At 51.9% G+C, this 52724-nt stretch carries 52 protein-coding genes, 2 rRNA genes and 2 other annotated features; of the genes, 20 read left to right on the top strand and 34 right to left on the bottom strand.

From position 1 onward, the window contains the following. The first annotated feature begins 291 nt into the window (after positions 1-291). From QZQ08_RS03580 to QZQ08_RS03565, 4 genes are read left to right on the top strand one after another with little or no spacing between them, the layout of a single operon-like run. Positions 292-1446, top strand: a complete 1155-nt coding sequence (locus QZQ08_RS03580; RefSeq protein ID WP_296327976.1) for a cysteine desulfurase family protein — start codon at positions 292-294, stop codon at positions 1444-1446. Beyond that, on the top strand, positions 1433-1960 hold the full coding sequence (locus tag QZQ08_RS03575) for a YbaK/EbsC family protein (RefSeq protein WP_296327974.1): 528 nt from the start codon (positions 1433-1435) through the stop codon (positions 1958-1960). Before QZQ08_RS03580 ends, QZQ08_RS03575 begins: the two co-directional genes overlap by 14 nt. Then, positions 1957-3030 carry a tRNA 2-thiouridine(34) synthase MnmA gene (mnmA, locus tag QZQ08_RS03570; protein WP_296327972.1) on the top strand — a complete coding sequence of 358 codons (1074 nt, stop codon included), beginning with the start codon at positions 1957-1959 and terminating at the stop codon, positions 3028-3030. Before QZQ08_RS03575 ends, mnmA begins: the two co-directional genes overlap by 4 nt. Further along, positions 3027-4211 carry a DNA polymerase IV gene (locus tag QZQ08_RS03565; RefSeq protein ID WP_296327969.1) on the top strand — a complete coding sequence of 395 codons (1185 nt, stop codon included), beginning with the start codon at positions 3027-3029 and terminating at the stop codon, positions 4209-4211. The genes mnmA and QZQ08_RS03565 overlap by 4 nt, the downstream gene beginning before the upstream one ends. 56 nt (positions 4212-4267) lie before the next feature. On the opposite strand, the gene QZQ08_RS03560 is transcribed toward QZQ08_RS03565, so the two are convergent. From QZQ08_RS03560 to QZQ08_RS03535, 6 genes are all read right to left on the bottom strand, one after another. Continuing rightward, the gene (locus tag QZQ08_RS03560; RefSeq protein ID WP_296327967.1) at positions 4268-4822 is read right to left on the bottom strand and encodes a manganese efflux pump MntP family protein; all 555 of its coding nucleotides are present in this window, start codon (positions 4820-4822) and stop codon (positions 4268-4270) included. Then, the gene (locus QZQ08_RS03555; protein WP_009015733.1) at positions 4822-5139 is read right to left on the bottom strand and encodes a hypothetical protein; all 318 of its coding nucleotides are present in this window, start codon (positions 5137-5139) and stop codon (positions 4822-4824) included. Before QZQ08_RS03555 ends, QZQ08_RS03560 begins: the two co-directional genes overlap by 1 nt. 65 nt (positions 5140-5204) lie before the next feature. Beyond that, the gene (locus QZQ08_RS03550; RefSeq protein WP_296327963.1) at positions 5205-6440 is read right to left on the bottom strand and encodes a Xaa-Pro peptidase family protein; all 1236 of its coding nucleotides are present in this window, start codon (positions 6438-6440) and stop codon (positions 5205-5207) included. Between the two features lie 73 nt (positions 6441-6513). After that, on the bottom strand, positions 6514-7854 hold the full coding sequence (gene bioA, locus QZQ08_RS03545; protein ID WP_296327961.1) for an adenosylmethionine--8-amino-7-oxononanoate transaminase: 1341 nt from the start codon (positions 7852-7854) through the stop codon (positions 6514-6516). Between the two features lie 15 nt (positions 7855-7869). Further along, on the bottom strand, positions 7870-8556 hold the full coding sequence (gene bioD / locus QZQ08_RS03540; protein ID WP_296327959.1) for a dethiobiotin synthase: 687 nt from the start codon (positions 8554-8556) through the stop codon (positions 7870-7872). A gap of 25 nt (positions 8557-8581) precedes the next feature. Further along, a complete protein-coding gene (locus QZQ08_RS03535) occupies positions 8582-9133 on the bottom strand; it encodes a biotin transporter BioY (RefSeq protein WP_296327957.1) in 552 nt (183 codons plus the stop codon). Positions 9134-9328: 195 nt separating this feature from the next. Between QZQ08_RS03535 and larE the strand changes: the two genes are divergently transcribed. From larE to larC, 3 genes are read left to right on the top strand one after another with little or no spacing between them, the layout of a single operon-like run. Continuing rightward, on the top strand, positions 9329-10072 hold the full coding sequence (gene larE, locus QZQ08_RS03530; protein ID WP_296327955.1) for an ATP-dependent sacrificial sulfur transferase LarE: 744 nt from the start codon (positions 9329-9331) through the stop codon (positions 10070-10072). After that, a complete protein-coding gene (larB, locus tag QZQ08_RS03525) occupies positions 10072-10827 on the top strand; it encodes a nickel pincer cofactor biosynthesis protein LarB (RefSeq protein ID WP_296327953.1) in 756 nt (251 codons plus the stop codon). The genes larE and larB overlap by 1 nt, the downstream gene beginning before the upstream one ends. Then, on the top strand, positions 10824-12155 hold the full coding sequence (gene larC / locus QZQ08_RS03520; protein ID WP_296327948.1) for a nickel pincer cofactor biosynthesis protein LarC: 1332 nt from the start codon (positions 10824-10826) through the stop codon (positions 12153-12155). Before larB ends, larC begins: the two co-directional genes overlap by 4 nt. A 213-nt stretch (positions 12156-12368) precedes the next feature. On the opposite strand, the gene pepV is transcribed toward larC, so the two are convergent. Further along, positions 12369-13745: a dipeptidase PepV gene (gene pepV / locus QZQ08_RS03515; RefSeq protein WP_296327946.1), complete on the bottom strand. Its 1377-nt coding sequence runs from the start codon at positions 13743-13745 to the stop codon at positions 12369-12371. Positions 13746-14315: 570 nt separating this feature from the next. Between pepV and QZQ08_RS03510 the strand changes: the two genes are divergently transcribed. Next, on the top strand, positions 14316-15506 hold the full coding sequence (locus QZQ08_RS03510) for an amidohydrolase (RefSeq protein WP_296327943.1): 1191 nt from the start codon (positions 14316-14318) through the stop codon (positions 15504-15506). Positions 15507-15509: 3 nt separating this feature from the next. After that, positions 15510-16922 (top strand): YfcC family protein, encoded by a 1413-nt coding sequence (locus QZQ08_RS03505; protein WP_296327940.1) that lies wholly within the window; start codon positions 15510-15512, stop codon positions 16920-16922. 401 nt (positions 16923-17323) lie between these two features. Here the strand turns inward: QZQ08_RS03505 and QZQ08_RS03500 are convergent, their stop codons facing one another. The 11 genes from QZQ08_RS03500 to QZQ08_RS03450 all read right to left on the bottom strand — a co-directional run bounded on the left by QZQ08_RS03500 (position 17324) and on the right by QZQ08_RS03450 (position 24784). Continuing rightward, positions 17324-17527 (bottom strand): DUF951 domain-containing protein, encoded by a 204-nt coding sequence (locus QZQ08_RS03500; RefSeq protein WP_296327938.1) that lies wholly within the window; start codon positions 17525-17527, stop codon positions 17324-17326. Further along, positions 17517-18185 (bottom strand): CBS and ACT domain-containing protein, encoded by a 669-nt coding sequence (locus tag QZQ08_RS03495; protein ID WP_296327934.1) that lies wholly within the window; start codon positions 18183-18185, stop codon positions 17517-17519. Before QZQ08_RS03495 ends, QZQ08_RS03500 begins: the two co-directional genes overlap by 11 nt. Positions 18186-18197: 12 nt before the next feature. Then, positions 18198-18902 carry an ABC transporter ATP-binding protein gene (locus QZQ08_RS03490; protein WP_296327931.1) on the bottom strand — a complete coding sequence of 235 codons (705 nt, stop codon included), beginning with the start codon at positions 18900-18902 and terminating at the stop codon, positions 18198-18200. Next, the gene (locus tag QZQ08_RS03485) at positions 18902-19687 is read right to left on the bottom strand and encodes an ABC transporter ATP-binding protein (RefSeq protein ID WP_296327928.1); all 786 of its coding nucleotides are present in this window, start codon (positions 19685-19687) and stop codon (positions 18902-18904) included. Before QZQ08_RS03485 ends, QZQ08_RS03490 begins: the two co-directional genes overlap by 1 nt. Continuing rightward, entirely contained in the window at positions 19684-20631 is a 948-nt protein-coding gene (locus QZQ08_RS03480) for a branched-chain amino acid ABC transporter permease (RefSeq protein WP_296327924.1), read from the bottom strand. The genes QZQ08_RS03485 and QZQ08_RS03480 overlap by 4 nt, the downstream gene beginning before the upstream one ends. Before the next feature lie 12 nt (positions 20632-20643). Continuing rightward, positions 20644-21537: a branched-chain amino acid ABC transporter permease gene (locus QZQ08_RS03475; RefSeq protein ID WP_296327920.1), complete on the bottom strand. Its 894-nt coding sequence runs from the start codon at positions 21535-21537 to the stop codon at positions 20644-20646. Positions 21538-21609: 72 nt separating this feature from the next. Next, positions 21610-21828 carry a hypothetical protein gene (locus tag QZQ08_RS03470; protein ID WP_296327916.1) on the bottom strand — a complete coding sequence of 73 codons (219 nt, stop codon included), beginning with the start codon at positions 21826-21828 and terminating at the stop codon, positions 21610-21612. A gap of 162 nt (positions 21829-21990) precedes the next feature. Further along, positions 21991-23166, bottom strand: a complete 1176-nt coding sequence (locus QZQ08_RS03465; RefSeq protein WP_296327914.1) for an ABC transporter substrate-binding protein — start codon at positions 23164-23166, stop codon at positions 21991-21993. A 254-nt stretch (positions 23167-23420) separates the two neighbouring features. Then, positions 23421-23840: a hypothetical protein gene (locus QZQ08_RS03460; protein WP_296327910.1), complete on the bottom strand. Its 420-nt coding sequence runs from the start codon at positions 23838-23840 to the stop codon at positions 23421-23423. 12 nt (positions 23841-23852) lie between these two features. Further along, positions 23853-24476: a lysine exporter LysO family protein gene (locus QZQ08_RS03455; protein ID WP_296327907.1), complete on the bottom strand. Its 624-nt coding sequence runs from the start codon at positions 24474-24476 to the stop codon at positions 23853-23855. After that, positions 24473-24784, bottom strand: a complete 312-nt coding sequence (locus QZQ08_RS03450; protein ID WP_296327904.1) for a LysO family transporter — start codon at positions 24782-24784, stop codon at positions 24473-24475. Before QZQ08_RS03450 ends, QZQ08_RS03455 begins: the two co-directional genes overlap by 4 nt. A gap of 225 nt (positions 24785-25009) precedes the next feature. Here QZQ08_RS03450 and QZQ08_RS03445 point away from each other — a divergent pair, with 225 nt between their 5' ends. Next, positions 25010-25405, top strand: coding sequence for a hypothetical protein (locus QZQ08_RS03445; RefSeq protein WP_296327902.1), 396 nt, complete (start codon positions 25010-25012; stop codon positions 25403-25405). A 236-nt stretch (positions 25406-25641) separates the two neighbouring features. Here the strand turns inward: QZQ08_RS03445 and QZQ08_RS03440 are convergent, their stop codons facing one another. Beyond that, positions 25642-26964 (bottom strand): CitMHS family transporter, encoded by a 1323-nt coding sequence (locus tag QZQ08_RS03440; RefSeq protein ID WP_296327899.1) that lies wholly within the window; start codon positions 26962-26964, stop codon positions 25642-25644. A 227-nt stretch (positions 26965-27191) separates the two neighbouring features. Here QZQ08_RS03440 and QZQ08_RS03435 point away from each other — a divergent pair, with 227 nt between their 5' ends. Then, positions 27192-28061 carry a LysR family transcriptional regulator gene (locus QZQ08_RS03435; protein WP_296327896.1) on the top strand — a complete coding sequence of 290 codons (870 nt, stop codon included), beginning with the start codon at positions 27192-27194 and terminating at the stop codon, positions 28059-28061. A 108-nt stretch (positions 28062-28169) separates the two neighbouring features. On the opposite strand, the gene QZQ08_RS03430 is transcribed toward QZQ08_RS03435, so the two are convergent. Genes QZQ08_RS03430 through QZQ08_RS03415 form a run of 4 tightly spaced genes read right to left on the bottom strand, consistent with a single transcriptional unit; the run spans position 28170 to position 30672 of the window. Beyond that, on the bottom strand, positions 28170-28754 hold the full coding sequence (locus QZQ08_RS03430; protein ID WP_296327893.1) for a nitroreductase family protein: 585 nt from the start codon (positions 28752-28754) through the stop codon (positions 28170-28172). Then, entirely contained in the window at positions 28744-29196 is a 453-nt protein-coding gene (locus tag QZQ08_RS03425) for a Fur family transcriptional regulator (RefSeq protein ID WP_296327890.1), read from the bottom strand. The genes QZQ08_RS03430 and QZQ08_RS03425 overlap by 11 nt, the downstream gene beginning before the upstream one ends. After that, on the bottom strand, positions 29193-30008 hold the full coding sequence (locus QZQ08_RS03420) for a metal ABC transporter permease (RefSeq protein ID WP_296327887.1): 816 nt from the start codon (positions 30006-30008) through the stop codon (positions 29193-29195). The genes QZQ08_RS03425 and QZQ08_RS03420 overlap by 4 nt, the downstream gene beginning before the upstream one ends. Beyond that, positions 30001-30672, bottom strand: a complete 672-nt coding sequence (locus tag QZQ08_RS03415; RefSeq protein WP_296327883.1) for a metal ABC transporter ATP-binding protein — start codon at positions 30670-30672, stop codon at positions 30001-30003. Before QZQ08_RS03415 ends, QZQ08_RS03420 begins: the two co-directional genes overlap by 8 nt. A gap of 186 nt (positions 30673-30858) precedes the next feature. Here QZQ08_RS03415 and QZQ08_RS03410 point away from each other — a divergent pair, with 186 nt between their 5' ends. Beyond that, the gene (locus tag QZQ08_RS03410; protein ID WP_296327880.1) at positions 30859-31794 is read left to right on the top strand and encodes a metal ABC transporter substrate-binding protein; all 936 of its coding nucleotides are present in this window, start codon (positions 30859-30861) and stop codon (positions 31792-31794) included. Positions 31795-32010: 216 nt separating this feature from the next. On the opposite strand, the gene QZQ08_RS03405 is transcribed toward QZQ08_RS03410, so the two are convergent. Both QZQ08_RS03405 and QZQ08_RS03400 read right to left on the bottom strand, forming a co-directional pair. Continuing rightward, entirely contained in the window at positions 32011-32157 is a 147-nt protein-coding gene (locus tag QZQ08_RS03405) for a hypothetical protein (RefSeq protein WP_296327877.1), read from the bottom strand. A 499-nt stretch (positions 32158-32656) separates the two neighbouring features. Further along, positions 32657-33220, bottom strand: coding sequence for a hypothetical protein (locus tag QZQ08_RS03400; RefSeq protein ID WP_296327874.1), 564 nt, complete (start codon positions 33218-33220; stop codon positions 32657-32659). Between the two features lie 175 nt (positions 33221-33395). On the opposite strand from QZQ08_RS03400, the gene QZQ08_RS03395 reads away from it, so the two are divergent. Then, on the top strand, positions 33396-34748 hold the full coding sequence (locus tag QZQ08_RS03395; RefSeq protein WP_296327871.1) for a PLP-dependent aminotransferase family protein: 1353 nt from the start codon (positions 33396-33398) through the stop codon (positions 34746-34748). A 38-nt stretch (positions 34749-34786) separates the two neighbouring features. Here the strand turns inward: QZQ08_RS03395 and QZQ08_RS03390 are convergent, their stop codons facing one another. Next, positions 34787-35887: a M20/M25/M40 family metallo-hydrolase gene (locus QZQ08_RS03390; protein ID WP_296327868.1), complete on the bottom strand. Its 1101-nt coding sequence runs from the start codon at positions 35885-35887 to the stop codon at positions 34787-34789. Between the two features lie 23 nt (positions 35888-35910). After that, positions 35911-37098: a hypothetical protein gene (locus tag QZQ08_RS03385; protein WP_296327865.1), complete on the bottom strand. Its 1188-nt coding sequence runs from the start codon at positions 37096-37098 to the stop codon at positions 35911-35913. Positions 37099-37388: 290 nt separating this feature from the next. Further along, positions 37389-37618 (top strand) — a binding site (T-box leader). A gap of 68 nt (positions 37619-37686) precedes the next feature. Between QZQ08_RS03385 and ilvD the strand changes: the two genes are divergently transcribed. From ilvD to ilvN, 6 genes are all read left to right on the top strand, one after another. Next, positions 37687-39339 (top strand): dihydroxy-acid dehydratase, encoded by a 1653-nt coding sequence (gene ilvD, locus QZQ08_RS03380; protein WP_296327862.1) that lies wholly within the window; start codon positions 37687-37689, stop codon positions 39337-39339. Positions 39340-39358: 19 nt separating this feature from the next. Beyond that, positions 39359-40363 carry a bile acid:sodium symporter family protein gene (locus QZQ08_RS03375; protein ID WP_296327859.1) on the top strand — a complete coding sequence of 335 codons (1005 nt, stop codon included), beginning with the start codon at positions 39359-39361 and terminating at the stop codon, positions 40361-40363. A 56-nt stretch (positions 40364-40419) separates the two neighbouring features. After that, entirely contained in the window at positions 40420-41667 is a 1248-nt protein-coding gene (locus tag QZQ08_RS03370; protein WP_296327856.1) for an ATP-binding protein, read from the top strand. 124 nt (positions 41668-41791) lie between these two features. Then, positions 41792-42037 (top strand) — a binding site (T-box leader). Positions 42038-42127: 90 nt separating this feature from the next. Continuing rightward, entirely contained in the window at positions 42128-43141 is a 1014-nt protein-coding gene (gene ilvC / locus QZQ08_RS03365; protein ID WP_296327853.1) for a ketol-acid reductoisomerase, read from the top strand. Positions 43142-43174: 33 nt separating this feature from the next. Next, positions 43175-44893: a biosynthetic-type acetolactate synthase large subunit gene (gene ilvB / locus QZQ08_RS03360; protein ID WP_296327849.1), complete on the top strand. Its 1719-nt coding sequence runs from the start codon at positions 43175-43177 to the stop codon at positions 44891-44893. Further along, positions 44890-45390 carry an acetolactate synthase small subunit gene (gene ilvN / locus QZQ08_RS03355; protein ID WP_296327846.1) on the top strand — a complete coding sequence of 167 codons (501 nt, stop codon included), beginning with the start codon at positions 44890-44892 and terminating at the stop codon, positions 45388-45390. The genes ilvB and ilvN overlap by 4 nt, the downstream gene beginning before the upstream one ends. A 52-nt stretch (positions 45391-45442) precedes the next feature. Here the strand turns inward: ilvN and QZQ08_RS03350 are convergent, their stop codons facing one another. From QZQ08_RS03350 to QZQ08_RS03330, 5 genes are read right to left on the bottom strand one after another with little or no spacing between them, the layout of a single operon-like run. Further along, the gene (locus QZQ08_RS03350; protein WP_296327844.1) at positions 45443-46639 is read right to left on the bottom strand and encodes a carboxynorspermidine decarboxylase; all 1197 of its coding nucleotides are present in this window, start codon (positions 46637-46639) and stop codon (positions 45443-45445) included. Next, entirely contained in the window at positions 46639-47898 is a 1260-nt protein-coding gene (locus QZQ08_RS03345; RefSeq protein ID WP_296327841.1) for a saccharopine dehydrogenase family protein, read from the bottom strand. Before QZQ08_RS03345 ends, QZQ08_RS03350 begins: the two co-directional genes overlap by 1 nt. Positions 47899-47912: 14 nt before the next feature. Continuing rightward, entirely contained in the window at positions 47913-48770 is an 858-nt protein-coding gene (gene speB, locus QZQ08_RS03340) for an agmatinase (RefSeq protein ID WP_366140921.1), read from the bottom strand. Continuing rightward, positions 48770-49621: a polyamine aminopropyltransferase gene (gene speE / locus QZQ08_RS03335; protein WP_296327835.1), complete on the bottom strand. Its 852-nt coding sequence runs from the start codon at positions 49619-49621 to the stop codon at positions 48770-48772. The genes speB and speE overlap by 1 nt, the downstream gene beginning before the upstream one ends. Before the next feature lie 13 nt (positions 49622-49634). Next, positions 49635-51080, bottom strand: coding sequence for an aminotransferase class I/II-fold pyridoxal phosphate-dependent enzyme (locus tag QZQ08_RS03330; protein ID WP_296327832.1), 1446 nt, complete (start codon positions 51078-51080; stop codon positions 49635-49637). A 708-nt stretch (positions 51081-51788) separates the two neighbouring features. Here QZQ08_RS03330 and QZQ08_RS03325 point away from each other — a divergent pair. Beyond that, complete coding sequence (locus QZQ08_RS03325; protein ID WP_296327829.1) at positions 51789-52025, top strand: hypothetical protein; 237 nt, start codon at positions 51789-51791, stop codon at positions 52023-52025. A gap of 173 nt (positions 52026-52198) precedes the next feature. On the opposite strand, the gene rrf is transcribed toward QZQ08_RS03325, so the two are convergent. Both rrf and QZQ08_RS03315 read right to left on the bottom strand, forming a co-directional pair. After that, positions 52199-52315 (bottom strand): 5S ribosomal RNA (gene rrf / locus QZQ08_RS03320). A gap of 82 nt (positions 52316-52397) precedes the next feature. Continuing rightward, positions 52398-52724, bottom strand: a 23S ribosomal RNA gene (locus QZQ08_RS03315); the annotation flags it as partial.

The raw sequence follows: 52724 nt of genomic DNA, 5'->3' as shown, positions 1-52724 counted from the left end.
GCTGGGCCAACACCCTGCCAAGAAAAATACTCGGCTATAAGACACCCGAGGAGTGTTTTAGGGAAGAAATGCTTGCAGCACTTACTGCATGAAGGTTCGCCGGGTGTTCAACTTATTATTGCAATTCGGGATAGCATTTTTCCTAGGAAAATGGCGGTTTCCTGCCGCTTGGTCCATCCTTTGACAAAGGGACGGTACCTAGAACAGCCACTTTGGTGTATAATAAGGAAACCAAAAACCGGGATCCTTCCCTTTCAAGGAAGTTTTTCCCCTGAAAAAAGGAGTTCCATCATGCTCTATTATTTGGATCAAGCGGCAACCACCGCCCTTTATCCCGAAGCCCTTAAGGCGATGATGCCGTATCTTACAGAAGCCTACGGCAATCCTTCAAGTCAGCATCCCAAGGGGCAGGAAGCGGCCCGTGCCCTGATTATGGCCCGCGAACAGGCAGCCCGCGCCCTATCCGTCCACCCATCGGAAATTACCTTTACGGGCGGCGGCAGCGAGAGCGACAACCAGGCCCTGATCACAGGGGCCCATATCGGTGCCCAAAAAGGAAAGCGTCATCTCATTTCCACCGTCATGGAGCATCACGCCGTGCTCCACAGTCTGCGGCGCCTCAAGGAAGAAGGGTTTGAAATCACACTGCTTCCCATTTCAAAGGATGGATTCGTCAGCCCAGAAAGTGTCAGAAAGGCTCTGCGCCCAGATACGGCCCTGGTCAGCGTTATGGCAGCCAACAACGAGATCGGTACCATCCAACCCATCGAGGCCATAGGAACCCTGTGCCATGAAAATGGCGTGCTCTTTCATACGGATGCCGTGCAAGGCGCGGCCCATATGGACCTTGATTTCACAAAAGGAGTCATCGACATGGCATCTTTTTCGGCCCATAAGTTCCATGGACCCAAAGGCGCCGGAATCTTATATGCAAGACGGGGCATCGAGCTTGAAAGCCTCATCGAAGGCGGAGCCCAGGAACGGGGTAAACGGGCGGGAACGGAAAATATCCCCGCCATTGTCGGTATGGCCGCAGCCCTTGAAAAAGCCATGCAGGAAAAAACTGTGGAAAGCGCCCGCATCCGGGCCCTCAAAGAACGTCTGCGGGAAAAACTGCTGGTCCTTAAAGGCGTGCGGCAAAACGGCGCCCTTTCTCCCAGCCTTCCGGGAACGCTCAACATGACCTTTGACGGCGCCCCATCAGAAGCCCTCCTGCCCCTATTGGGCATGGACGGCATCTGTGTTTCGGCAGGCTCCGCCTGTGCGTCCGGTTCACCGGAACCTTCCCATGTACTTCTTGCCTTGGGGCTTTCAGCCAAACAGGCCCGCTCGTCCATCCGCTTCAGTCTTGGCGCGGACCTTGACGAAAAAGACATCGATACCATTGCGGCAATCGTCATCGGTCACGTTACAGCCCTACGAAAACTGCACCATGCTGACCAATGAGGAAATACAGATCTATGGGGCCCTCAAAAAACTAAAGATTCCCTATGAGGTTTTCCCCCATCCGCCCATCATGACCCTTGACGAAGGCCTTGTCCTTACGAAAACCATGAAAGCCGCGGCAGTAAAGAACCTTTTTTTGACAGCTCCCAAGAAGAAACAATTCTTCCTGCTCCTCCTTGCTGAAGGAGAATCCTTTGTAGGAAAAGCCCTTCAGGAAACACTTGGGTCGGGCCATCTTACCTTTGGGGATAAAGAAGACCTTTCCCATCTCCTTTGCTGTAAAAAAGGGGCTGTATCGGCCTTAGGCCTGCTTTTTGACACAGGACAAGCCGTGACGCTTCTCATTTCCCGTACCCTCTTATCGAAAGAGGACCTGATCTTCCATCCCTGCCGCAATGATAAGTCCCTCAAGATATCCGCAAAGGACCTTATCAACCGTTTCTGGCCCGCCACGGGTCACATTCCCCGCATCATCGATGCGTCAATTATAGATGCCAAGGAGGAATCCCTATGAAAGCACTCATTGCCATGAGCGGCGGCGTTGATTCATCCGTAGCCGCAAAACTCATGCTTGACCAAGGATATGAATGTGTAGGCTGCACCATGAAGCTCTACAACAACCCCGATGCCGGCTGCAGCAGCAAGACCTGCTGCAGCGTCCGGGATGTAGAAGACGCCCGCAGCGTCGCTGCCCGTCTGGGCATGCCTTATTTTGTCTTTAACTACATGGACGAATTCCGCCGGGATGTCATGGAAACCTTCGCCCGTTCCTACACCCTCGGGAAAACACCGAATCCCTGCATCGACTGCAACAAGTTCCTGAAATTTGGAGCCTTGTACGAACGAGCAAAGGAACTGGGCTGTGACACCATCGTCACCGGTCATTACGCCCGCATCCGGAAGCGCAATGGCCGCTATGAACTGCTTCGTGCCAAAGATCCCAAAAAGGACCAGAGCTATGTCCTTTATAACCTCACGCAGGAACAGCTCGCCCACACACAGTTTCCTTTGGGTGACTATGAAAAGACCTATACCCGGGAGATTGCTGAGAAAAGCGGGTTCATCAATTCCCACAAGCCTGACAGCCAGGATATTTGCTTTGTGCCTAACGGGACGTATACAGAAGCCGTAAGGCGCATCCTTTCCTATGAGCCTCAACCGGGCCCCTTCCTCACCTTGGACGGGAAGGAAATCGGCACCCATAAAGGCATCATCTACTATACCATTGGCCAGCACAAGAAACTGGGACTTCCCCAACCTGATGGGCCGCTTTATGTCGTAGCCATTGATTCCCGGAAAAACGCGGTCATCGTGGGTCCTTCACAAGCCCTTTTCCGCCGCGATGCAGCCGTAAAGGAAGCCAATTGGATTTCCGGCAAAATCCCGGAAGCGCCTTTTGCCTGCCTCGTCAAGGTCCGCTATCGTCAGGAAGCACAGCCGGCCATCGTCACCCCGACCGGATCCAATACCTTCTCCATCCTTTTTGACGAGCCCCAGCGCGCCATTACACCGGGTCAGTCCGCGGTCCTCTATGGCCTTGGTGAGGACACAGACGTCGTCATAGGCGGCGGAGTTCTCCAATGAAACCCACGTCTTCCCAAAGACCTCGCTGGATCATGCACGTTGATATGGATGCCTTCTTTGCCTCCGTTGAGCAGCTGGACCATCCGGAATACCGCAGCAAACCCGTCATCGTCGGCGGGCTTTCCGGAAGGGGGGTCGTCTCCACAGCCTCTTATGAAGCCCGGCGCTTCGGTGTCCATTCGGCCATGCCCATGAAGGAAGCGCTGGAACGGTGCCCTAAGGGTATTTTTGTAGAAGGACGCTATGGAAGATACCTGGAACTATCCCAAAAGATCCGCCAGATTTTCCATGAATTTTCTCCCCTTGTGGAACCGCTTTCCATTGACGAGGCCTTTTTGGACCTTACAGGCATGGAGCGCTTGGTCGGGGAGATTCCCGCCCTTGGCCCCCGCATCAAGGAACGCATCAAAAAAGAGACAGGCCTTACAGCATCTGTTGGCCTTGCCCCCAATAAGTTCCTTGCAAAACTCGCCAGTGACCTCCAAAAACCTGATGGCCTTGTCATCATCCGGCAGAGCGAGGCAGCCTCGCGCATCGCTCCCCTTCCGATTTCCCGCATCTTTGGTATTGGCGCAAGGTCCGCCTCCCTTTTGGCGCGCCTTGGTATCAGGACCATCGGGGACCTTGCTGCCTGTGATGCGTCCCTTCTTTCCCCTCTTTTCGGGAAAAATACAGAAACCATCCTGCGCTTTGCCCACGGTCTTGACGACCGGCCCGTCATTCCTGATGAAAAGCGTCAATCCCTCGGCCGGGAACTGACCTTTGAAAAAGACCTTCAAGACCATACAGTCATCTTGGAAATTCTTTGGGACCTCTCCCAAGAAGTGGGCTTTCGCCTCCGAAGTGCGGGACTTTCCGGATACACGGTCACGCTAAAGATGAAGACACCGGATTTCAAGGTCCATACGAGAAGCCTTTCCTCCGACCTGCCCTTGCAGCTGGATGAAGAAATCATGGAACGCATCAAGCTCCTGACCCGTAGGAACCCCCTGCGCGATCCTGTAAGGCTCCTTGGCGTGACCGTAAGCCACTTGGTCCCGCAGGAAAGTTCTGAACAAAACCTGTTTTCCGGAAAAGACCGCAATACCCAGAGAAGCCTCGCTGTAGATGCCCTGAAGAAACGATTTGGAGAAGCCATCATTAAAAAAGGGGCGCCTTTCGGCCCCTCCCATCCCCTATAAAAAAGCCACGATCCTCGAACGCGCTCATGCGTCCAGATCGTGGCTTTTTCAATCCCTCAAAAAAAGTAATGGGCAAGGAGGCTCTTTATCCCCAGACCGACAAGGACAAGGCCGCCCACCAATTCCGCTTTGGTTTTTCCCTTCATGCCAATATAGGATCCAAAAACACAGCCCATAAAGGATAAACAGAAGGTGATTGTACCAATTTCAAGGACTGTAGGTCCAATGTCGAGTCCTTCAAAGGCAAAGCCCACACCGACGCCCAAGGCATCGATACTGGTAGCAACCGCAAGGCCCAGCATCGTCAAAGGTCCTGTAATGACCTTACAGGCGGCTTCTTCATGTGCCTCTCGGATCATACCTATGCCAATCCAAGAAAGAATCAAGAAAATGATCCAGTGGGCATAGGCATCCACCCAAGCGGCAAAATACAGGCCCAACTGATAGCCTAAAAAAGGCATCAAGGCCTGAAAAATGCCAAACCAAGCCCCGTACTGAAGCCCGCCCCTAAATTTCCGCTCCTCGGCAAGGCGCATGCCACCGCAGACAGAAACTGCAAAAGCGTCCATCGACAGGGATACGGCAATGAGAAAAATTGTCAGCGCTGTCATCAGCGGCGTTTCCCGTAAAGGGCCTCATATACGACCATGGTCAGCGCCCGAAGGACCTTCAATTCTTTTTCATTGTGGCGCTTGTCTTCACTCATCTTGCCAAAGATAGGCAGGCTCACCTTCATCATCTGTTTGGTGATCCCGTGCTGCCGGACACCGCCGGCCATGACGGATTGACCGATTCCGTCCAGGACGGTAAGGGCCATGCGTTTTTCCCTGCCTTCCAGCTTGGTGTTGCCCAAAATCTGTTTCTTGATGACTTCCTGTTGTTCCTGGAAATCCTCTTTCGTCAGGATATAGGTTTCTTCATCTGCCATAAGGCTCCCCCCTCAGGTTGGACTCATGCTCTATATTGTATCACGGAGCGTCCTTTTTGGCGAGTTCATTTGATGACAGCAAGGGGAACGGGGCCGCCCGTAAGGCAAATGGGCCCATCCTTCCCTATGAAATAGGTATTTTCTGTGCCCACCATGCCAATACCGGGAAGGCCAATCTTCGGTTCCACAGCAAGGACCATATTCTCCTTGACCGTATCCTTCACGCCGTGGGTGATGACGGGAGTCTCGTCCATAACAAGACCAATGCTGTGGCCCAGGAAACGGCCGCCATTCATGAAATACGGTTCATAGGCTGGATCAAAATGTGTCATGACCGTATCATAGACATCACCAAAGACGGCTCCGGGCTTCAAAAGGGAAACTGTTTCCTTTTCAAGGGCCAGACAGTAGGCATAGGCCTTCAGAATCTTTTCCCGGTCAGGATCCAGATCCAGGTCTCCATAGTAATAGACCACGGTCTTATCCGTATTGTATCCATCGACCCCGCAGGAAATATCAAGATAGACAAGGCGACCCTGTTTAAGGAGACGGAAGGCCGACCCAATGCTCTGGACAGCCACGCAGGTTCCGCCAGTTCCTCCGGGGCCGTCAAAGGCCGTACGGACAAGGGCACTTTTCCCAAAAGAAGCCAGCCCAATGACATCTTCCCCGGTCGGTCGATTGGTCCGGGCCACGCCATGGCTCCCCAGAAGGAGCATCTTGAGATAAAGACGGACAGCCAGTTCCGCCTCACTGATCCCTTCATGAAGGAGCGGTGCCACATCATGGATAAGGACCTGTTCATGGATACGTCCTGCCCGCGTCAATAGTTCCAGTTCATAATCACTCTTGATGCTGCGCAGCTGCGCAAGGACAGGGGTCAGGTTCCGCTGCTGCTTCATGGGAAAATATTTCTGGAAAAATTCCAGCCATTCAAGGCTGGTATGCTTGTTGTCCAGATAGATGACAGGCGGTGCAGCTTTTCCGTAAAACTCTGCTGGCTGGCGAAAACTGTGCATGCGGCGCAGCATGGATTCAGGCAGGAGCGATTCATTTTTAGCCCGAGCAAGGCTCCGTCGGACCCAGAGAATCGCATCTTCCGGCCGGATGATAAAGGCCCCATCCTGCATGGTTCCCGTAAAATAATACATATCGATTTTATCCGTGATGACCGCCATTTTCCATGCCGGGTCGCGTGCCGTCATGACACGGCGGAAAGAATCCAGACGGCTTGTCAGTTCCTTTAGGGGAACCCGGCGCAGTTCGTCACTCATAAAGGCATCATGTTCAAGGATGGCCATTTTCCATCAGCTCCTTTTTGTACAAGGGTACGGCCCTTATTATAGGAGCTTGGGCCGAAGAGTGCAACGCCTCTTAAGAAAGGCTTTGGAGCACGTCTTCAAGAACATCCAAGGCAAAGGTCAGCTCGTTTTGGGAAATCGTAAGGGGCGGATTGAAATAGAGTACATCGCCTAAAGGCCGCAGCAAAAGTCCCTTGGAAAGCGCTTTCTCATAAAGTTCATAGCCTGTGCGGCGGGAAGGATCATAGGGCATCTTCGTCTTTTTGTCCGCCACCAGTTCCAGGGCATGGATCAGTCCGATATGTCGGATTTCCCCAACATGGGGATGGTCCCCCACGCGCTGGTTAAGCTGCTCCGTAAGCCAGGGGGCTAAGGTTTGGGCCTTTTTGAGGACGCCATGATCCAAAAGTTCATCCAAGACACCATGAGCTGCCGCGCAGCCCAAAGGATTGCCTGCATATGTGTGGCTGTGGACAAAAGCCTTGTGCTCACTGTAATCAGCATAAAAAGCATTGTAGACAGCATCCGTCGTGAGCGTGATGGACATGGGCAGATAACCGCCGGTAAGTCCTTTGGAAACGGTCATGATATCCGGCGTGATCCCTGCATGATTGCAGGCAAAAAGTTTCCCCGTCCGGCCAAACCCTGTGGCAATTTCATCACAGATGAGAAGCACATCATAGGCATCGCACAGCGCCCGCAGTTTCTTCAGATATACGGCCGGATAGACACGCATGCCGGCGCAGCCCTGCAGGAGCGGTTCCACGATGAGGGCACAGGTTTCCCGGGCCGATTGGGCAAAGGTTTCCTCCGCATACTGGATGCAGTCCCCTTGGCAGGTATCCCGCGTCTTATGAAAGGGGCAGCGGTAGCAGTCCGGAGCCTTTACATGGATATTATCCATCATCATGGGCTGATAGAGCCTTGCAAATTGATCCATGCTCCCTACGGAAAGGGCCCCAATGGTCTCGCCGTGATACCCATCGGAAAGGCACATGAAGCGGGTCCGTTCACCGTGTCCCGTCTGGAGTTGATACTGAAAAGCAATCTTGAGTGCGGCCTCAACCGAGGAAGATCCATTATCATTGAAATGGAATTTTGTCAGGCCCTTAGGCAAAAGGGGCAGGAGCCGTTCGGCAAGGGTAATGGCCGCTTCATGGGTGCAGCCGGCAAAAATCACATGTTCGAGCTTTTCCAGCTGGGCCTTGATGCGTTCATTGATGACGGGGTTGCCATGCCCCAGGAGATTGGCCCACCAGGAACTGATGATATCAAGATAGGCCTTTCCTTTTTCATCATAGAGCCAGGACCCTTTTGCATGATCCACAAAAAGGGGCGGCAGGCTTTCATAATCTTTCATTTGGGAGCAGGGATGCCAGATATGGGCAAGATCCCGCTGCTGATACTCATTCATGGGAGGGCTCCTTTCTTATTCGTATAGGGCGGCAAGGCGGTCTGCGTCTAAGGGGAGATCCCTGGCGCCGTCCTTGATGCCGGCAAGGATGGGAAGTCCCGTGAGTGCTTCCGTCATGGTCCAATTATCTTGCTGCATGGGATCGTTCTCATCCCAATGGTTAAAGAAGAACCCTTTTGCGCGGATACCCCGTTCCTTCAGATAACGCGCCGTAAGGACAGACGCATTGATGGTTCCAAGGCCCGCATCCGCCACAATGATGCAGGGGAGCTTCAAGGCAATGATTACATCTTCCAGCAGCAGCTTCTTTTCCGGTTCCCAAGAAAGAGGGCAAATAATACCGCCGCTGCCTTCCATGGTCAAATAGTCATGACAGACCAAATGGCGGGCATACGCTTCCTGGATCCGAACAAGATCAATGGGATCCTTGTTCCAGCGGGAGGCCAGATGGGGTGATACGGCCTCCTTATAGATATAGGTCACAAGGTCCCTTGGAGCTTCGGAAAGCCCAGCCGTCATTTTCACAAACTGGGCATCGCCGGGGATCAGCCCGCCGTCCGTTCCTCTTTCAGCCCCGCTCAGGGCCGCTTTATAATAGCTTCCATCATACCCGTGGTCCCTCAATTTCTTGACCATGAGGGCCGTCACGAAAGTTTTTCCCACATCCGTTCCCGTACCTGTAACAAACAATGCTCTTCCCATGTTCTTCCTTCTTTCTTTTCCTTTCTTACTTGATCCAAAGACCGATCCGGTAGGCCCGATCCCCTATGAGGGCGGCCACTGCGCAAATGACAAGGTCAGGGACAATCTGCAGCACCGCGCAGTACCAGAGCATGACCCCAAAAGTCATGGTGCTTTGCAGCAAATACCGGCTCACTGCATAAAAATAAGCGATGCCTACGGTGTAAACGATGACAAGACCAATGAGATGCGCTGTCAGCTGCTTTTTGAACGTAATCGGACCGCCGCGCCGAATGTACGTTCCCCCGATATAGGCCTGAAGCATGAAGGCCACAAGATAGCCGAAGGTCGGCTGCAGGATGTAGCTGGGACCGCCCCCAGAAGCAAAGACCGGCAGACCGACAAGGCCCATCACCGTATAGGTCAGGACAGCAAGTGCCCCTAAACGTCCGCCCAGCAAGGCGCCAGCAAGAAGGGTAGCCAAAAACTGCAGGGTATAGACCGTTGACCCAAGGGGAATACGGATGATGACGCCTATGGCAATAAGCGCCACAAAGAGGCTCGAGAGGACGAGTTCACGTAGATTTCTTGTTTGCATGGTTTCACCTCGATTCGAAATCCTTTTTACTCTACGGCGCCTTCCGTATTTAGTCAACCTAGTATTTTACTATAGTTAACGTATTAACCATGCAAAAGGCCTGACTAAAAAAATTCACGCTTCTTTTTTCCTGAAATCCAGCTCATCGATGATATAATGGTGACAGAAAAAAGTCCTTAAAAAGGAGTGATTCCCATGGACCTCAGAGCCTTTTTTGAGGCACATCCCCGAGTCGCCATTGCCTTTTCAGGCGGTGTGGACTCCACCTATCTCGTGACAGCCGCGGCCCAGTATGCCCAGTCTGTCCATGCCTATACGATTGATTCCGTTTTTGTCCCCCGCTTCGAGCTGGAAGGAGCCAAAGCGCTGACAAAAAAACTTGGTGTTGCCCATACGCTCCTTCCCATTGATGTCCTGCAAAATGAAACCGTTGTCCAAAATCCGAAAGACCGCTGCTATTTTTGCAAGAAAGCCGTTTTTTTCACCATTTGGGAAGCCGCCAAAAAAGACGGTTACGACCTTCTCCTTGACGGCACAAATGCCTCTGATGACGCTTCCGATCGGCCGGGCATGAAAGCCCTTGCAGAGCTGGACGTCCTTTCACCCCTGCGCCTATGCGGTCTTACCAAAACCTTGATCCGGGAAAAAAGCAGAGCCCTGGGTCTTCCCACCTGGAACAAACCTTCCTATGCCTGCCTTGCCACACGGATCCCTACAGGGGAACCGATCACAAAAGAAAAATTGGAACGGACCGAATGGGCGGAGACCTACCTCATGGGCCTTGGCTTTTCCGATTTTCGGGTCCGCCTCTTTGCTGGCTGTGCCAAACTGCAGGTAAAGAAGGCACAGCTCCCGCTTTTCTTGCAGCACAGGGAAGATATCCTTGCAATGCTCCGGACCCGCTATGACGGGGTCTTCCTCGATTTGGAGGTGCGCTGATGGCTGCCATTGAAAAGCTTCTTCAGCAAGTCAAGGAAGGAACCCTTTCCATTGAAGAGGCCTCCCTCAGACTGCGCAAGGCGCCCTTTGTCGATCTGGGCTATGCCCAAGTTGATACACAGCGGGGCCAGCGGCAGGGGGTTCCGGAAGTGATCTACGGAGCCGGAAAAACAGCCTTACAGATTGCAGGCATTGCCCAGGTCCTCAAAAAGGAAAGCGACGGTCCTGTCCTCATCACCCGCCTGTCCCAAGAAAAGGCCGACCAGATTCAAAAGACCCTGCCCCTTCATTACGAAGCGACGGGGCACATAGGCATCCTAGGCTCTTTTCCCGAGCCAACGGGCCATGGAACCATCCTGATCCTTTCAGCCGGAACAAGTGACTTTGCCGTAGCTGAAGAGGCCCGCTTCACAGCCCTCGCGCTCGGAAACCGGGTCAAAGCCATCCAGGATGTGGGTGTTGCCGGTCTTCACCGCCTCCTTAGCCATTTGGATGACTTAATGGAGGCTTCCGTCATCATTGCCATTGCAGGCATGGAGGGCGCACTTGCCAGCGTTGTCGGCGGCCTTGTCCGCTGTCCCGTCATTGCCGTTCCTACCAGCGTTGGCTACGGAGCTAACTTCAGGGGCGTCACAGCCCTTTGTGCCATGCTGACAAGCTGTGCCAGCGGCGTATCCGTCGTCAATATCGACAATGGATTTGGTGCCGCCTACCAAGCCCACCTCATCAACCATGTGAAAGGAACAAACTCATGAAACTTCTCTATTTTGACTGCTCTATGGGAGCCGCCGGTGATATGATCACGGCCTCCCTCCTTTCCCTTTATCCCCATCCGGAAGAAATCCTTCCTCGCCTGAATGCCATAGGCATCCCTGGCGTTACCTATACCCTTCTTCAAGGGGAAAACTGTGGAATTTCCGGACTCATGATGCGTGTCCTGATCGGCGACAAAGAGGAAAAGACCCTTGATGTCCTGGACCATGAAGCCCTTGCGGGCCTTTCCCCCGCAGACACTGTACCCTCTGGGGATGCGGGACATCATGATCACCATCATGCACATACACACCAGCATGAACATGGAGAACCTGACCATCACGGTTATCACAGCCATCACCATGCCCATCACAATCTGTCCGATATCAAAGCCATTGTAAAGAATCTTCATTTGACAGATGCCGTCAAGGCCGATGTCTTTGCTGTCTATGATGCCCTTGCCGAAGCCGAAAGTCGGGCCCATCAAAAACCGGTCTCGGAGATTCATTTCCATGAAGTAGGAAACCTTGACGCCATTGCCGATATTGCGGCAGCCTGCTACCTCATTCATGATCTGGCGCCGGAAAAGATCATGGCCTCTCCCATCCACATTGGTTCCGGCTTTGTCCACTGCGCCCATGGCATCCTTCCCGTACCGGCTCCGGCCACAGGCTACCTGCTCGAAGGGATTCCCATCTATGGCGGAACCATTCAGGGAGAACTATGCACGCCAACAGGGGCAGCCATCCTGAAGCATTTCGTCCAGCACTTTGGTCCGCTCCCTGTCATGACCACCAAAGCCATCGGCTATGGCCTCGGCCACAAGGTCTATCCCGTGGCCAATGTGCTCCGTACCCTTTTGGGAGAAACGGGGGAAAAGATCCGCAGTTTATGGCACCTCACCTGCCAGATTGATGATATGACAGGCGAGGAAGCCGCCTTTGCCATGGAAGCCTGCCGCAAAAAGGGAGCCCTTGATGCCTACATGACTCCCATCTATATGAAAAAGTCCCGTCCCGCCCTTGCCCTGACAGTCCTTTGTGAAGAAACGGACAAGGCCGCCCTTGTTCGGACGCTCTTTGCCCACACATCCACCTTGGGCGTCCGGGAATATCCTTTTTCTCGCTACGAAATGGAGCGTTCCATCCACTCCGTTTCCGTTGAAGGGAAGGAAATCCGTGTCAAACGGGCTTCAGGCTATGGGGTATCGCGAGAAAAGGCAGAATATGAGGACCTGTCACAGCTTGCCGCGGCTGAGGGAATTTCCCTCCGGCAGGCCCGGGAACGGGTACAGAAAGCTTTATGGCAGATGCGTCAGACAACAAAATAACGACTTGCATCAAAAAGCAAAAAAGCTGCGGAGCAAATGCTCCGCAGCTTTTTTGCAAGAATAAGACATCATCCGGTACCCCAGCGAAAAACAAATGGGGTTTGATGTAAGAAAAAGTTGCAGTCTGAGGACAGGGTTCGTAGGAAAGGAATCTATGTGGGTACAATTAGACAGGAAATGCCAAAGTGCCGGATGAAGAAAGCAGAATCAAGCCTATTTAGCCAAACGATACATGGCTTCGGCGTAAATCTGGGCATTTTTCATGAGGATCTCAATTTCCCAGAATTCGTTGGGGAGATGTTCACGGACCGTATCGCCCGGGAAAATGGGGCCAAAGGCAACGATATTAGGAATGGCCTTGGCATAGGTACCGCCGCCGATGCTCATAGCGCCGCCCGTAAGACCCGTCATTTCATGATAGACATCGAGCAGTGTCTGAACATAAGGAGTCTTTTCATCTACGTAGAGGGCACCCTTGTGTTCTTCACTGGTCAGTTCAAAACCGGCCTTCTTAAAGGTTTCGGTCAGTTTGGGGGCACAATCTTCGTAAGTCTTTGTTACAGGATAACGATAGTTGATCTTTACGGTCAGGTGCTCAGCATCCCCTTCAAGGATACCCATGTTGAAGGACAGTTTGCCCGACACTTCATCTTCCAGGCCAATGCCAATCTTTTCACCATAGGGATCCATCCCAATCTTATCAGCAAGGAAAGCCATCGCCTCTTTGAGGCCCTTGGACAAAGGAAAGTCCTTGATGCCAATGAGCAGCTTGCCAATGGCGTTTTCACCCAGTTCCGGATGGGAACCATGAGCTTCCTTACCGTGGGTCGTAACCTTGAAGCCGCCTTCTGTAAGTTCAACGGTCATTCCGTCTTTCCCGTTAAAACGGGAGACAAGCGCTTTGGCTTCTTCGCTGGGCGCGGCAAATTCCGCTTCACACAGGGCAGGAACGATGTTGTAGGCCGTACCGCCTTGGATACGGACAAGCTTGACCTCGCCATCCTGCGTGAAATGCGTCGTATAGTCGGCATTGACGATTCCTTTTTCCCCGTTGATGAGAGGATATTCGGCATCAGGTGTAAAGCCGCAGACCGGAACCTCGCCGCCTTTTTCCAGATAATAATCCATATCGGCAGCACCGGTTTCCTCGTTTGTCCCAAAGAGGATACGGATACGGCGTTTCAGGGGCAGGCCAGCATCAACAATGGCTTTCATGCCATAAAGCGCCGCAATGGCCGGTCCCTTATCGTCCATGGCACCGCGTCCATAGACGTTCGTGTCATCAATTTCACCGCTGTAGGGATCCTTATCCCAGCCTTTGCCTTCAGGAACGACGTCCAGATGGCCAAGGATGGCCACCATTTCATCGCCTTCGCCGATTTCGGCCCAGCCCATATAGTTATCCACGTTCTTGGTACGGAAGCCCATGTCTTCGCAGACTTTCAGCATATAATCAAGGCACTTGGCAGGGCCTTCACCAAAAGGCATGCCCGGTTTGGCTTCTTCCTGGACGCTGCGGATCTTGATTGCTTCCGACAGGGTCTTGAGCAGCGCTTCTTTTTGACGAGCAACGGATTCTTTGAGTTCCATCGTAATTCCTCCTCTATATGTCCATTCCAAAATGACAGGGCCGGAAAGAAAGGGGCGGCTGAAGGGCGCGTTCCAATCCACCAGTAGGCTTCAGAAAGGGAAGCTTACTCCCATCATAAAGGGGATTTCCAAAACTTCGTGACTCTATTGTATCCAGTTTTCAGAATTATGTCAATAATATCGTACCATTTGTAATAATATTGTTATTTTTCTTTCTTTTCCTTCTCTTTTCATCGAAACTGTCCACTTTTTTCAAAAAGGGCCGCTCGGCATCCTTCAAAAACCATCAAATACAGGGGATTAGCGAAAGTCTTCCCTCAATGTCCGCGAAGAAAAGACAAATCTTTTTCCTTTTTCTTTTATTTTTCTCTTTTCAGGAAAAACGAACCTTACAAAAAAAGAAGGACCTTTCCTGTATCAATTGATACGATTTTCAAGAAAGGCATTGTCAGAATTACCCTTTTTTAGGAAATTTTTACTTTAGCAAGGTACTTTGTGCTATCATGGAACGTATCAAAATAGGGCATCAGGACAGGGTCTTGAAGCCATCAAAAGGAAAGGAAGTCTATCATGAACAAAATCATCATGGAACAAGTCGCCAAACACCGCAAAGAAGCCGAAACCTTGGTCCGCACTTTTTATGACCATCCGGAGATTTCCATGGAAGAAAGCGCTTCCAGCCGTGCCATTGTCGATGCCCTTGCCCCCTATGGCTTTACCATTGAATATCCCTTTATGGCAAAGGAACTCGGCTATGATACAGCCTTTCGCGCCACACTGAAACGAGGGGAAGGTCCAAAATGTTCCATCATGGTCGAATATGACGCCCTGCCTGGCATTGGTCACGGCTGCGGGCATAACCTGCATGGCCCCCTGTCGGTCCTTGCCGGCATTGTCCTGAGTGAGCTACCAGAAGACGCATTTCACGGGACGCTCGAAGTCATTGGGACACCGGCGGAAGAAACCGTTGGTGCCAAACTCATCTTTGCCAAAGAAGGGGTCTTTGACGGGGATGCCCTTGCCATTATGATGCACAGCACGTCAGGCGGTATAAGCCGCACCAATACACAGGCTAACGCCCTGCGTGCCTACGAAATCACCTTTACGGGGAAAACGGCCCATGCAGCCGGCGACCCTTGGGATGGACATAACGCGCTGACCGCCCTGCGCAAATTTCTCGACCTGGTGGACGCCCGGCGGGATTCCTTCCATCCCTTTACCATTGCCAGCGGCATCATCACCGAAGGCGGCAAGGCCCCCAATGTCGTGCCTGATCGGGCCGCCCTTCGCTTTGAGTTCCGCTATCCTGTCAAACGGGAAATTGAACGCTTGGACCGGATCGTAAAAAACTGCGCCAAAGGAGCCGCCCTTGCCCTTGACTGCAGTGTGGAATTTGCCCTCGCAGGCTCTGACTTTGATGACATGGTGCGGGTTCCTCTTTTGGAAGAAAAGATCAAGGAACTCTTCACCTCCTATGGGGAACCTGTTGGTGACCCCCTGCCGCCGGGCGGATCGACAGATGCCGGCAATGTAAGCTACCGCTGTCCGACACTCCACGCCTACATCTCGATTTCGGACAAGGCCTGCCCCGGCCACTCGGCAGCCCTGCGCGACGCCACCATAACTCCTCACGCCCTGGATCAAATGGCCAAAGGGGCTGCCGTCATCGCGGAAATGGTCCTTACCGTATTTAATGATGCCGGATACCGTGCGGCCGTGCAAAAAGAATTTGAGCAATCCGTTACAGGAAAGGAAGGATAAGCGATGTCTGAAGAAACCGAAAAAGCCCCTGACCAAAAAAGTTCCCGTTGGGCCCTCCCCCATGTTTTTGTCCTGCTGTTTGGCATTATTGTCTTTGCCGCCATCATGACCTGGATCCTGCCAGCAGGTGACTTTGACCGCGTCACCAACAGCACGGGGCAAAAGATTGTCCAGGCCGGTACCTATCATCTTGTCAAAGCCCATCCGGTCGGCTTTTTTGAAATGTTCAAATGTATTTATCTTGGTATGAAGGACGCCGCGCCGGTCATTCTTTTTCTCTTCATTGCCTACGGCTTCATTGGCCTCATCATTGGCTCCGGTGCCTTTGATGGGCTTGTTGCCAAACTCCTGCGCGTGGTCCGCGGCAGGATGCGGGTCCTCATCATTCCCCTTTTCATGACAGTCATCAGCTTTGCCTCCTCAACAGTGGGAATTTCCGAAGAGGCCCTGCCCTTTATCCCGATTTTTGTGGGCATCACCATTGCCATGGGGTATGACGCCATCGTTGGCCTGGCCATCGTTTCCTGCGCCACGGCCATCGGCTATGCGGGGGCCTTCATGAACCCCTTCACCGTAGGGACGGCCCAAGCCATTGCGGAGCTTCCCATCATGAGCGGCTCAGGCTTTCGGATCCTCTCCCACCTGGCCATGATTGCAGTGGCTTCCCTTTATACCATTCGCTACGCGCTCAAGATAGCCAAGAACCCCCAAAAGAGCCTTGTCTACGGGGCCAAGAATGAATTTGCCATCACGGAGGAAGAACTGCAGAAACATGCCTTCACCTTCCGTCATGTCCTCATCCTCCTTGTCTTTTTCGCCGGGGTCATCGCCTTGGTCTATGGGTGCAAATATTATGGCTGGTACTTTACGGAACTATCCGCCCTCTTTATGATCATGGGACTCATTTCCGCCATTCTTGTCGGCTGGAATCCCAACCAGATTGCCCGCAGCCTTGAAAAAAGCTTCCGGGACATTTCGGCAGCCTGCATGATGATTGGCTTTGCCCGCGGCATCCTCATTGTCATGCAGACAGGCCATATCATGGACACCTTCGTCTACGGCATGTTCATGCCCCTGTCCGCGCTGCCTCAGCTTGCCGCTGCGGAAGCCATGCTGATTGTCCAGACCCTCCTCAACTTCCTCATCCCCTCCGGATCCGGACAGGCCGTTGTTTCCATGCCCATCATGGCCCCCTTGGCCGACCTGCTCGGCATGAGCCGCCAGCTTGCCGTCCTCTGCTTCCAGTTTGGTGACGGCCTTTCCAACATCATGTGGCCCACAACAACGCTTCCCATTGCCTGCGGCATTGCCGGCGTTTCCATGATGAAATGGTGGAAGTTCTTTACTCCGCTGTTCATCATGCTCGTCGGTGTTCAGGCCATCATGGTCGCCATCGGCTTTGTCATTGGCTACTGAGTTTTTTAGTCAGCCCAAAAATCGAGCTGATTTGATGAAGAACGTAAGCCCATTGCATTAAGAAAGATAAATCCGAAGCAATGGGCTTACGGCATATCGCAGAACGGCCTGTCTCACGGCTAGTGATAGCGATCACTTAGGCGCGTCCTCTTTTAACCACGTGCCGTTACTTCCAGCCCCAGCTCATCAAACAGGAAGCTTTTTGCAGTCTTTGGCCCATCTGAACCGAATTTACAAAAAAACAAAGGAAATGAAAGACCTAAAGGGGTAAAACCAAAACCATGACGTACTTTCCTCAAACGTCCTGACAAAAACACATTTCTTATCCATAAAATAGGCAATGTATAAAAAGAAGCTGTGAAGAAATAAATTCCTTATTTCTTCACAGCTTCTTTTTTCTCTCACGATTCTTCCTGATGGACAAGGATATCACGGACGCTTTTCATGAATTTGGCTCGGGGCAGCATCACAAAGTGACCGCAGCCCCTGCATTTGATGCCAATATCCATGCCCGTACGGGTAATCTCCCATTCATAGGAGCCGCAGGGATGCGCTTTTTTCATGCGTACGATATCTCCAATATGGAGCGCAACATCATCCTTCATGGCCTGCCTCCACTCTCAAGGTTGAAACTTCCTTGATATCATAGCCGGCATCGCGGATCCGTTCCACAATATCCATGGCCTGCGTAAGATCGGCGCGGATCGTAACTTCTCGTTCATCACCAGCAAGCGTCCGGGACAGGATTGAGATGATGTTTACCCCCCTTTCCGTAAAGATCTGGGACAGTTCGGCAATGACACCAACTTTATCATTCGTATCGATGACGACCTTCGTCGACGTCTGGTTATACCCCATGATATCTACAAAAGCCTTGAAGATATCCGTATCGGAAATGATGCCCGCAATATGGTTCGTTCCGTCTACAACGGGCAGGGCCCCTACTTTATGGGTATACAGCAGGTATGCAGCGGTTTCGACGCTGTCCGATTCCCGGACGGTCCAGACGGATTTGGTCATGATATCGCTGACCTTTAGTTTCCCCAATAGGTAATTGGCCTCATACCGGTCCAGCACACTTGCATCGCTCGGCGTAGCCCGGGAAACATCCCCGTCCGTAACGATACCGATAAGGAGTCCTTCCTTATCGGTAACCGGGATGCGGCGCAGGTTATTGTTCAGCATCAGTTCCCGCACTTCCAGAAGACTTTGGTCACTGCGGATGGAGATCACTGTCGGTGTCATGATTTCTTTTATGCGCATAGCGTTTCCTCCTTAGCCCCCCAGGTAGGCCTTGCGGACGGCCTCACTGGCAGAAAGTTCAGCCGCCGGTCCACTGAGGGTAATGCGCCCCGTTTCAAGGACGTAGGCGTAATCGGCAATGGACAGGGCCATATTGGCATTTTGTTCCACGAGGAGGATGGTGGTCCCTTCCTCGTTGATGGTCTTGATGATGGAAAATATTTCCTTGACAAGCAGCGGGGCAAGGCCCATGGACGGTTCATCCAGCAGCAGGACGCGGGGCCGTTCCATCAAGGCCCGCCCCATGGCAAGCATCTGCTGCTCGCCGCCGGACAGGGTGCCCGAAAGCTGGTTCCTTCGTTCAAACAAACGGGGAAACAGCTCAAAGACCCTATTTTTGTCCTTTTCAATAGCGTCCTTATCCTTGCGGAGATAAGCTCCCATATCGAGATTTTCCATAACGGACATATTGGCAAAGACGTGGCGCCCTTCCGGCACCTGGACGAGACCGGATGCGACAATCTGATGGGCCGGTGTACCGGCAATTTCCGCCCCGTCAAAAAGGATGCTGCCTGAGCGGGGTTTGATGAGCCCTGAAATCGTATGGAGCGTAGTCGACTTGCCGGCACCGTTTGACCCAATGAGGGTCACAATCTGCCCATCTTCGACTCGCAGGCTGATGCCCTTGACGGCATGGATAGCGCCATAATAGACTTCCAGATCCTTGATTTCCAGCATTATGACACCTCCTCACCTAAATAAGCTTCAATGACCCGTTTGTTGCGGCGGATTTCATCCGGCGTCCCATTAGCAATGCAAAGGCCATACTCCAGGACATAGATGCGCTGGCAAACCCCCATAACAAGGCCCATATCATGCTCAATCAATAGGATGGCCAAATGAAAATGATCACGGAGCCAGCGGATCATTTCCATGAGTTCCTTCGTTTCCTGGGGATTCATGCCTGCCGCCGGTTCATCAAGAAGCAGCAGCTTTGGTTCCGTCGCAAGAGCCCTTGCAATCTCAAGGCGACGTTGGGCCCCATAAGGAAGGTTCTTGGCAAGGTCATAGGCATGGTCTTCCAAACGGAAGATTTTGAGAAGTTCCATGGCCTTTTTCGTGACCTCATCCTCTTCCCGGACATATTTACGGGTCCGGAAAATGGCCTCAGGAAGATTGTACCCGATATGCATATGATAGGCAATCTTCACATTATCAATGACGGGCAGCTCCGCAAAAAGCCGGATGTTCTGAAACGTCCGGGCCATCCCCAGCTGCGTTACCTGGTAGGATTTCTTGCCATTGATGCGGACCCCATTAAAGGTAATATCCCCTTCGGTCGGGACGTAAACCCCCGTAATGAGATTAAAGACCGTTGTCTTGCCGGCCCCATTCGGTCCGATGAGACCGATGAGTTCGTGCTCGTCAATATGCATGGAAAGGTTCGAAACGGCGCGCAGTCCACCAAAAACGATGGAAACATTATCAAGATCGAGGAGGCGTTTTTTATCTTCTGCTGTCATGATTTGTTTCCTCCCTTCTTGAAACGTTTAATCATAGCAAGGGACAGTTCCTTGTCACCAAACAGGCCTTGGGGCCGATAGAGCATGAGGACAATCATAGCGAGGGAATAGATGAGCATGCGCCATTCTGGAAAATCAGAAAGGGCCGCCGAAATAAAGGTCAGGACAATGGCACCCGTAACGGACCCCGTCATGGAACCAAGACCGCCCAGGACCACCATGGTCAGGATGTCAAAACTTCTCATGAAAGTAAAGGATGCCGGATGGGCAATGAAGAAATAGTGGGAAAAGAGCACGCCTGCGGTGCCGGCAAAAGACGCGCCGAGCGTAAAAGCCATAACCTTGTAGCGGGTCGTATCGATGCCCATCGTATCAGCGGCAATCTCATTTTCACGGATGGCAAGGCAGGCCCTGCCATAGGCGGAATTCTTGAAGTTCTTGATGAAAAAGAGGATTGCAATCATGAGCCAGAAGGCCAGAGGAAACGTCGTCAGGCGGGGAATCCCCATAAGCCCCGATGCGCCGCCGACATACTCGATATTGAGGATGCAGATGCGGATGATTTCACCAAGGCCCAAGGTCGCGATTGCCAGATAGTCCCCATTAAGACGCAAGGTCGGCAGCCCAACAAGAAAACCCAAGAGGCCCGCGGAAAGGGTGCCTGCGATAAGGGCAACGGGCATATCGAAGCCCAGTTTGACCGTCATGATGGCTCCCATATAGGCGCCTACCGCAAAAAATCCAGCGTGTCCAATGGAAAACTGTCCCGTATAGCCGTTGATCATGTTAAGACTCGTCGCCAGGATGATGTTGATGATGATAAGAACGAGGTTCAGTTCCCAGAATGCCCCAATGATTTCCATCTCCAAGAGCACATAGAGTACGGCAAAGATAGCGGCACAAAAACCAAGTTTTTTCAGATCTTCTTTGAGAAATACGTTCATCGTGCCACCTCCTTATACTTTTTCACGGACATTCTTGCCAAAGAGCCCTTGCGGTTTGTAAAGCAGGATCACAATAAGGATGGCAAAGGCAGCCGCATCGCGGAACGTCGAGGAGATAAAGCCTGATACAAGGGCTTCCACAATACCCAGGATGATGCCGCCCACCATGGCCCCAGGGATGATTCCGATCCCGCCAAGGACTGCCGCCACGAATGCCTTGATGCCGGGTGCCATTCCCATAAGAGGATCAATGGAATTGTAATAGATCCCAACCAGAACGCCGCCGGCAGCGGCAAGGGCTGAACCCAGGGCAAAAGTCATGCTGATGACACGATCGATATTGATGCCCATCAGACGGGCCGCATCAGCGTCAAAAGAAACGGCGCGCATGGCCTTGCCGATTTTTGTATAATTGACGATATACGTCAGGGCCAGCATAAGGACAATGGTGCTGCCAAGGATGATGAGCTGCTGGCTATTGATCACAAGCCCCCCGACATTGTACACAGACGCGGCAAAGTCCGAAGAGAACGTACGCGGCTGCGGTGATGCCAGAAGGATCATGCCGTTTTCAAGAAAAAAAGATACGCCAATGGCCGTAATGAGGATAGCAATGCGGGGTGCATTGCGCATCGGCCGATAGGCAACGCGTTCGATGAGCATACCGACAAGGGCTGCCCCCGCCATCGCGATCAGGAGGGACGGAAAAAAGGGCAAATGAAAGACCGTTGTCGCAATATACCCAATATAAGCGCCCACCATATAGATATCACCGTGGGCAAAGTTGATGAGCTTCAAGATTCCATAGATCATAGTATAGCCCAGCGCAATCAGTGCGTATATACTGCCCAGGGACAGACCATTGATGAGCTGCTGCAGCAGTTGATGCATAAAACCAGATTCCATTGACATGGCCTCCCTTTTTTCATAATGGCAGCGGCAGAACGAGTCTGCCGCCCTATAGATAGATGAGTTCATTCAGGGATCGACTTTCGCACGGAAAGTTTGTTTTCCCTCTTTTAATTCAATGATGACCGCCGATTTGTTTGGGTTATGGTCAGCGCCAAAGGTCATGATCCCGGAAACACCGGACAGGTCCATGGTGTTCCCGGCCCCTTTGGAGCCACATCCTGCCCTAGGACCGGTAAGCACCCGTCCTGCTGCCAGCATCCGTAACCCGCGCCTTCCTGCTTTCATAGGAATCCCCCCATCCAGCCCTGCTTTGCTGCCTTGCTCATGGGCCATGTATGTAAAAAGCGGGTCCCGAAGTCCTGCATGTTTCTAAGGCTTCGGGACACCGCTTTTTCTGGTGATTCCATGGGCGCTTCCCACGGCTTGTGTCCCTGTCTGATATGCTGATTATCCGTTGATTTTCTTTACGAGGGTCTGGACGCCGTCCTTGAGTTCAAGGATCAGGGCCGTCGTAATCGGATTATGATGTTCATCATAGGAGAACTTCCCATTGGCAACTTGGAGGTCCTTGGTCTTAGCAATGGCTTCCGCCAGCTTCGTGCCGCCTTCACCCTTGGTTTCTTCCAGGGCATGGAAGAGGACCAGACCGGCATTGTAGCCTTGGAGGGCAAAGACATCAGGAACCTTGCCGTACTTTTCCTTATAGGAATTGATGAACTTCTGGACGCCAGGATCCTTATCCTGTGCAGTGTAGGCACTGGTGAAATAGGTCTTGTCCGTGCTTTCCTTGCCTGCGATTTCAACCAGTTTCGGGGAATCCCAGCCATCAGAACCTAAGAGCGGAGTCGTGATTCCGACTTCACGAGCCTGCTTGATGATCTTGGAAACTTCTTCATAGTAACCCGGGATGTAGAGGGCATCGGGGCTTGCAGCTTTCAGCTTGGTGAGGGCAGCCTTGAAGTCAACATCCTTGGACAGGAAGGCTTCCTTGGCCACAATCTGACCGCCATTTTCCGTGAAGGTCTTTTCGAAGACTTCAGCCAGTCCCTTGGAATAGTCACTGGAAGAGTCATTCAGGATGGCAATCTTCTTGAGCTTCAGATCCTTTGCCGCAAATTCAGCCATGATCTTACCTTGGTACGGGTCAATGAAGCAGGCACGGAAAACATAGGGTTTAACTTTGCCATCCTTACCAAGGGTAATGGCGGGAGCCGTTGCGCACGGTGCGATGAGCGGCGTCTTATTGGCCGTCAGGATGGGTTCGGCCGCTGCAACAGAACCGGAAGTCGCCGGTCCGACAACAGCTGCAACCTTATCCTGTGTAACAAGCTTTGTCGCGGCATTGCCTGATTCGGAAGGCTCTGACTTGTTATCCGCTTGGACAACCTCGATTTTCTTACCGTTTACACCCCCCTTGGCATTGACTTCATCAACAGCCATCTTGAACCCATTGAGGGTGGAAGTTCCATAGTTTGCAACGTTGCCGGTCAATTCGAATAGGGCGCCGACCTTAATGGTATCTCCGCCGCCTGATTTACCGCTCGATTTGCCGCAGCCCGCCACAGCAGCTGCGACCAGGGTGGTCATGCACACAGCACCCACCACTTTTTTCCATGATTTCATAATAAACACCTCCATTGTTTGATCCTTGCTGGCAACTTTGAGGGAAACTGGGCTGGATTCCTTGTCGTCCTCCGCTCTCCGTGAGCCTTTCCCTTGTTCGTCTATGACCGGCCAAACAAGATATAACTTATTATATACAACGTCACATTTTTGTCAACATATTTTATACATAAAAATAGCGTTTTTTAAAAAACTATCTTATCAATCTTTACATAATCATCATTTTGTCCTTATTTTATAGACTTTTGTCCGTTTTATAAATACAACATCATGCCCAAAGCAAATTGACCAAGAATAAAAAGGACGAAACCGCTCATGACAGCCTGAAATAATCGGGTAGGATAAACAAGGCCTGTCGACCGTTCCTTTTCCGTAAGTCCGTCAATGCGTAAGGCCACGGCAAGCTGGGGCAAGGCACTTAAGAAAAGGAGCATGCAGCCCGGCTGCCAATAAGGGGTAAAAAGGACGATATAAATGGCATAAATAAGGTACAGCATCCGGACAAGGGATAGGAACAGATAGAGGATGATGTCCTTCGACAGGATGATCAGCCGAACCCCTTGGGCCCGCTTCCGCCATAGATTCGGAAGCCATTGGTGGTAGTAATAGACCTTACGGTAATGAAAAAGAAAGACCAGTTCCATCAAGAAAAAGAAAGCAGGAATGACATACATATGAAAAACTCCTTATCGATTGAGGAAGGCGCTGACTGCTGGAGAAAGCAGAAAGGCAAAAAGAAGGGGAATTTCCAAGGAAAGAAGAAATCCGTTGACAAAGCCCAAGATCGCTGCTGGGCGTCCAGCACACTGGAGCAGGATGGGCATCGTTGAATCCATGCTCGTCGCGCCTCCGACAACGACAAGGGGCAAATGGCAGAAACGGGCAAGCAGCGGAATGCCAAGGATGGTCAGCAATTCCCGCAGGGCATTGGCAAGAAAGGCCAGCGTCCCCGTTTCGGTTCCCACAGCAGCACTAAGCAGGACGGATGACAGACTATACCATCCCATGCCGGCACTGACAAGCAGGGCATCCTGAAAAGACACCCCTACCAGGTGCCCCATGATCAGTCCACCGCCAAGACTGCCCACATTCGTTGCCAAAAGGACAAGAAGGGATAAGCCCAAAGTCCTAACCGTAAGAAAGCGGCGTACAACCTGACGGCTGCTGCCAATATCGGCCCCCGCACAAAAGACCATGACAGCAAGAGCCGTCATGAGAATGGTATCAAGAAGGGGTTTTGCTGTTGGCGTAAGAAAAAAGCGGCCAGTAAAAAAACCTAGGAAAAGGGCGGAAAAAATGATTCCAATCATGAGTCATGGCTCCTTTCCCCTTCTGATAGGAGGCGGGTAAAAGCTTCCCGATGAAGCCGTCCGACAAGGGCCATGAGACAGAAAGAACCCACCATGCCGCCAAGACAAAGGAAAAAGGCATTGCGGCCAATCAGGGGCAGGGCTCTGATGACCGCTTCGTCACAGCCAATCTTGGCAGCAAGGCAAAAAATCATGATAAAAAGGCAGATTTTCGTAATCACGCCAAGGGCGTGACTGACCGAACTTGTCATACGATCTGAAAGCCCCAGGATAATTCCCAAAGCCAAAGTAAACATCAATTCCAGCATGCTTGGACTCCTTTTCCTCCAGACGTATCATTTCCGAAGGGTTTTGATTATTTTTTCATTATTATTGTATCGTATTTAAGGAGGAAAAGAAAGGAGCGCCCCACTCTCCCGGAGGAGAAAAAGAGAAAAACACGCCAATTTTCATGTGACTTTCATGTGAGGTGCCTATACTCGTAGCACAGCAGGGAAATCATACCGTTATCCCCGCATAAGGAGGTTCCTATCATGGATATGATGCAAGTAAAGAAAACCGTTTCCAAAAATGTAGCTGCCCTCTTGGTCATGGGCATGGCTGTAACCATGGGTGCCGGCATGACGCAGACAGCCGAAGCCGCCGCTTTTGATCCCAATCATCCCGCCACCATGCAGCAGAATGAAGATCGGCGCGCACCTCAAGCCAAAGAAAAGACCCAGAAAAAAGATGTCAAAAAGGTTCAAAAAAGAGAAGCAGAACGCCGCAAAGACGCATTGAAAGACAAGAAGAAAGCACCCAAAAAGGAAAACCAGAAAGACAGCAAGCGCTTTAATAAGAAAGACAAGCAAAATGACCGCAGCAAGGATAACAAGCGCTCCAACGATAACGCATCTGACAAGCGCCCCACCCTGTATGGCCGCATCTGATGCGAAACAAACCAGACCGCGTCAGAGGAAACGGGAAATAGGGGCTATGAAATCAGCGTCCCCGTACAAAAGGCCCATCCGATTCAAATGAACCGGATGGGCCTTTTTTCGCAAAGTTTATTTGTCCTGTATAAACCAGCCGTAATCTATGGTCCTCCTAAACAGATTTTTTATCATCCTTTTTTCAGATTGCCTAACGATTACGGATCCAGTTTTCGCATTTGACAGATTCACGGTCAGATGCCAACGATTCCGATAAGGGCCGCGACTGCCAGCGTGATCCAGCTAAGGATCCACAGATAAGGCGTGCAGAACTTCAGATGTTCTTTGATGCTGACGCCGGCAAGACCGCAAAGAAGGAACGTCGTCGCGTTATGGGGCGTGACAAGGATGGTAAAATCCTTGCCGATGAGCATGGCCATGGAAATGTCATGGGCACTGGCGGCAAATTTTTCACCGACACCCAGGACAAGGGGCATGAACCCAAAGAAGAAAGAGTCCGTGCCCAGCATCATGCCGATGGGACCCGACAAGGCGCCAATGAAAATCGGCAGATGGGACCCTATGGCCTGAGGCATAATACCAATGAGCATGTTTGCCATGGCATCCATCATCTTCGTATTCTTGAGGACGCCAATAAAGACCCCCGTCGTCAAAAGGATCATCGGCGTCGACAGAGCGGCAGCCGCGTGGTTGGAAACGGCTTTTGCCTGGGCCTTGGCGCCTTTAAAGTTGATGGCAAGGGCAAAGGCAAGGCCAATCATGAAGGCTCCATAAAGAGGAATCTTCGTCAGGCACATAAGCAGGATGACACCGACCGTAACAAGGGCATTGATCCAGACAAGTTCGGGGCGCTTCATGCTGTCCGTCTCTCCGTGGCTGCCATCATCGGAATTAAGATTTTCCGTAAGTTCAGCCGCTTTGCCCGTCGGGTTGATGCCGGCGCCACGCGCCTTTTCAAGCATGCCCAGGTAAGCAGAAAAAGCAAGAATCAGGATAATGCCAAGACCTTGAAGCGGCAGCAGTTCCTGCCAAATGGCGTTCACGTCGCGCCCTGTCACGATGGCTGTACGAGCGGTCGGTCCTCCCCAAGGGACAAGGTTCATGATACTGATGGCGGCGGCAATGATACAGCAAATAACAACTGGACGGATATGAAGCTTTTTGTAGATGGGCAGGACAGCGGGAACCGTAATAAGCATGGTTCCTGCCGTGGTTCCGTCCAAATGGGCAACCGTAGCAATGATGCCCGTTGCCATGGTCACAAGGACGATGTTGTTTCCTGCTCGTTTGACAAGAAAATTCACCAAAGGATCAAACAGCCCCACATCATTCATGATGCTGAAGTAAACGATGGAAAAGAGGAAAAGGACGGCCGTACTCATGGTCGTCGTAACCCCTTTCTTCATGAATTCAAAAATCTGAGCTGGCGTAAAGCCACAGATGAGGGCGGCCACAAAAGGCACGGCCACAAAGATGACCATAGGACTGACCTTCCCTGAAATGAGAAGGTAGACGACGAGAAAGATCATCGCAAACCCAACCAAACCTAACAGCATAATTCATTCTCCTTTCTCTTTTAGGAAGCATTTCCCTGCTTCCTGGTGCAAAGCCGCGGCCGGCAGCTTCATGTATCTGATAAGAAGCAAGGCTTCCTTATCTTTTTACGAAGGACCATATTTATTTTTTGGAAGGTCCGCTATATAATGAAATTAGCTTTTCCGATATTTCGGCGGGGTTTTCCATAAAGGAAAATGAATCCTGCTGCCATAGGAGGTGAACCCTCATGGATGATAAGGATTTTCTTCTTATCAAGACCCTTTATGAGGAACAGAACATTACCCATACAGCCAAAAAGCTCTTTATTTCCCAGCCTGCCATCAGTGACCGGTTAAAACGGCTCGAAGCAGAATTCGGCTGTCAGCTTTTCATCCGCCAGCCCCGAGGAATCCTTTTTACCAGTCAGGGGGAGATGCTGGTCCAATACGTCAACGAAGCGGATGAACGCTATCAAAAAATCCGCAGCGCCCTGGCAAAGCCCGTGGGAAAAGCCTTTGGTTCCCTTTCCATCGCCTGCTCCAACGTATTTGCCAAGTACCACATGCCAAGCCTTTTGAGCGAGTTCAAGAAAAAGTACCCTGCCATCGACATTTCCCTCAAAAGCGGCTTTAGTACGAACCGTTACAAGGATTTTCTCGAAGACAGATTCCATGTCTGCATCATTCGGGGCGAACACAATTGGTCAGAGCACAAAAAACGGCTGCTCCGTGATCCCCTCTGTGTCTTCAGCAGGGATCCCATTGATCTCAAAAAACTGCCCCGCTTGCCCTTTGTCCATTATATCACCGATCCAGCCTTGCAGCTGGTCATGGATGATTGGTGGTACGCGCATTACAAGGAGCCGCCCCGCATCACCATTGAAACAGATGCCATGGATACATGTCTCAAGATGGTCCGTCAAGGCCTAGGAGTCACCATCCTGTCCAAAAGCTGCGGTCAGGAAATGCCGGAGCTGTCCATGACGACGCTGACCACACAGCGGGGAACGCCCCTCCTGCGCGACACATGGATGTATTACCGAAAAAATTACCAATTGGTTGAAAGCAGCAAGCTCTTTATTGATTTCATGAACCAAAAGTTTGGCATCAAAGAGTAAACTTCGACACCATTATTATAAAAAATTCTGTATTTAACGACAAATACAGAAAGGCTGTCCCTATCCATCGAAAAATCCGATGAATGAGACAGCCTTTTTTGCTTCTTTCTAAAGAACCGTCATGACATCAGACAGATCCTTTTTGGGAACAAAATAATCCCTTTTTTCATCCACATAATAATCAAGTTTCCCGCTTTCCGGCACAGGGACCACGGTACTCTTGTGGGCTGGATAGCCAAGGGCAAGACAAAGAAGAATCTCTTGGTCTTTTTTAAGGCCAAGGATTTCCTGGATGGCTGCATGGTCAAGGGCAGCGAGGATTGCCGACCCGACGCCTTCACACATAGCGCAGTACGCCATGGCATCAACAGCAATGCCTGCGTCGACTAGGCTGAGGGGGGAAGCGTCCTTGGGGCGTACCAAGAAAATGAGGGCAACAGGTTCCTCTCCTTTTTGGGGTGTCCCGATTTCCTTGGGAAGGGCCGCAGCCCAATGAAGATGAGGCAAGAGAGCGGCAAGGGCCTTTGAAGAAGCTGCTGCATAAAAGGACAGCACCTGTCCATTCCGTCCGCAGCTCCTTTTATGGGCAATCCCCACCAAATGGGAAAGAAGCCCTTCGGGAAGCGGTTTCTGCAAAAAGCGCCGATAGGTCCGACATTTTTCAAAAAGGAGTTCCTGCTCTTTACGCATCATGATGAACACGCCCTTTCTTTTTTTGGCAGTCCGTACAATATCCATATAGCGTCAAGTCATGGCCTACAATATCAAAATCCGTCTTTTTTGCGAGGTCTTCGCTAAAGTCGTGAAGCGGGCAGCCATGGATATGAATGACCTTGTGGCACCCCAAACAAATCAGGTTGTGGGTATGGCTCATCGTAAAAAGAAGGAATCCGGCCTTCCGCGACTGGGGCATCTGGACCTTTTCCGTGATCTTTTCATCCGTAAAGGTCTCCAACGTCCGATATACGGTGGAAAAGTTGAGGCTCGCCCCTTCCTTCACCAGGGCTTCATAGATTTCATCGGCCGTCAGGACTTCCTGCCGGCTGAGAAGAAGACGCAGGACCTTGAGACGGGGCTGGGTCAATTTCAGGCCATATTGACGGATAATGTCTTCTGCCTTGAGGGATTCATTCACTGCCGTTCACCTCCTTGAAGATGGTCCCGAATTTCCTGATAGATGAGGACGGCAATCAGCAGGATAACAGAAAGCATGGCTGTAATCCCACCGGGGGCCGCTCCCAATTCATAGGAAATCACAAGACCGCCCATGATATCGATAAAACTAAAAATCACCGAAAGCAGCAGCGTCCGGTTAAAGCCTTGCCTCAGCTGCAGGGCCGTTGCCACAGGAAGGGCAATGAGGGAACTGATGACAAGGATGCCAACGATGCGGATGGAAACGGAAATGGTAGCCGCCACCAAGAGGGAAAAGACATAATTGATGGCCCGTCTTGGCACACCGGAAATACGGGCCCCATCTTCATCAAAAGAAAGCATGACAAGCTGGGGATAAAGCCCCCATACGGCAAGGACAGAAACAAAAGTCAAGGCCCCTACAAGATATACTTCCTCACGGCCAACTGTGAGGATGCTCCCAAAAAGGAAGGAATCGATATTTGCCTTGACAAGACCTGAACTCACAAGCGTAATGGCAAGCCCCACAGAAAAAGACATGACAATGACGAGGGTCAGCTCTGCATAACGGCGGAACCGTTCCCGCAGGGCTTCAATCAAAAGGCCAAAAAAGGAGGTCATCCAAAAGGCCCCCATGATGGGTGTGGATTTAAAAAGAAGTCCCATGGCCACCCCTGCAAGGGAAGCATGGCTCAATGCATCCCCAATCATGGAATAGCGGCGCAGAACAAGAAAAATACCTATGAGCGGACAGAGCAGGGAGATCAACAGGCTCACAACGAACGCATTCTGCATGAAGGTATATTCAAACATGGGAACCGCCTCCATTATCTGCTACATATTCCGCAAGATACTCTTCGGGCGTGCAGAAATGGCCCCGGCCTCCCACCATATGAAAGAACGTCGATGCATAGTGGGCGGCATAGCGAAGATTATGTTCCACCGTAATCACGGTAACCCTCTTTTTTTCATGAAGCTCTGAAATCAAGGGATATAGGGCCTCCTGGGAACGCAGGTCCATGCCCGTCGACGGTTCATCCAAGATGATAAAATCCGGATTGCCAAGGAGGGCCCGGGCCACAAGGACACGCTGGAACTGCCCGCCGGAAAGGGCACCAATCAAATGATCGTGAAAGTCTTCCATGCCAACTTGTTCCAACGCCCGCTGCTCTGCCTCAACATCCTTGAGCTTGAGGAGCCGAGCCTGGAAATGGAGCAGTTCGGCCACGGTCATGGGAAACTGCTTATTGATAAGATCAGTAGGCTGCGGGACATAAGCCGCTTGACGGAAGGTGGACGTGAGGGTCCCGTGAAGAGGACGCAGGAGGCCCAGCATGATCTTTATGAGCGTACTCTTGCCGCTGCCATTTTCACCGACAACCGCTACATAGTCCCCATCATGGACTTCCATGCATAAATCCTGAAGGAGAAGGGGTCCCTTTTCATAAGCAAAATCAATATGGGATAATGAAAGCATGGCTCAATCCTTTCTAAAAAAGCGCCTTGAAAATCAATCAGTACCAAGAAACCCGTTTGTTGTCTTCCTATTATAGAAGGATGCCCATAGAAATGCAAGGCATTTGCAACTATTGACGAACGAATCCGACCATGGTACAATGAATTCGTTATTGCAAATAGTTTGCAACAAATTAAAGGAGGTACCATGAAAAAATTCATTCTTGCAGCCTTTCTCATTCTCGGTCTCCTGGCCTCAGGATGCGGCAGTGCGCCTGCCGAAAAAAAGGCGGATGAAAAACTCACCGTAGTTGTCAGTTTCAATGCGATGAAGGAATTTACGCAGGCAGTGGGCGGCGACGCCATCCACGTCGTTTCCTTGATTCCCGAAGGCACAGAGCCCCATGGGTTCTCCCCCACAGCCGATCAGATGAAGACCCTGCACAATGCCAAGCTCCTCATCGTCCATGGTCTGGGAATGGAACCGTGGGCCCAGAAAATTGCGGAAACATCAGGAAACCCCAATCTGGTCGTTGTCGAAGCCTCTAAAGGCGTCACCCCCATTCCCTTGGAAGAAGAGGAAGATGAGGACGGTCACGAGCACGGCGCTGAGGAAAAGGAGTCTCACCACCACGGGACCTATGATCCCCACGCATGGCTCAGCCTGACGGCCGCCCAAATTGAAATCCAAAACATTGCCGATGCCCTATCCCAAGCCGATCCCGCCCATAAAGAAACCTACGAAAAAAATGCCGCTTCCTATAAGAAACAGCTTCAATCCCTTTATCAGGAATACCAGCCGCATTTTGAAAAAATTGGCCATAAAGACTTCGTTGCCGGTCATGCGGCCTTTGGTTACCTTTGCCGGGATTTTGGGCTCCATATGGACAGTATCGAATCTGTCTTTGCCGAAGGAGAACCAAGTGCCAAACAGATGGCCCGTCTCCTGGATTACTGCCGCGCCAGAGGCATCAAGACCATCTTTACGGAATCTGAGGTCAATCCCAAGACCTCGGAAACCCTGGCCCGGGAAATTGGGGCCAAAACGGTTCCCATCTACACCATGGAAACCAGCGAGAATGGAAAAGGCTATCTGGAACGGATGAAGGAAAACCTCGCCCATATCGAGGAAAGCCTGCGCTGACCGATTGAGTAAAAGGGATTTCCAAAGGGAAATCCCCACCTCTCACACCACCGTGCGTACTGTTACCATTTGGTACACGGCCCTTGCCTAGTTTTCATAAACGTGCTTGTAATAGCTCGTCATGGTTATGTAACCAAGACGGGCTATTTCTTTTACTCCATGGTACGCGGCATTCAGGTTGTCCCCCGTCAGGATTTATCCCAACAGACTGTCCGCTCACAAGTTTGCAATGATGTCGTTGTGTTCGGCAATCCTCACATGGGTAGGCGTCCTCCCATATCCTTGCTGCTTGGCCGCTGCCTTTTGCGGGCAACCTTCTCTATGAAGTTTTCTGCTTTTAATTCCCTCTTTGGTTGCTTGCATGAACTGACATCTCCTAAAATTCGGTTCGTCCTGGACGGTCTATCGCCCGTCCAGGACTATGGCCTCGGCTGACTCCTCACGATAAATCTTGTTTTGGCCATAGCCGCCAACTTCATGGCTCCAGCCATGTTCGTGAAGCCTCCCCGGGTAAGAACGCACGCTTTCTCTCCATTCACCTGCCGCATCTACCTTTGGGGATCCCGAGTCATTATGGGACTTCGATTGGTTTGGCGACCTTATCCATCCCAAATTGGCTTATGCGGATTCTCTTCGTCAGGTCAGAGATTTGCCTGTCCCTTCCTTCAGATTCCACCTCATGATGCCGCCTTTGGTGTTCGGCTATGACTTTCCCCCGATTAGGGCAGTCTAGGGACTTTCACCCTTAAGAATGTGCCCATGCCGGGCGCACAAACAAGGACCAGGAAAATCAAGAAAATTTCCTGGTCCTTCATTCATCATATAATATTGTAGCGAACCACTGGTGAATCAAAAAAATAGATCAAAGGATCCCGTTTACCACGTACTGTCCAGCCTGTGCATCCCATTTCAGGGACAGGACCTTGGGCGCCCGGTCAAGAAAAAGGATGGCTTCCTCTTGCCGGATCTGGAGGGGGCTGTTAAAGACCGCCACTGGCTGGAACCCAGCAATGGGAAGCGGCCGCACATTCCCCAGCACATCGGCACCGATGACGGAAAGGTCCCGCAGTTCCGTCTTTCCTGCACCCCGCGGTCCATAGGACAGGATCAACAGATCCTCCTGGTTCTCTCGAAAGCGAAGCCGATAAAGAACGTATTGGTTCCCTTTTTGGAAAGAATAGAGGGCAATCTGTCCACGTTCATTGTAAGCAAGGGTCATGACCTTTGCCCCATCATGAGGACCAGCAAGGACAGCACTGATGGGCCGCACGTCCCCTTTGACAAATTCTACGTCAAGCGGAGGCTGCAACTGGCCTTCTGCCGTAAAAGTATAATGCTGGGCAAAAAACTGAGCCGCTTCCCCTTGAGGGAGAAAGCCCGCCACCAATAAGAGTAAGAAGGCGCTAAGCGCCAAAAATTTACGCATCTGGTTCCCCTTCCCACAAACGCTTTTCCTGTAATAAAGCCATTTTATCTTTTCATTATATCGACTCTTTTGGCTTTTCTCAATCCTTCTTTCCAAAAATCTGCTTCTGAGATGGCTGCAAAAAGCCCGAAATATGATAAAATAGGGGAAATATTTCAACTAAGAAGGTCACACTATGACAACAACCTTTAATTTTAAGGCAAAAAAAGATGGTCAGCCCCTCTATAAACAACTGGCCCGTTACTTTCGGGATGAGATCCAGGAAGATCATCTGCAGGGCGGAGACATGCTGCCTTCCATCCGCAAACTCACAAAAGACCTCAAAGTGAGCCGCACAACCGTGGAAGCAGCCTATGAGATTCTCATCGATCAAGGATATGTACAGAACCTGCCAAGCCGCGGCTTCCGCATTACCCTCACCAAACCGGCAGCACCGATGGAAATGCCCCCCTTGCAGGAGGAATCTTTCCACCGTCCATCCTTTAACTTTGCTAACCATTACATCGACACGACCACTTTTGACACCGTGCTCTGGCGCCGCGCCATCAGCCGTGTCCTGCACAGTCCTGATACGCTCTCAGGTTACGGCGATCCCCAAGGGGAACCTCGTCTCCGGGAAGTCCTTGCTCGCTACAGCTACCAGTCAAGGGGAGTTGTCTGCCGCCCGGAACAGATCCTTGTCGGCGCCGGTCTCCAGTCCCTTCTGTCCATGCTCATTCCCCTGCTTCCTGTCGAGGAAAAAAGGGTCAGTTTTGAAGACCCCGGCTTTCCTCAAGCCGAATGGATATTTCGTCTCATGGGCTGGACCACGGATCGCTATGACCCCGCCGTGCCTTCCAAATCATGGCCGGAACTACTCGTGGTCAGTCCCACAAACCCTTACAAGGGACGGGCCCTTTCAGAAAAGGAACGGAGCAACCTCATTGTCGCAACGCAGTTTGAACGGGTCTATCTCCTCGAAGATGATTACAATGGGGAATTCCGCTATCTCCATCATCCGGTTCCAGCCCTGCACAGTTTCGGCAATCGAGAGCGCATTATCTATGTCGGATCCTTTTCCCGGACCATGCTGCCGAGCCTGCGCATCAGCTATTTGGTCCTGCCGGAAAGCTTTCTTCCTCGCTTCCAAAAAATGGTTCCCTTTTATAACCAGACTTCGTCCACAGTAGAGCAGCTAGCCCTTGCGTCCTACATTGAAGAAGGCCATCTGACGCGGCACGTAAAAAAACTGCGCAATCGCTACCGAGAAAAAAGTGTCCTTCTCCAAGACGCCCTGCAGCGCGTCTTTGGCAAAAAAGTCACTTTTCTCAGCCTCGAATCAGGGCTCGATCTCCATATCGCCCTTTCCTATGAAATGAGCGCCCAAGCGCTGGCTGAAAAAGCACGCCAGCACGGCATCAAAATCACACCCATCAGATCGTCAAAAGACGGTAAAAAGCCGGAATTTCTCCTGTCCTTCGCGGGGATTGCCAAAGAAGACATTATCCCTGGTATTGAAGCCCTTAAAAAATCCCTCGAAGAAAGCTAAAAAATCCCTGGCACGCAGAGCTGCGTGCCAGGGATTTTTTAACTGTCTTCAATAAGGAGTTCCACAAGGCGGCCGCTTTTAATGAAGCTTGCTGCATCAAGATATTCCTCCATGGTGTGGTTCTTGCTGTAGCCTGTAGCAATGCCAAGACTAGTGAGGCCCTTGGCATTAAAGATATTGGCATCCATACCGCCCCCGCCAGCCTCGACACGGGCTGTAAGGCCGAGGCGCCCAAGGGCTTTTTTGGCCTTTTGAAGGATGGGCGCCGTTTCCTCAATGAGGAAAGGTTCATAAAGAAGTTCTTTTTCCACACTTACAAGAGCCCCCGCCTTTTTAGCGCAGTCCTCAGCATGGGTCTTGACAAATTCCGCATACCGGGAAAGTTTTTCAAGATTCCGGCTCCTTGCTTCCCCCTTTGCCCAGGCGTCGGCACAGACTACATTGGTTGCCTCATTGCCCGTTCCCAGCATGGGGAAATTAGCCACCAGTTCTTCATTCACGCGCCCATCGGGCAGGGTATCCAAGATGTGGCAGAGAATATGGGCCGCATTGATGCCCTTTTCCGGCTCATTACCGGCATGGGCCGGCTTTCCTTTGACGTGGATGGCAAAACGGACATGACCGGGGGCACCATTGACGAGACGCCCCAAAAGACCGGGACTGTCCAGGACAAAGCAGCAGGAGCTCTGAAAAACCGAAAGATCCAAAGCTTTGCCGCCAAAAAGGCCGGCTTCTTCGCCGACAGTAAAGGCAATTTCAATGCGCGGATGGGGATTCCCTGAGAAAAGGGCACGGCGTACACCGTCCAGGATGGCACAGATCCCGCTTACATCATCGGCGGCGAGGATCGTATCACCTCCAGAATACAGCACGCCGTCCTTTTCTATGACCTTGATGCCATTGCCGTTCTTGACTCGGTCCATATGGCTGCAAAAAAGGACGGATCCTTTCCTTGTTCCAGGAAGGATGGCAATGAGGTTGCCCGTATTGCCGCCAAAAGTGCGGCCTGCCTCATCTTCCCTTACGGTAAAGCCCAAGGCTTCCAGTTTCTTTTTTAGGATATCGGCCAGCATCCGTTCCTTTCCGGACGCACAGTCAATGCCTACAAGTTCCTTAAACTCTTCAAGAATGGGTTCCACTGGCTTTTCTCCTTTCTCCCCCATTATAGGAGGTGGGCCATGATGCTTGCAACGATGATGGAAAAAATCGTGACCGATGTAAAGCCCGAAATGACATAAGCCGTCCCAATGCGAGTTGAAAGATAATCCACTTCCTCGTCGGTCTCCCCCACGGTCTTTGCAATCTCGTCACTGATGAGCTGCGTTCCGGGATAGCCAATCATCTGGCACATGGCAATACCGATGGCAAGATCCCTATCCCCAACAATCTTCCATACGGGAAGGACCTTGAATACGACAACAATCCCCAAAAGCGTGAGCGCAAAGACACAGACCACAAAAAATCCCAGTTGGGGCAGCATGGACAGATCCACTTTGGCAAGGGACGGAACAATGACGGTAAGGACCCCAAACATGAAAAATCCCGTCGACACCCCATGATTCTTCATGAAATTGGGCGGCACAAGGCCCAGGGCCCGAAGGCCAATGCCAAAGAGCATACACCAAATGGTCAGGCCCACCCATTTGTGGGTAAAGACGCCGCCCCAAAAACCGACATAGCTGCACAAGGCCCCGATGAAAAGGCAAATATAGGCGGTATAGTGCCGCCCATGCCGCTCGGCAAAGGTTTGGCGCCACGGATTGTTTTCTGCCCTTTGGGAAGCAAACACAAAGGTCGGGTCATCTTTTTTGGCACGGCGAAAATCAGCCAAATAACGCCGCGCAGCCCGGAGGCCAAAATAGGAAGCCGGCAAGGTGCCGACAAATTTCTGTGTAGCATATAGAAAAGCGGCCAAAGCCGCTGTCAAGGGCAAACCCTTTTCAAGGGCGGCCGCGACCATCGTATTGGTCGCAATCACGCCGCCATTGATGACGGGCGCCGAGGCAAGGGCATTTTCCCGACCAATAAGGGGAATCATGGCCAAACAGCTTACGACAGCAATGATCATGGAAATGATACTTCCTACTACGCTGCGCCACTCCCTTTTGAGCATCCTCACATCCACACTGGAGCCCATATTAACAAGGAGCATACCGATGGCAATAGGGCCCAAAGTTTCAAGACCGGCTCGTTTGACGATATCCGGAGGAATCGTATGGGTCAGGAAGAGAATCAGGAAGGTCATCATAATGACAAACAAGGACGAAATCCGCGCCTTCGTAAGAATCGAAATCACATCGCCCAAGGCAAAGACAGCAAGGACAATCAAAAGCGAAGTCCACATCTCCATCAGCCATTCCCCCTACTTTTAGTAGACATACAATAGAATTGTTTTCATAACATGTACAAATATTTTAAATATAGTTAATTATTTTATCCATATCGTTTATATTTGTCAATAAAAGCGGACTTTTTGTTTTTCATTTTCAAAAAACAGGTCTCATCCCTTTATCTTCCCCTTTGTTGATTCCTTTCTGTTTCAATCCTGACAAATTAAGAATGTACGGTACTTTTCTTAAAAAATAACTTGACAAGTCCACAAGAGATGGATAGAATTTCACATGTCAACTCAAATAAGTTACAAATCCGATGACGGGAACAAGTACTCTGTTCCACCAGATCACAGAGAGCCGGCGCTTGGTGAAAGCCGGAATCTGGCCGCAGACAAAGATCCTCCCCGAGGAGCAGGACTGAATCCAGTAAGTCCTGACGGTTGATCCCCGTTAGTGGAAACGCGTATGTCAGTACGTTGAGTGCCCATTCATCCGGATGGGAATAAGGGTGGTACCGCGAATCATTTCGTCCCTCATGATGAGGGGCGTTTTTTTATACCCTGATTTCCCTGCACTCCAATTGTTATGAAAGAGAGGTCTGTATCATGAGAAGTGATATCACAAAAAAAGGATCCCAACGTTCCGCCCACCGCAGCCTGTTCCATGCCATGGGCTACACCAATGAAGAACTGCAGCGCCCCATGATTGGTGTTGTCAATTCCTTCAACGAAATCGTGCCCGGTCATATGCACCTACGGGAAATTGCCGATGCTGTGAAGATGGGTGTGGCCGAAGCAGGCGGCATGCCCGTTGAATTTCCTGCCATCGCCATCTGTGACGGCATTGCCATGGGCCATGACGGCATGAAGTATCCCCTTGCGAGCCGCGAACTCATTGCCGACTCCATCGAAGCTGTGGCGAACGGTCATGCCTTTGACGGACTGGTCATGATTCCCAACTGCGACAAGGTTGTGCCGGGCATGCTCATGGCAGCCGGACGGCTCAACATCCCCACCGTCGTCGTCAGCGGCGGCCCCATGCTTGCCGGCCGCTGGAAAGGGCGCGACATCAGTGTCAGCACCATGTTTGAAGCAGCCGGAAAATTTGAAGCCGGCGAACTTTCGGCCGATGAAATGGAAGCCATGGAATTCCGGGCCTGCCCGAGCTGCGGCTCCTGCGCTGGCTTATTTACGGCAAATACCATGAACAGCCTGACCGAAGTATTGGGCATGGGGCTAGCAGGTAACGGTACCATTCCGGCCGCCTATTCCGGGCGCCGCCGCATGCTGGCGAAAAAAGCCGGCTGGGCGGTCATGGATCTTGTAAAGAAAAATGTCCGTCCCCGCGACATCATGACCCTTGAAGCCTTTGAAAACGCCATTGCCGTTGACATGGCCATTGGCGGCTCAACCAATACGGTTCTCCACCTGCCGGCCATTGCCCACGAAGCGGGCGTCAATCTGTCCCTTGACCTTTTTGATGAAATCAGCCGCAAGGCCCGCTACATCACGAAGATGAGCCCTGGCGGTTCCTACCATATGCAGGACCTTGACGAAGCAGGCGGCATTTCCGCCGTCATGAAGGAACTGACAAAAATTGGCCTCATCCATACAGACTGTCTCACCGTGACAGGTCCCCTAAAGGACCGTCTGGCCCATGCTTTTGTCGAAAACCATGAAGTCATCCATGACATTGACAACGCCTACATGAATAAGGGCGGCATTGCCATCCTCAAAGGAAACCTTGCGCCTTTGGGCAGCGTCATCAAGGAAAGCGCTGTGGAAAAAGAGCTTCTGACCTATGAAGGAACGGCCAAATGCTATGATTCGGAAGAAGCGGCCATCAAGGCCATTACGGGCGGTGAAATCAAGGAAGGTCATGTCGTCGTCATTCGCTATGAAGGCCCGAAGGGCGGCCCGGGTATGCGGGAAATGCTCAACCCCACAGCCGTCATTACAGGTATGGGGCTCAAGGTTGCTCTCCTGACGGATGGCCGCTTCTCCGGAGCCAGCCGCGGTGCCTGCGTCGGCCACATTTCCCCGGAAGCCATGGAAGGCGGTCCCATCGCCCTTGTCAAAGATGGGGACAGGATCCTCGTCGACGTTCCGAATCGCCGGCTCGAGCTGCTGGTTGATGAGACAGAACTTGCAAGAAGAAAAGCCGCTTGGAAAAGACCGGAACCAAAAGTCAAGACGGGGTACTTATCCCGCTATGCCCGCCTTGTTACAAGCGCCAATACAGGCGCTGTCCTGAAATAAACGAAAGGAAGTCTTACCCATGAAAAAATTTTGTGCCTTGATTGGAAAATATTTCGGTCTCCTTGCCGTTGCGTTCCTTGTCCTAGGCTTTATGGATCCCGGCCTTTTCCGCTGGGTCCTCGGCAAAGTGGGCGGTGTCTCCGTCCTGAGCCTGCTCCTTGGGGTTGTCATGTTTGGAATGGGGACCACCCTGTCCCTTAAGGATTTTGTCCTCGTCTTCAAGCGGCCAAAAGACGTCCTCTTGGGCGCTGTGGCACAGTTTTTCATTATGCCTTTCCTTGCCTATCTGCTCTCCCGCGCCTTTGACCTGAGTCCGGCCCTTACAGTCGGCGTCGTTCTGGTCGGCACCTGCCCAGGCGGCACATCAAGCAATGTCATTACCTTCATGAGCAAAGGGGACCTAGCCCTATCGGTCACCATGACGAGCGTATCGACCGTCCTGTCACCGATCCTGACGCCTTTTATCACCTATCTCCTCATTGGGGAAAAGATTGCCTTTGATCCTGTAGGCATGTTTGTGAGCATCCTCCAGATTGTCATTCTCCCCATCTGCCTTGGCGTAGCCCTCCGGACCTTCCTGCCGAAGCTTGCCAGTGCAGCAACGGACTATACGCCGGCCGTCTCTGCCCTTGCCATCAGCCTAATTATCGGTGGTGTCATCGGAGCCAGTAAAGCGGCCATCCTCGCCAATGTAGGCGTCATCTTCCTCGTTGTCATCCTGCACAACTGCCTGGGCTATGCCTTGGGCTTTGCTGTGGCAAGACTGGTCGGACTTCCTTGGAAAAAAGCAGTGGCCCTTTCCATCGAGGTGGGCATGCAGAATTCCGGACTTGCCGTGGGGCTTGCCAAAGCCCATTTTGCCGCCATGCCGACAGCCACTGTGCCTGGTGCTGTCTTTTCCGCTTGGCACAATATTTCCGGTGCCGTCTTGGCCTATCTCTATCTCAACGTCTTCAATCCCCGCTTTGACCCGGATTACGAAAAAGAACAGACCGTCTTGGAATCAGCTCCTGCAAAAGCCTGATCCCCACAAGGAGCTGCCTTAAGTAGCTCCTTTTTTCATAATAAAGGAGGAATCCCATGCTAAACCTACCGCCCCTGGAAGCACTCCTGGCCTTCCACGGTCTTTTGGCAGATCCTGTCATAGCAGCGCTTTCCAAAGCCGGCCAAAGCGGTAAGGCAGCCCCTTCCTTAAGTGCCCAGCTTGTGGAAAAAGCCGAGACCTTAGGGCTTTGGGGCCGCCTTCCGGCCACTTATCTCGTCCACCTTTTGGGAGGCGCCAGCCTTCCCCTGTCCCGCTTTCTGGAAAAAGGGCAGGAGGCAGGACCCTCCCTCAAAAAGGCCATCCAGCATGACCTATCGCTTCTCTGGCCCTATCTTTTCCTGGATCCGTGTGACCTTTCCCTGTCCCCGCTCCTAGCTCATTACGAGCCCACGGTACACCATGCCCGCAAAGGGGAAATGGCTCTTTTGCAGGCCCTCTTATCGGCCAAGGACCCGGACGAAGGGGCAACAATCCTTTTGTCCCACTACGAAAGCTATGGATCCGGTCTTTTTTCTGAATTTGACGCCTTTCGCCTTGATGAAGACGGCCTCCTTGTCGGTATTTCCGATTTTCCCCATTACGACGACAGGGATCTTTTGGGCTACGAGGCGCAAAAAACAGCTATTCTTGACAATACGGCCGTTTTTGCAGCAGGAAAGAAGGGTAACAATGTGCTGCTCACCGGGGCTCGGGGAACGGGAAAATCCACCCTGGTCAAAGCCATGGTTTCCCGCTTTGGAGAAAAAGGTCTGCGCCTTGTCCAAATGGAGCGAACCCAACTGGACCACCTGCCCCGTCTCCTATCCCTCCTCGGTCAAGAAAAGCACTATCGTTTTGTGCTTTTTTTGGATGACCTATCCTTTGACGAGGGAGAACAGGAATACAAGATCCTCAAATCAGCCATTGACGGCAGCGTCACGCCCCAGCCGGAAAACGTCCTGCTTTATGTGACAAGCAACCGCCGCCATCTCATCAAAGAAACCTGGATGAACCGGAAGGATGATACAGAAGACGTCTACCGTGACGACCACACGAACGAGTCCATCTCCCTTTCAGACCGTTTTGGACTCATCCTTCATTATGGCAAGCTGTCCCAAGAAGAATATCTTGATATCATTGCCCATGAACTGTCCAAAAAAGGGATTGCGCTTTCCCAAGAAGAACTCCGAGTCGAAGCCGTGCGCTGGGAAATGGAACATTCTGGGCGCAATGGACGGATTGCCCATCAGTTTGTGATATGGTATGTGGGGCAGTGTTTTCTAAAAAAGGACAAATCTATTTAATTCTGTTCCTAAGATTACACTTTAATTTATTTTATGGTGTATTTAGAAGAAATATGATTTTTTTGTTGACGCATTGCCATTTTTTCGCTACAATGCATTCATACTTTTTAACAAGTCCATAGCAAAAAATCTAACGACGGGAAAGAGTAACGGGCGTGACCGCTCCAGAGAGCCGGCGGTTGGTGCGAGCCGGTGTTGGGATCGCTTGTGAAAATCCTCCCTGAAGAGAAGTGCTGAAGCTTTGGCGGTAAGTGCTGACGGCCGTTCCCCGTTATAGGAAACGCGTATGTTGGTACGTTTGAGAGCGTCTGGATCTCGTAAGAGGCCAGGAATCAGGGTGGTAACGCGGACTTTTGGATCCGTCCCTTAAAGGGACGGATCTTTTTATTTTAGCAAAAACGGCATCGATGCCGACCAAACGTATCAACCCCCCTGCAAAAAAGAGAAAGAGGTAAAGAACATGGCAAAGGTATTTTATGATCAGGATGTCAATTGGGAAGTACTGAAGGGAAAGAAAATCGCCATCATCGGCTATGGCAGCCAAGGACACGCCCATGCCCTGAATCTCAAGGAAAGCGGTGTAGATGTTGTCGTAGGGCTTTATAAGGGCAGCCATTCTGCAGAAGCTGCCCGAAAAGCGGGTCTTTCCGTCAAGACGGTCAGTGAAGCGGTTGCTGAGGCGGACGTCACCATGGTCCTCATCCCTGATGAAAAACAGGCCGATGTCTATAAGGACGAAATCGGTCCGAACCTCAAAAAAGGCAGTGCCCTTGCCTTTGCCCATGGTTTCAACATCCATTTCAAACAGATTGTGCCCCCTGCTGATGTAGATGTCTTCATGGTCGCCCCCAAGGGCCCAGGTCACCTTGTTCGCCGAACCTTTGTCGAAGGCGGCGGTGTCCCCGATGTCTTTGCCGTTGAACAGGATGCGACAGGAAAGTGTTTCGATCTTGCCCTGGCCTATGCCCGCGGTATTGGGGGAACCAGAGCCGGTGTCATCCAGACGACCTTCCAAGAAGAAACGGAAACGGACCTTTTTGGGGAACAGGCCGTTTTGTGCGGCGGTATCTGCCAGCTTATCACCAATGGCTTCGAGACCTTATGCGAAGCAGGCTATCAGCCGGAAATTGCCTATTTTGAAACGTTCCATGAGATGAAGCTGATTGTGGATCTCATGTATGAAGGCGGCATGGCCAAGATGAGAAAATCCATCAGCGATACGGCAGAATATGGTGACTATACAAGCGGCAAACGGGTTGTCCCGAAAGAAGCCACCAAAAAAGCCATGAAGGAAGTCCTTTCCGATATCCAAGATGGGACCTTCGCCAAGGACTGGCTCCTTGAAAATAAAGCTGGCGGAAGGGCCCACTTCCAGGCTCTGCGCAGACAGGCCGCCCAGCATCCTTTGGAGACGGTTGGTGCCAAACTGCGCGATATGATGCCCTGGCTCCACGACAACGACCAAAAAGACTGATAAGCCCCCAACGGGAGAGAAAAGGAGACCATCATGAAGATGATTGGTGCACGGGCCCTCATTGAGTGCCTCAAAAAAGACCAGGTTCAGGTGGTCTTCGGCTACCCCGGCGGTTCTGTCCTAACGCTGTATGACGAACTGGATCAATCGGACATTACCCATGTCCTTACCGGTCATGAACAGGGAGCTGTCCATGCGGCAGACGGCTACGCCCGGGCAACGGGACATACAGGAGTTGCCTTTGCCACCTCCGGACCAGGTGTCTGCAATATGGTGACAGGCATTGCCACAGCGGCCATGGATTCCATTCCCCTGGTTGTCATCAGCGGTCAGGTCGCCACCACCCTCATCGGCCGTGACTCCTTTCAGGAAGCGGATATTTCGGGTATTACGACCCCCATTACCAAACACAACTATCTTGTAAAAAACGTCAAGGAACTGCCCCGTGTCATCAAGGAAGCTTTTTACATTGCTTCCACGGGACGGCCCGGTCCGGTCCTTGTCGATATTGCTAAAGATGTCTTTGATGCCGAACTTGACTTCTCCTACCCCGATTCGGTCCACCTCCGCGGCTATAAGGGCAGCATCAGGGGTGACACAAAAGACATCGACAAAGCCGTCGAGGCCCTCAAAGAAGCCAGGAAGCCCCTCATCCTCACGGGGGGCGGCCTGATTCTCAGTGAAACGGCGTCCTTGCTCCGCACGCTTGTAAAATCCCTTGGAATTCCTGTTGTCACAACCCTCATGGGCAAAGGGGCCATCCCCGACAGTTGGGACCTTCAGCTGGGGCTAGCCGGTATGCACGGGTCCTATGCGTCCAACATGGGCATTACCGACTGTGACCTGCTCCTTAGCTTTGGGGCACGCTTTGATGACCGCGTCACCGGTGACGTGGAAAACTTTGCCCCCAACGCCAAGATTGTTCATTTCGATATCGATAAGGTCGAAATCAACAAGATTGTCCATGCCGATATCAGCGTCAACGGGGACCTGCGCTGGTCCCTTCCCCTTTTTATCAAAAAGATCAAAGCCCTTGACGAAAAGTCCCTCCAAGCCCAATATGGACCCTGGCGCGAGAAGGTCCTTCTCAACAAAAGACAGCATCCCTTCGCCTCAGTGCCCCAAAAAGGCGTCATCACGCCAGAAGCACTCTTTACCGCTGCCAAAACCTATACCGATGAGGATACGGTCATCGTAACCGATGTGGGACAGCACCAGATGTGGGCCGCCCAGTTCTTTCCCCTTGCAGCCCCACGCCGCTTCATTACTTCCGGTGGTTTGGGAACCATGGGGTATGGTCTTCCGGCAGCTCTGGGAGCCAAGATAGGCTGCCCTAAATGCAAGGTTGTCCTCTTTACGGGAGATGGCAGCATTCTCATGAACTGCCAGGAATTTTCCACCCTTCACCGCTATGCGGTCGAAGTCAAAGTCATTGTTCTCCAAAACGGGGTCCTGGGTATGGTCAACCAGTGGCAGCGCCTCTTCTACGGCGGAAGACAGGCGGCATCCGTTATCAATGATTTTCCTGATATGGCAAAGGTCGCCCGCGCCATGGATGTACCAAGTTTTACAGCCACTTCCCCTGACGACCTTAAACAGGGGCTGGACCAGCTTTTTGAAACACCGGGACCCGCCCTGCTTAAGGTGATCATTCCGCCGGAACAGAAAGTCTACCCCATGGTTCCCGGCGGCAGGCGCCTTGATGAAATGATCCTTACCGATCCAGAATGGAAAGAAGGTGCTCCTCAATGAGACAGCATTTAGCCATCCTCTGCGACAACAAACCCGGTGTCTTGACCCATGTTGCCGGCCTCATCAGCCGCCGCGCCATCAATATTGAGTGTATCAATGCTGGCTATACGGAAGAACCGGACGTGACGCGCATCAACATCGTCGTCACCGTGGAAAATAAGGCCGAACTGGACCAGGCCATCAACCAGCTGGCAAAACTCATCGATGTCATCAAGGTCGTTAACCTTGATGAAGCTCCGTATGTGAGCTACGAACTGGCCATGGTAAAGGTCAAGTGCCCCACACCATCGATTCGCTGCGAACTTTCCAACCTGGCGGAACTCTTTCATGCCAAGATTGTTGACGTCCAGCCCGAATCCCTGGTCTTTCGCATTACAGGCCGGGAAGATCATGTGGAAGCCACCTTGGCTATGCTCTACCAATATGAAATCCTGGAAATTGCCCGCACCGGGCAGATTTCCCTTTCACGAGGGCTCGTTCCCTTGAAGCACTGCTAACACAAAAAAGCACTGTGAAGAACTCCTCTTCACAGTGCTTTTTCTATATGCTTTATTTTCCTAAGCGGCAGCGGAAATCCTCATAGCCAAAATGGCAGATCCGCTCCAGTTCCCCTGATTCATGCCAGATGTAGATATCGGGCAGGGGCATGCCGTTAAAGGTGTTGTTCTTGCAGGTCGTGTAAATGGCCATGTCGCCAAAAAGGACCAGATCCCCCACGTCAAGGGGCCCGTCAAAGGCATAGTCCCCAATGATGTCCCCTGTAAGGCAGGTCGGACCGCCAAGGCGATACGTATAAGGCGTCTTTCCCGCTTCCTGCGTACCATAAAGGGGCGGACGGTAGGGCATTTCAATGACGTCCGGCATATGGCAGGCCGCGCTCGTATCAAGGATGGCAAGCTGCGTGCCGCCATTTTCCCCCGTATCAAGAACGCGGGACGCAAGATAGCCGGCGCTTAAGGCGCAGGCTTCCCCAGGCTCGAGATAGACCATAATACCCCATTTTTCCTGGGCCTTACGGATGACACTTTCCAGCGTCGCAAAATCATAGCCCGGGCGCGTGATGTGATGGCCGCCGCCCATATTGAGCCATTTCATGCGGGGAAGGACATTGCCAAACTTTTCCTCCACGGCAGCAAAAGTGACGGCAAGGTCGCCCGCGTCCTGCTCGCAGAGGGTATGGAAATGAAGGCCGTCCAAAAGGGAGACGAGCTCTTCCGTCATACCTTTATCCCACGCGCTCCGCGTCGTTCCAAGCCGGCTTCCCGGCGCGCAGGGGTCATAGATGTCATGGCCTTCCTGGGTCGAGCATTCAGGGTTGATCCGAAGACCAAGACTCTTTCCCGCTTTTTTTGCCTTCAGGCCAAAGCGGCGCAGCTGGCTTGGGGAATTAAAGACCACATGGTCGGCATACTGAAGGACCTCATCCATTTCATCGTCTCGGTAGGCGCCGGAAAAGACATGGACCTCTCCTTGGGGCATCTTTTCCCGGCCCAGACGGGCCTCATAAAGGCCGCTTGCTTCCGTCCCTGCGAGATACGGCGCAAGGACGGGATAGAGATCATAGTTTGAAAAGGCTTTTTGGGCCAAGAGGACGCGGCATCCCGTCCGGTCCATCAGGTCCTTGAGGGCTTTGCCATTTTCCCGCAGGATACGTTCATCAAGGATGTAGCAAGGCGTCCGAAGCTTGCCAAAAAGGGCTTCCGGCGTTTTTCCCTGAAGGCCCCGAAAGGGCTTCTGGTCTTCCATTACGGCACCAAGACAGGGTCTTTTTTGATGCTCCGGGGAAGACCATACTGGTCAAGGGCATCGAGGAAGGGATTGGGATTGAGTTCATCCACCGTATAGACGCCGGGTTTGTTCCACTTGCCCGTCAGCATCATGAGGGCACCGCACATGGCAGGAACGCCCGTCGTGTAGCTGATGGCCTGGCTTCCCACTTCCTTGAAGGACGCTTCATGGTCGCAGATGTTGTAGATGTACCAAGTCTTGTCCTTGCCGTCCTTTTTGCCCGTAAAGATGCAGCCAATGTTGGTCTTGCCCTTCGTGCGGGGGCCAAGGCTTGCCGGGTCAGGCAGGAGGGCCTTGAGGAACTTGATGGGGACAATTTCATGACCTTCAAACTGAACGGGCGTCGTCGACAGCATGCCCACATCTTCAAGGCAGCGCATGTGGTCCAGATAGCTCTGGCCAAAGGTCATGAAGAAGCGGATGCGCTTTGCTTCGGGAATGGTCTGGGCGAGGCTTTCAATTTCTTCATGATGGAGAAGATACATATCCTTCTTGCCTACGGCATCAAAATCATATTCCCGTTTGATGCTCATGGCCGGGATTTCGACCCAGTGGCCATCTTCCCAGTAGGAACCGGGCGCCGACACTTCCCGCAGGTTCACTTCCGGGTTGAAGTTCGTCGCAAAGGCATAGCCATGATCGCCGCCGTTGCAGTCAAGGATATCGATGGTGTCGATCGTATCAAATTCATGCTTTTTGGCATAGGCGCAGTAGGCCTGGGTCACGCCCGGGTCAAAGCCGCAGCCCAGAAGGGCCATGAGGCCTTTTTCCTCAAATTTCTTGCGGTAGGCCCACTGCCAGCTGTAATCAAAGTAAGCGGAAAAACCGGCTTCTTTGCAGCGCTTTTCGTAGATGGCACGCCATTTCGGATCGTCCGTGTCTTCTGGTTCGTAGTTGGCCGTATCCATGTAGTTCACGCCGCAGATGAGGCAGGCATCCATGATGGTCAGGTCCTGATAGGGAAGGGCGATGTTCATGACAAGGTCGGGCTTTACTTCATTGATAAGGGCCACGAGTTCGTCCACATGGTCGGCATTGACTTGGGCCGTCGTGATCTTGGTCTTCGTCTTGCCTTCCAGTTTCTTTTTAAGGTCATCGCATTTGGATTTCGTCCGGCTTGCAATGCACAGTTCCGTAAAGACAGCGCTCACCATGCAGCATTTTTGGATCGCCACAGAAGCGACACCGCCGCAGCCAATAACAAGTACTTTGCTCATGTTCTTCTCCTTTTCTATTTCACAAGGGTCAGCAAGAGTTCCCGCACGACCTTGCAGGCAAGGGCCGTGGACGCGCCGCTGGCATCAAGATGGGGGGACAGTTCGTTGACGTCGCTGGCCACAACCCAGGTCTTTGCGACCATGAGGATGGCCTGCAGGAGACCGGGGAACCAGACGCCGCCCGATTCAGGCGTACCCGTTCCGGGAAAAGCCGCCGGGTCGAGGCAGTCAAGGTCAATGGTAAAGTAAATAGGGACGCCTTCTTCTTTGAGGCGGTCCACCGTTTCCTTGAGGCCGTCAAAGCCAAAGGGGTGGAAATCTGTATGGGTCCGGGCAAAGGAAAATTCTTCCTTGAGGCCGCTGCGGATGCAGAATTGATGGATCCGGCCGTCACCAATAAGGTCATAGCAGCGCCGGATGACGCAGGCATGGCTCAAGGGTTCGCCCAAATAATCTTCCCGCAGGTCCGTATGGGCATCAAAATGGATGAGGTGCAGGTCTGGATATTTTTCAAGGACCGCCTCAAAGGCGCCCAAGGTCACGAGGTGCTCCCCGCCCAGAAGGAGGGGCAGCTTACCATCACGAAGGATGGTCTCCGTCCGTTCGCGGATGGCATCAAGGGCCCTGCGGGGACTGCCAAAAGGCAGTTCCAAATCGCCGCTGTCAAAGACGGCATAGTCTTCCAGGTCCTTATCCTGATAGGGACTGTAGGTCTCAAGGCCAAAGCTTTCGTGACGGATGGCGGACGGGCCAAAGCGCGTTCCCGGGCGATAGCTCGTCGTCGAATCAAAAGGTGCTCCAAAGAGGACAATCTGGGCCTTTTCATAAGGCGCATCACAGGCAAGGAAGGTTTCCACATTGGGGGCAAGCATCATTCCACCTCCCGCAGCATCTCTTCCAGGAAGGCCGGCAGCCAGAAAGACCCTACATGAAGGCGCGGCGTGTAGTAGCGCGTGTGGAGATGGAGCTTTTCCCATTCTTCCACATTGAGATCATTGATGGGATGGTACTTCTTGCTTGCAAAGCCAAAGAGCCAGTAGCCGGCTGCATAGGTCGGAATATGGGCCTGATAGACCTTACTGATGGGGAAGGTGCTCGCAATGCGCTGATGGCTCCGCTGCATGGCCACAGCGTCCTCATGATAGAAGGGACTCCCCTGCTGGTTCACCATGATGCCGTCCGCCTTGAGGGCATGGTAGCAGGAGCCGTAGAATTCCTTCGTAAAGAGCCCTTCCGACGGGCCAAAGGGGTCTGTCGAATCGACGATGATAAGGTCATAGACCGCTTCACAGCGGCGGATGAACTTCAGGGCATTTTCAAAATGGATGTGGACACGGCTGTCATCCAGGCGGCAGGCATTGCCGGGCAGGAAGTTGCGGCACGCTTCAATGACGGCAGGATCCATTTCTACAAGGTCAATGGATTCGACGCGGTCATAGCGCGTCAGTTCCCGCACGACACCGCCGTCGCCGGCGCCGATGACAAGGATGTTGCGGCAGTTCTGATGGACCGCCATGGGTACATGGGTAATCATTTCGTCGTAAATGAATTCATCCCGTTCCGTCAGCATGACATTTCCGTCCAAGGCGAGGACACGGCCAAATTCCGGTGTTTCAAAAACATCGATATGCTGGAACTCGCTTTGACGGGAATAAAGATGGCGATTGACACGGATGCTGTGTTTTACATCCGGTGTATGAAATTCACTGAACCAAAATTCCATATTTCATTTCCCCTCATTTCAGTACATTGATTCGTTTCAGCTCAAGGTCTTCGGACCCGGTCATGCTGCAGCCCTTTTCCTTGGCATATTGGATATGTTCCAAGATGGCTTCCGTAATCCGTTCGCCCGGTGCAAGGATGGGGATACCCGGCGGATAGCACATGACAAATTCGCTGCAGATGCGGCCCAAGCCCTCTTCTAAGGGCACGCTTTCCTTTTCGGCATAAAAAGCGCCCTGAGGGCTGATGACGACTTCGGGCTCGACAAATTCCTCGGTCAGCATGCCTGCCGGATCTTTCTGGTAGCGGCGGCGGATTTCTGCCAAGGCGCTAACAAGCCGCTCCAGTTCCTGGATGCGGTCCCCCATGGAAAGATAGGCCAAGATGTTCCCGATATCACCAAATTCAATCTGGATATCATAATCATCGCGGAGGATATCGTAGACTTCGATGCCTGCAAGGCCGATTTCCCGCGTATGGACACTGAGCTTTGTCGTATCGAAATTAAAGACCGAATCGCCGTTCATCAGTTCCCGGCCAAAGGCATAGTAGCCGCCAATGTCATTGATTTCCTGACGGGCATATTCCGCCATATCAACGACTTTATGGAAGATTTCCCGGCCGTGTAGGGCAAGGAGGCGGCGGCTGATATCAAGGCTCGACATAAGGAGATAGCTGCCGCTTGTGGTCTGCGTCAGGTTGATGATCTGCCGCACATAGCCGGCATGGACATTCGGTCCCGTCAAAAGGAAACTCGACTGGGTCAGGCTGCCCCCGCTTTTATGCATGGAAACAGCCGCCATATCGGCACCGGCCGCCATGGCCGAAACAGGCAGGCCATTGCCGAAATAGAAATGGGTGCCATGGGCTTCATCGGCAAGGCACTTCATGCCCGCTTCATGGGCCATTTTGACGATGGCCCGAAGGTCGCTGCAAATGCCGTAATAGGTCGGATTATTGACAAGGACGGCGACAGCATCGGGATTCCTCTCAATGGCTTTTTTCACCTGGTCCCGCCTCATGCCCAAGGAAATCCCCAAGCACCCATTGAGTTCCGGATTGACATAAACCGGAATGGCGCCGCAAAGGACGAGGGCATTGATGACGCTCTTATGGACGTTGCGGGGCAGGATAATCTTGTCCCCCCGCTTGCACGTCGAAAGGATCATGGTCTGGACGGAACTTGTCGTGCCGCCGACCATGAGAAAAGCCTCACTGGCCCTAAAGGCTTCCGCTGCCAGCTGTTCCGCTTCCCTGATGACGGAATGGGGATGACAGAGGTTATCCAGGGGCTTCATGCTGTTGACGTCGACACCTACGCACTTTTCCCCCAAAAAGGCCGTCAGTTCCGGATTGCCCCGTCCCCTTTTGTGACCTGGCACGTCAAAAGGGACGACCCTCATTTCCCGAAAACGCTGCAGTGCTTCATAGATTGGAGCCCGCCGCTGCCGTTTTAACATGGCTTCATTGTGCAAGATTTGCTCCCCCTATCAAACAAAATAAAAAAGCAAGCCGCGTATAAACGCAGCTTGCTTGGAATCTCTTCCTATGGGTCTTCCTTACGGGCAGAAGGACCCCAACGAACGTGATCAGAGTCTATATAGCAATTCTACTTTTACTACTCCTATTGATCGTTTACAAGTGGCGTTTATACTTCATGGTTATCAAGTCACCAACTCTTGGAAACTGAGCCGAAGCTCAATCAATAAGGCAGCATAATGCCGCCAATCGGCATTGGGACCCGGCTGTCCGTATGGCCTTAAAAAACTTGGTCCCGTACAATTGCTCCCTGAAGGAGGAGATTGTTTTCTCCCTCAAAGTGAAAATATAGTATCATATGGAAAAAATCATGTCAATCAATTTGCGAAATTTTTACAAAGAAGATAACACAAAGAATTTTTCCCGCTGTCAGCAAGGCGTTCTTCCTTGATGCAAAGGAAAAATTGCCGCAAGGGGTTCTTTCTCCCATTCCGAACAATCGGCCATTTTGGGAATAGAAAAGAGAAGGGAAAGAACGTTCAATAATAGGAGATAACACGGCAGAAGCTTCCGCTCTTCCCCTAAAAGAATCCAAGGCATCTCAAAATACCTGGGTCAGCAAAAAAGCTCCATAACGCGCGGCGAGTACCGCTTCATCCTGTTGCATCCTCTAAAAAAAAGGACTTCCCATGGCGCGCAAGCGCAAGGAAGTCCTTCGTCATAAAAAATCTCTTTCCGATGCAGCTATTCATCTCTTCATAGGAAGCCGCCATCTCCATGCCTTTCCTTATATAATAGAAGGCGGTAAAGAAAATCATTCCCAAGTGCTTCCATCAACTCTCTCATCGCAGCAAAGGAACCTCCCAAGAGAAAAATCGCCGCAGCAGAGAAAAGATGATTTTTTGGAAGATATGCTCAAGGAATAAGTACCGCCAGAAGACCATCAATCCTTATAGGAATAAAGAGGACGGAAGTACCTCGAATAAAGAAGCTCAATAAAAGAAATCTAGAGAAAGAAACGCAGGCCAATCCAATCTCAAGAATACATCCGGGTATAAGAAAAACACCCCACTGCACAAGGCAAGTGAGGTGTCAATCCAACCGGCAGCTTCCTATCCTCCCGGACCGTTTCCAGTCGAGTACTTTCGGCGTTTAAGGGCTTAACTGCTGTGTTCGGCATGGGAACAGGTGGAACCCCTTAGCTATCGCCACCGGATTTTTTAGTTGAAGGCATGAGCCCTCAAAACTTCATGAAGAGACTTTCTTGTCCTTTTGGACTTCGATGAAAACTTGGCTCTTAAGTCAAGCCCTCGACATATTAGTACAGGTCAGCTTAACACATTGCTGTGCTTACACATCCTGCCTATCAACCTTGTAATCTTCAAGGTGTCTTACTAGATTACTCTATGAGAGATCTCATCTTAAGGATGGTTTCACGCTTAGATGCTTTCAGCGTTTATCCGTTCCGGACGTAGCTACCCAACTATACCCTTGGCAGGATAATTGGTACACCAGCGGTCCGTCCACTCCGGTCCTCTCGTACTAGGAGCAGCCCCCTTCAAATCTCTTACGCCCGCGATGGATAGGGACCGAACTGTCTCACGACGTTCTGAACCCAGCTCACG

Source organism: uncultured Acidaminococcus sp., assembly GCA_900538365.1.
In the GTDB taxonomy this organism is placed as follows: domain Bacteria; phylum Bacillota; class Negativicutes; order Acidaminococcales; family Acidaminococcaceae; genus Acidaminococcus.
This window is presented reverse-complemented; position numbering and strand designations above follow the sequence as displayed.

What these genes read in the sequence shown, in the direction of transcription:
- QZQ08_RS03580 (WP_296327976.1), top strand. Translation starts at nt 292, where the DNA reads ATGCTCTATTATTTGGATCAAGCGGCAACCACCGCCCTTTATCCCGAA.
- QZQ08_RS03575 (WP_296327974.1), top strand. Translation starts at nt 1,433, where the DNA reads ATGCTGACCAATGAGGAAATACAGATCTATGGGGCCCTCAAAAAACTA.
- mnmA (WP_296327972.1), top strand. Translation starts at nt 1,957, where the DNA reads ATGAAAGCACTCATTGCCATGAGCGGCGGCGTTGATTCATCCGTAGCC.
- QZQ08_RS03565 (WP_296327969.1), top strand. Translation starts at nt 3,027, where the DNA reads ATGAAACCCACGTCTTCCCAAAGACCTCGCTGGATCATGCACGTTGAT.
- QZQ08_RS03560 (WP_296327967.1), bottom strand. Translation starts at nt 4,822, where the DNA reads ATGACAGCGCTGACAATTTTTCTCATTGCCGTATCCCTGTCGATGGAC.
- QZQ08_RS03555 (WP_009015733.1), bottom strand. Translation starts at nt 5,139, where the DNA reads ATGGCAGATGAAGAAACCTATATCCTGACGAAAGAGGATTTCCAGGAA.
- QZQ08_RS03550 (WP_296327963.1), bottom strand. Translation starts at nt 6,440, where the DNA reads ATGGCCATCCTTGAACATGATGCCTTTATGAGTGACGAACTGCGCCGG.
- bioA (WP_296327961.1), bottom strand. Translation starts at nt 7,854, where the DNA reads ATGAATGAGTATCAGCAGCGGGATCTTGCCCATATCTGGCATCCCTGC.
- bioD (WP_296327959.1), bottom strand. Translation starts at nt 8,556, where the DNA reads ATGGGAAGAGCATTGTTTGTTACAGGTACGGGAACGGATGTGGGAAAA.
- QZQ08_RS03535 (WP_296327957.1), bottom strand. Translation starts at nt 9,133, where the DNA reads ATGCAAACAAGAAATCTACGTGAACTCGTCCTCTCGAGCCTCTTTGTG.
- larE (WP_296327955.1), top strand. Translation starts at nt 9,329, where the DNA reads ATGGACCTCAGAGCCTTTTTTGAGGCACATCCCCGAGTCGCCATTGCC.
- larB (WP_296327953.1), top strand. Translation starts at nt 10,072, where the DNA reads ATGGCTGCCATTGAAAAGCTTCTTCAGCAAGTCAAGGAAGGAACCCTT.
- larC (WP_296327948.1), top strand. Translation starts at nt 10,824, where the DNA reads ATGAAACTTCTCTATTTTGACTGCTCTATGGGAGCCGCCGGTGATATG.
- pepV (WP_296327946.1), bottom strand. Translation starts at nt 13,745, where the DNA reads ATGGAACTCAAAGAATCCGTTGCTCGTCAAAAAGAAGCGCTGCTCAAG.
- QZQ08_RS03510 (WP_296327943.1), top strand. Translation starts at nt 14,316, where the DNA reads ATGAACAAAATCATCATGGAACAAGTCGCCAAACACCGCAAAGAAGCC.
- QZQ08_RS03505 (WP_296327940.1), top strand. Translation starts at nt 15,510, where the DNA reads ATGTCTGAAGAAACCGAAAAAGCCCCTGACCAAAAAAGTTCCCGTTGG.
- QZQ08_RS03500 (WP_296327938.1), bottom strand. Translation starts at nt 17,527, where the DNA reads ATGAAGGATGATGTTGCGCTCCATATTGGAGATATCGTACGCATGAAA.
- QZQ08_RS03495 (WP_296327934.1), bottom strand. Translation starts at nt 18,185, where the DNA reads ATGCGCATAAAAGAAATCATGACACCGACAGTGATCTCCATCCGCAGT.
- QZQ08_RS03490 (WP_296327931.1), bottom strand. Translation starts at nt 18,902, where the DNA reads ATGCTGGAAATCAAGGATCTGGAAGTCTATTATGGCGCTATCCATGCC.
- QZQ08_RS03485 (WP_296327928.1), bottom strand. Translation starts at nt 19,687, where the DNA reads ATGACAGCAGAAGATAAAAAACGCCTCCTCGATCTTGATAATGTTTCC.
- QZQ08_RS03480 (WP_296327924.1), bottom strand. Translation starts at nt 20,631, where the DNA reads ATGAACGTATTTCTCAAAGAAGATCTGAAAAAACTTGGTTTTTGTGCC.
- QZQ08_RS03475 (WP_296327920.1), bottom strand. Translation starts at nt 21,537, where the DNA reads ATGGAATCTGGTTTTATGCATCAACTGCTGCAGCAGCTCATCAATGGT.
- QZQ08_RS03470 (WP_296327916.1), bottom strand. Translation starts at nt 21,828, where the DNA reads ATGAAAGCAGGAAGGCGCGGGTTACGGATGCTGGCAGCAGGACGGGTG.
- QZQ08_RS03465 (WP_296327914.1), bottom strand. Translation starts at nt 23,166, where the DNA reads ATGAAATCATGGAAAAAAGTGGTGGGTGCTGTGTGCATGACCACCCTG.
- QZQ08_RS03460 (WP_296327910.1), bottom strand. Translation starts at nt 23,840, where the DNA reads ATGTATGTCATTCCTGCTTTCTTTTTCTTGATGGAACTGGTCTTTCTT.
- QZQ08_RS03455 (WP_296327907.1), bottom strand. Translation starts at nt 24,476, where the DNA reads ATGATTGGAATCATTTTTTCCGCCCTTTTCCTAGGTTTTTTTACTGGC.
- QZQ08_RS03450 (WP_296327904.1), bottom strand. Translation starts at nt 24,784, where the DNA reads ATGCTGGAATTGATGTTTACTTTGGCTTTGGGAATTATCCTGGGGCTT.
- QZQ08_RS03445 (WP_296327902.1), top strand. Translation starts at nt 25,010, where the DNA reads ATGGATATGATGCAAGTAAAGAAAACCGTTTCCAAAAATGTAGCTGCC.
- QZQ08_RS03440 (WP_296327899.1), bottom strand. Translation starts at nt 26,964, where the DNA reads ATGCTGTTAGGTTTGGTTGGGTTTGCGATGATCTTTCTCGTCGTCTAC.
- QZQ08_RS03435 (WP_296327896.1), top strand. Translation starts at nt 27,192, where the DNA reads ATGGATGATAAGGATTTTCTTCTTATCAAGACCCTTTATGAGGAACAG.
- QZQ08_RS03430 (WP_296327893.1), bottom strand. Translation starts at nt 28,754, where the DNA reads ATGATGCGTAAAGAGCAGGAACTCCTTTTTGAAAAATGTCGGACCTAT.
- QZQ08_RS03420 (WP_296327887.1), bottom strand. Translation starts at nt 30,008, where the DNA reads ATGTTTGAATATACCTTCATGCAGAATGCGTTCGTTGTGAGCCTGTTG.
- QZQ08_RS03415 (WP_296327883.1), bottom strand. Translation starts at nt 30,672, where the DNA reads ATGCTTTCATTATCCCATATTGATTTTGCTTATGAAAAGGGACCCCTT.
- QZQ08_RS03410 (WP_296327880.1), top strand. Translation starts at nt 30,859, where the DNA reads ATGAAAAAATTCATTCTTGCAGCCTTTCTCATTCTCGGTCTCCTGGCC.
- QZQ08_RS03405 (WP_296327877.1), bottom strand. Translation starts at nt 32,157, where the DNA reads ATGCAAGCAACCAAAGAGGGAATTAAAAGCAGAAAACTTCATAGAGAA.
- QZQ08_RS03400 (WP_296327874.1), bottom strand. Translation starts at nt 33,220, where the DNA reads ATGCGTAAATTTTTGGCGCTTAGCGCCTTCTTACTCTTATTGGTGGCG.
- QZQ08_RS03395 (WP_296327871.1), top strand. Translation starts at nt 33,396, where the DNA reads ATGACAACAACCTTTAATTTTAAGGCAAAAAAAGATGGTCAGCCCCTC.
- QZQ08_RS03385 (WP_296327865.1), bottom strand. Translation starts at nt 37,098, where the DNA reads ATGGAGATGTGGACTTCGCTTTTGATTGTCCTTGCTGTCTTTGCCTTG.
- ilvD (WP_296327862.1), top strand. Translation starts at nt 37,687, where the DNA reads ATGAGAAGTGATATCACAAAAAAAGGATCCCAACGTTCCGCCCACCGC.
- QZQ08_RS03375 (WP_296327859.1), top strand. Translation starts at nt 39,359, where the DNA reads ATGAAAAAATTTTGTGCCTTGATTGGAAAATATTTCGGTCTCCTTGCC.
- QZQ08_RS03370 (WP_296327856.1), top strand. Translation starts at nt 40,420, where the DNA reads ATGCTAAACCTACCGCCCCTGGAAGCACTCCTGGCCTTCCACGGTCTT.
- ilvC (WP_296327853.1), top strand. Translation starts at nt 42,128, where the DNA reads ATGGCAAAGGTATTTTATGATCAGGATGTCAATTGGGAAGTACTGAAG.
- ilvB (WP_296327849.1), top strand. Translation starts at nt 43,175, where the DNA reads ATGAAGATGATTGGTGCACGGGCCCTCATTGAGTGCCTCAAAAAAGAC.
- ilvN (WP_296327846.1), top strand. Translation starts at nt 44,890, where the DNA reads ATGAGACAGCATTTAGCCATCCTCTGCGACAACAAACCCGGTGTCTTG.
- QZQ08_RS03350 (WP_296327844.1), bottom strand. Translation starts at nt 46,639, where the DNA reads ATGGAAGACCAGAAGCCCTTTCGGGGCCTTCAGGGAAAAACGCCGGAA.
- QZQ08_RS03345 (WP_296327841.1), bottom strand. Translation starts at nt 47,898, where the DNA reads ATGAGCAAAGTACTTGTTATTGGCTGCGGCGGTGTCGCTTCTGTGGCG.
- speB (WP_366140921.1), bottom strand. Translation starts at nt 48,770, where the DNA reads ATGCTTGCCCCCAATGTGGAAACCTTCCTTGCCTGTGATGCGCCTTAT.
- speE (WP_296327835.1), bottom strand. Translation starts at nt 49,621, where the DNA reads ATGGAATTTTGGTTCAGTGAATTTCATACACCGGATGTAAAACACAGC.
- QZQ08_RS03330 (WP_296327832.1), bottom strand. Translation starts at nt 51,080, where the DNA reads ATGTTAAAACGGCAGCGGCGGGCTCCAATCTATGAAGCACTGCAGCGT.
- QZQ08_RS03325 (WP_296327829.1), top strand. Translation starts at nt 51,789, where the DNA reads ATGGCGCGCAAGCGCAAGGAAGTCCTTCGTCATAAAAAATCTCTTTCC.